A 56,628-nucleotide genomic window follows, 5' to 3' on the forward strand; every position below is an offset into this window, starting at 1 on the left:
CCCTTCGCCCTTCCTCTGCTATCTCGACTTCGTGGACTTTCAGATCGTCTGCTCCAGCCCGGAGATCCTGGTGCGGGTGCGCGACGGCAAGGTCACGATCCGGCCCATCGCCGGCACCCGCCGGCGCGGCGCGACGGCCGAGGAAGACAGGGCCCTTGCCGAGGAGCTGCTGGCGGATCCGAAGGAAAGGGCCGAGCATCTCATGCTGCTCGACCTCGGCCGCAACGATGTCGGCCGCGTCAGCGAGATCGGCTCGGTGACGGTCACGGGCAGCTTCTTCCTCGAGTACTACAGCCAGGTGATGCACATCGTCTCCAACGTCGAGGGCCAGCTTGATCCGCGCCACGACGCGCTCGATGCGCTAGTCGCCGGCTTCCCGGCGGGCACCGTCTCCGGCGCGCCGAAGGTGCGCGCCATGGAGATCATCGACGAGCTGGAGAAGGAGAAGCGCGGGCCCTACGCCGGCTGCATCGGCTACTTCGGCGCCGACGGGGAGATGGACACCTGCATCGTGCTGCGCACCGCCGTGGTGAAGGACGGACGCATGGCCGTGCAGGCGGGCGCCGGAATCGTCTACGATTCCGACCCCGAGCTCGAGCAGCAGGAATGCATCAACAAGGCGAAGGCCCAGTTCCGCGCCGCCGAGGATGCGGTGCGCTTCGCCATGCGCGCACGACGGGGGCAGTGATGCGAAGGGAGCGATGGCGCGGCTTCTGAAGGCTTGACCCACCACTGCCCGGACGGGCAATGCTTTGTCTTTCAGGAAGCTAGGCGCATGTTCCGCATCCTCCTCGTCGACAACTACGATTCCTTCACCTGGAATCTCGTGCACCTCATCGGGGCCCTCGGCCCCGAGATCGACGTGCGCCGCAACGACGCCCTCACGGCCGACGAGGCGCTGGCACTCGACCCCGACGCCATCGTCCTCTCGCCGGGCCCGTGCACGCCCAACGAGGCGGGCATCTGCCTCGAACTCATCGAGAAGGCGGCGCCCACCATCCCGATGTTTGGCGTCTGCCTCGGCCTGCAGGCCATGGGCCAGGCCTTCGGCGGCGAGGTCGTACGCGCCCCCCTGCCCATGCACGGCAAGATCTCGCGCGTGTATCACAAGGGTGAAGGCATCTTCCGCGGCATCAACGGCCCCTTCGAGGCCACGCGCTATCATTCGCTCATCGTGAACCGTGAGACCTGCCCCGCGGACCTCGCCGTCACCGCCGAGAGCGAGGACGGCCTCATCATGGCGCTGGCGCACCGCCGCCTGCCGCTGCACGGTGTGCAGTTCCATCCCGAGAGCATCCTGTCGGAGCATGGCGCCACCATGATCCGCAACTTCCTCGACATCGCCGCGCGCTGGAACGAGACCGGACGCCCCGCAAGAAAGAGCTGACGACGGAGCACCGATGGACGCCTTCAAACCTTTCATCGCCAAAGTCGCCACCGGTGCCTCGCTGAGCCGCGAGGAATCACGCCAGGCCTTCGAAACGCTGCTCTCGGGCGAGGTGACGCCGGCCCAGAGCGGCGCCTTCCTGATGGCGCTGCGCGTGCGCGGGGAGACCGTGGACGAGATCGCCGGCGCCGTGGAGGCACTGCGCGCCCGCATGGTGCGGGTGAATGCCCCGGCAGGTGCCATCGACATCGTTGGCACCGGCGGCGACAACTCGGGCAGCTACAACGTCTCGACGCTCGCCTCCATCATCGTGGCGGCCTGCGGCGTGCCGGTCGCCAAGCACGGCAATCGGGCCGCCTCGTCGCGCTCCGGCGCCGCAGACGTGCTCGCTGCGCTCGGCGTCAAGGTGGGCCTCGAGCCCGCCGGCATCGAGCGCTGCCTCGCGGCGGCGGGTGTCGGCTTCATGTTCGCGCCGACCCACCATGCCTCCATGCGGCATGTCGCGCCGGTGCGGGTCGAACTCGGTACCCGCACGGTCTTCAACCTCATCGGGCCGCTCGCCAACCCGGCGGGCGTGCGCCACCAGCTCCTCGGCGTCTACTCGGAGAGCTGGCTGCAGCCGCTCGTGGAGGTGCTCGGCTCCCTCGGCTCGCAGCGCATCTGGGCCGTGCACGGCTCCGACGGCCTCGACGAGATGACGACGACGGGGCCGACCTCTGTCGTCGCGCTCGAGGACGGGCGCATCCGCCGCTTCACGGTCACACCGGAGGATGTCGGCCTCGCCCGGGCGACGATCGCAGACCTGCGCGGCGGCGAGGCCGAGCACAATGCCGCAGCCCTGCGCGCCGTGCTCGCCGGCGAGAGGACGCCCTATCGCGACATCGCCGTGCTCAACGCGGCTGCGGGCCTCGTGGTCGCCGGCAAGGTTGCCGACCTCAGGGAGGGTGTCGCCGCCGCCGAGGCCGCCCTCAACTCCGGCGCCGCGCGCGCTACGCTCGAGCGGCTCGTTGCCGCATCGAACGCGTGAGGCGCCCATGAGCGACATCCTGGCGAAGATCGAGGCCTACAAGCGCCGCGAGATCGCGGCGGCCAGGGAGCGCGTGCCGGACGACGAGATGGTGCGCCTCGCCCATGCTGCCCCGGCCCCGCGCCCGTTCGTCGCCGCGATCGAGGCCCATCTGGCCGCGAACCGCCCGGCCCTCATCGCGGAGATCAAGAAGGCCAGCCCCTCGAAGGGCCTCATCCGTGCCGACTTCGACCCGCCGGCGCTCGCGAGGGCCTATGCCGAAGGCGGCGCCAGCTGCCTGTCCGTGCTGACGGACGGGCCCTCCTTCCAGGGCCATCCCGACTATCTTGACGCAGCCCGCGGCGCCTCCGGCCTGCCGGCCCTGCGCAAGGACTTCCTGTTCGAGCCTTACCAGGTCTATGAGGCGCGCACCTGGGGCGCGGACTGCATCCTCGTCATCATGGCCTGCGTCAGCGACGAGGAGGCGCGCGCCCTCGTTGCCGCCGCCGAGGATCTGGGAATGGACGTGCTCGTTGAGGTGCATGACGCCGAGGAGCTCGACCGCGCATTGGCCCTCGACGTGCGCATGATCGGCATCAACAACCGCGATCTGCGCACCTTTGAGACGTCGCTGTCCGTCAGCGAGGCGCTCGCGCCCCGCATTCCCTCCAGCCACATCGTCGTCGGCGAGAGCGGCATCTTCACCCATGCCGACATCCAGCGGCTCGCGAATGTCGGCATCCGCACCTTCCTCGTCGGCGAGAGCCTGATGCGCCAGGCGGACGTGACGGCCGCCACGCGCGCCCTTCTCTTCGGCGAGAGCGCGACGGCATGACCCGGCTCACGCACGTCGACGCCTCGGGCAAGGCCAACATGGTCGACGTGGGCGACAAGGCTGTGACGCAGCGCGTCGCGCAGGCGGAAGGCCATGTCGTCATGCTGCCGGAGACGCTTGCCCTCATCCGCTCGGGCGAGGCCAGAAAGGGGGACGTCCTCGCCACGGCCCGCATCGCCGGCATCATGGCGGCGAAGCGCACGCACGAGCTCATCCCCCTGTGCCATCAGCTCAACCTCACGAAGGTGCAGGTTGACTGCACCATCGACGAGGCGCTTCCGGGCGTGCGCGTGACGAGCGAGGCCCGCGTGACGGGCCAGACCGGCGTGGAGATGGAGGCGCTGACCGCCGTTTCCGTCGCCTGCCTCACCATCTACGATATGGTGAAGGCCGCAGACCGAGGCATGCGCATCGAGGGCATCCGCCTGCTCGCCAAGAGCGGTGGCAAATCCGGCGACTTCCGCGCCGACGACAGGCCGGGCGCGGCAACGACGACATAGGAGGCATCCATGGCGTTGACGCCGGTCGCCGACGCGCTCGCCGGCATCCTCGCCGGCGCGAGCCCCATCCGCGAGCAGGAGACGGTGCCGCTGGACCGCGCCGAGGGCCGCACGCTCGCCGCCGACGTCGCCGCGCTGCGCACGCAGCCGCCCTTCCCCGCCTCGGCCATGGACGGCTTTGCGGTGCGCGCGGCAGATGTCGCCACCGTTCCGGCACGCCTTGCCCTGATCGGCACCAGTGCAGCCGGCCATGCCTTCACCGGCACGGTGGGGCCCGGCCAGTGCGTGCGCATCTTCACCGGCGCGCCCGTGCCGGCCGGCGCCGATGCGATCCTGATCCAGGAAAATGCCCGCGCCGAGGGCAACATGGTCGAAGCCCTGTCCCCCGTGACCGCGGGGCGCTTCGTGCGCCAGGCGGGGCTCGACTTCCGCGAGGGCGAGGTGCTGCTGCGCGCGGGCCGCCGGCTCGGCCCCTCGGCAGTGGCGCTTGCTGCGGCGATGGGCCATGCCACTTTGCCGGTGGTGCGCCGGCCGCGGGTCGCCATTCTCGCCACGGGCGACGAGCTCGTCCGTCCGGGCGAGCCGACGGGACCAGACCAGATCGTCGCCTCCAACACCTATGCCGTCGCGGCCATAGCCGAACGGGCCGGCGCCGAGGCCCTCGACCTCGGCATCGCGCGCGACGACCTTCCGGCGCTCACCGCGGCGATTGACGCGGCCAGGGATGCCGGGGCGGACGTGCTCGTGACACTCGGCGGCGCTTCAGTGGGCGACCACGATCTCGTCCAGCGCGCCCTCGCCGCGCGCGGATGGGAACTCGGCTTCTGGCGCATCGCCATGCGGCCGGGAAAGCCCCTGATGCACGGGCGACTGGGAGCCATGACGGTGCTCGGCCTGCCGGGTAATCCCGTCTCCAGCATCGTGTGCTCGCTCATCTTCCTCGTGCCGCTCGTGCGGGCCCTGAGCGGCGATCCCGATGCGGGCGCGGTTGCGACGCAGCCCGCCCGGCTCGGCGTCGACCTGCCGGCCAACGACGAGCGGCAGGATTATCTGCGCGCCCGCCTCACGGCGGGCGAAGACGGCACGCTCGTTGCCACCCCCTTCCCGCGCCAGGACAGCTCCATGCTGCGCCTCATGGCAGAGGCCGAGGCCCTCGTCGTGCGAGCGCCCCACGCCCCCGCCGCGCGCGCGGGCGACCCCTGCCGCATCATCCGCCTCTGACGCCCTCCCCGCCGCAGAAACTTGCGGAACACACCGGGAACGTTTAATCTGTTCATGATTTGTTTTCGACTCGCTGCGATGATGCGATTCGACGAGGGGGAGCGGGATCGTCGGCCATGTTGACGCGCAAACAGCACGAACTCCTGCGTTTCATCCACGAACGCCTGCGTGAGACCGGTGTGCCGCCGTCCTTCGACGAGATGAAGGAGGCGCTCGACCTCAAGTCGAAGTCTGGCATCCACCGGCTCATCGTGGCGTTGGAGGAGCGCGGCTTCATCCGCCGGCTGCCGAACCGCGCCCGCGCGCTGGAGGTGGTGCGCCTGCCGGAGGGCGTCGCGACGTCGCGCGGACGCTTCAGCCCCAGCGTGGTCGAGGGCGGACTCGGCAAGGTGCGCGCGCCCGCGCCGCAGGCCGTGGAACCGGCAGTACAGACGGTGGCGATCCCCGTCATGGGCCGGATCGCGGCGGGCACGCCCATTTCCGCCATCCAGCACCGCAGCCATACCGTGTCCCTCCCCCCGGACATGCTGGGCAGCGGCGAGCATTTTGCGCTCGAGGTGCGCGGCGATTCGATGATCGAGGCCGGCATTCTCGATGGCGACACGGTCATCATACGCAAGCAGGACACGGCCGACACGGGCGACATCGTCGTGGCCCTGATCGACGACGAGGAGGCGACGCTGAAGCGCCTGCGGCGCCGTGGCTCGTCCATCGCGCTGGAGGCGGCGAACCCGGCCTACGAGACGCGCGTCCTCGGCCCGGACCGGGTGCGCATCCAGGGCAAGCTGGTCAGTCTGCTGCGTCGCTACTGACGACCGTTTCCTCGTCTTCGTCCCTCCCGTCCGACACCGGCGGCGGCCGGCTGTGCGCGGCCGCGGTCGCCGGCCGCGGCAGGCTCGGGAGTGCCGGCATCCAGGCACGGCGCTCGCCGGCCGGCAATTGCCCGATGAGACGGTCCTCGCCGTCCTTTCCGAGAACGATGGCCATCGCCCCGTTCTCGCGCAGCCTCGCCCGGTCGATCACCAGCGGCGCCGCACAGCCGGGCGGCACGGAGAGGGCGGTGACGAGAATGTCGGCCCGCGCGCAATCCTCGACAAAGGCCGGCGGCCGGCGCACCAGGGCGACCATGCGCCCATCGACCGTACGGGCGGTGCAGCCGTCACGGTCGCAGAGGACGCCGTCCGTGAGGCTCCCATCGTCCGGCCGCCGCGCATCGCCGTCGGCGCGCAGCCACTGCTCGACGACGAAAGCCGGGGCGCGACCGAGAAACGCCAGCCGCCCCTCCGGCCCCCGCACGGCGACGCTCGTGCCGTTGCGGTCGATGTAAATGTCCGGCCGGGCCGCCCCCGCCGCGACGGCGAGGGCCGTTGCGGCCGGCACGGCCGCCAGCCAGCGCAGAGGCGACACGCAGATGGTCAGCACGAGAAGCGCCAGCGAGAACAGGATGAGCGCGCCGGCGGGAAAGGCCGGCACGGCCACTACTGACAGGCTCCACTCCTGCATGGCGCGGGAGACCGCGAGCACGACGGCAGCCCCCTGCCCCGCCAGCCACCACATCGGTGCATCGAGGCCGAAGGGATTGAGCAGCATGCCGAGCACCGCAGCCGGCATGACGACGAAGGAGACGAAGGGCAGCGCGACCGCGTTGCCGAAGACGCTGAGCGGCATCGCCGTCTGGAAGTGATAGGCGCCATAGGCACCCGTCGCCAGCGAGGCGACCAGGGTGGTGACGACGAGGGCGACGGTCCACCGCCGGGCCTGGCGCAGGGCGCGCGACACGGGGCCGGACGGCGGCTCTCGCCCGCCGTGCCGTCCTGCCTGCCATTCCGCCAGCGCCACGAGGCAGGCCACGGCCGAGAATGACATCTGGAAGCTGGGGCCGAGCACCGCCTCGGGCTCCAGGGCGAGGCACAGGATGGCGGCGAAGGCGAGATTGCGCATCGACAGCGCCGGCCGGTCGGCGAGGATCGCCCCCAGCATGATGAGCGTCATCACCAGGGCGCGCTGGGTGGCAACGTCCGCGCCGGAGAACAGGCAATAGCCGCTCGCCCCCGCCATGGCCGCTGCCGCCGCGATCTTCTTGATCGGCCAGGTGAGGGCCGCGGCCGGAAAGAGTGCGAGGATCGCGCGCCCGGACCAGAACACCGTGCCGGCCGCCAGCGCCATGTGCAGGCCGGAAATGGACACGATGTGGTAGAGGCCGGCGGCGCGCAGGGCTTCGTTGGTTTCTTCCGTGATGAGGCCGCGCTTGCCGGTGACGAGCGCGGCCAGGACCGCTCCCGCCTGCCCGCCCGCCGCGGCGGCAATGCGCGCCGTCAGCGCATTGCGCGCCTCGTCGAGCCTGGCGGCGAGGGCGAGGCGCCAATCCGGCTCGCGCGGAGGCGCGGCGACCTCCACGGGCCCTACCAGCGAGCCCACGGCCCCGATGCCGCGGAAGAAGGCATCGCGCGTGAAGTCGTAGCCGCCGGGCCAGGCCGCGCCGGGCGGCGGCATCAGCCGGGCGGTGGCCTTGACGAATTCGCCCGCGCGCAGCCGCAGCGGCTCGCGCGCCGATACGCGCACCCGCGCCGGGCGCTCTGCACTGCCGAGAGCGCCGAGCGTCTCGACGCGCAGGACCATCCGCGGCCCCTGCGGCCTCTCCTCCACGCTCTCGACGAAGCCGGTGAGCGGGGCAATCATCGCTTGGGCGAGGACGGGCGCCTCCACCCGCGCCGTCCGCACTGCGCCCGCGAGGAACCCTGCAAAGAGAAAGGCGGCGGCCACGGCCGTGACGAAGGCCGCATAGCCGCGCACGAGGGCTGCGAGTCCGGCCGCGATGGCGAGGCCGGCGACGGGCGCCCATATCATGGGCTCACGGTCGGCCGCGAAATACAGCAGGACGCCGACGCCGAAGCTCACTGCCGCCCACGGGAAGAGGCGCCGATGTGTAGCCTCCTCGTCGAGGCACCGCAGGAGAAAGGCGCCGAATTCGGCCCGCGAGAGGGCTGCCGCCAGCCCGGCGCCGCTCCGGCCCGCCACGTGATCGAGCACGGCAGCATCAGCGCGGATCTGGCGGGAACCTTCCGGCGACATGCGGCGTGAGGAATTCCTTACCTTCGGCGACGGGTCATGCTACACGAGCGCCCGCCGCATTGAACCATCAAGTAGCCGGATTTTGCGAGCAGCAGAGGCGCGGTCCGCGGCACGCGCGCAACGATTCGTCACCGCCACTTTCCGAGAGTTCCGAACATCCATGTCAGGCACGGTCGTCACCCGCTTTGCGCCATCGCCCACTGGCTTCCTCCACATCGGCGGCGCCCGCACGGCCCTGTTCAACTGGCTCTTTGCCCGCCACCACGGCGGCAAGATGCTGCTGCGCATCGAGGATACCGACCGGGAACGCTCCACCGAGGCCGCCATCCAGGCGATCCTCGACGGTCTGACCTGGCTCGGCCTCCACTGGGACGGCGAGGTCGTGCATCAGTTCGCACGCGCCGAGCGCCACCGCGAGGTGGCGCAGGAGCTGCTGCGGCAGGGCAAGGCCTACTACTGCTATGCCACGCCCGAGGAGCTCGAGGAGATGCGCGAGCTCGCCCGCAAGGAAGGGCGCCCGATGCGCTATGACGGGCGCTGGCGTGACCGCGACCCCTCGGAGGCGCCTCCCGGCGTCAAGCCCGTGGTGCGGCTCAAGGCGCCGCAGACCGGCGAGACAGTGGTCGACGACCAGGTCCAGGGCCGCGTGACGTGGCAGAACAAGGACCTCGACGACCTGGTGCTGCTGCGCTCGGACGGCACGCCGACCTACATGCTTGCCGTCGTCGTCGACGACCACGACATGGGCGTCACCCACATCATCCGCGGAGACGACCATCTGACGAACGCGGCACGCCAGACCCAGATCTACCAGGCGCTCGGCTGGCCGGTGCCTGTCATGGCGCACATCCCCCTCATCCACGGGCCGGACGGCGCCAAACTGTCCAAGCGCCACGGGGCGCTCGGCATCGACGCCTACCGGTCTATGGGCTACCTGCCCGCCGCCCTGCGGAACTATCTCGTGCGCCTCGGCTGGAGCCACGGCGACCAGGAGATCTTCACCACCGAGGAGATGATCGCGGCCTTCAACCTCTCCAGCATCGGCCGCTCGCCTGCGCGTTTCGATTTCGCCAAGCTCGAGAACCTCAACGGCCACTACATGCGGCTTGCGTCCGACGAGGAGCTCGTTCAGGCGATCGAGGCCCTGCTGCCGGAGATTGGCCCGGCCCGCGGCCTCGGCACCTCGCTGGAGCCGGAGCTGCGCCGGAAACTCCTCGCCGCCATGCCCGGCCTCAAGGAGCGTGCCAAGACGCTGATCGAGCTCATCGACAGCGCCTCCTATCTCTACGCGTCGCGACCGCTGCAGCTCGACGACAAGGCACGGGCTATCCTCGACGACGCTGCCCGGCAGCGGCTCAGACCGGTGCTCAGCCGCCTCGAGGCGCTCAAGAGCTGGACGCCCGCCGAGACCGAAGCCGCCGTGCGCGCGGCGGCCGAGGAGGCCGGCATCAAGCTGGGCCTCATCGCCCAGCCCCTGCGCGCGGCCCTGACGGGACGCTCCACCTCGCCCGGCCTGTTCGACGTCATGGACGTGCTCGGCCGCGAGGAATGCCTGGCGCGCCTGCGTGACCAGGTTCGCTAAAGTTGCAGCGAGCAGTTGATGCGGCGCCGCAACCCTTTAACGCAGGGTTGCGGCGCCGGCATTGTCTCCGGCCAAGTCCCGCGTCCGCCGCTGCTTGAACGCATGCCGCGAATGCGATACGCAGGCCACGATCTTATCTCGATCGGATCGGAAACCGCGGGACGGCGGAACGGAAAGGCAAGCAAGCCAAAGGGGTCATGCCCCTGCCGATGAGCCGTTGTCCTGTGCGCTTTACCCGAAGAAAGGGGATACATCCATGAGCGCAGGAACGGGCACGTTCTCCATCGGCGGCAAGACGATCGAACTTGCCGTGCGAGAGGGAACGATGGGGCCGAGCGTGGTTGACATCGCGCCGCTCTATAAGAATGCCGGGATGTTCACTTACGATCCGGGGTTCACATCGACCGCAAGCTGCGAATCCAAGATCACGTACATCGATGGCGAGCAGGGCGTGCTGCTCTATCGTGGTTACCCGATCGAGCAGCTCGCGGAGCACGGCGACTTCTTAGAGACCTGCTACCTCCTCCTCTACGGTGAGCTGCCGACGGCGAGCCAGAAAGCCGACTTCGACTACCGCGTGACGCGCCACACGATGGTGCACGAGCAGATGACGCGGTTCTTCCAGGGCTTCCGCCGCGATGCCCATCCGATGGCGATCCTCGTCGCCTCCGTCGGCGCCCTCTCCGCCTTCTATCACGACTCCACTGACATCTCCGATCCGCAGCAGCGCATGATCGCCTCCATGCGCATGATCGCGAAGGTGCCGACGCTGGCCGCAATGGCGTACAAGTACTCCATCGGCCAGCCGTTCATGTACCCGCGGAACGACCTCGACTACACGTCGAACTTCCTGCACATGTGCTTCGCCGTGCCGTGCGAGGAGTACAAGCCGAACCCGGTGCTGGCGAGGGCGATGGACCGCATCTTCATCCTGCATGCGGACCACGAGCAGAACGCCTCCACGTCGACGGTGCGCCTCGCCGGTTCCTCCGGCGCCAACCCCTTCGCCTGCATCGCCGCGGGCGTTGCCTGCCTGTGGGGCCCGGCACACGGCGGCGCCAACGAGGCGGCGCTCAAGATGCTGGAAGAGATCGGCACGCCCGAGCGTATCCCCCAGTTCATCGCCCGGGCGAAGGACAAGAACGATCCCTTCCGTCTCATGGGCTTCGGCCACCGGGTCTACAAGAACTATGACCCGCGGGCGAAGATCATGCAGCGCACCACGCACGAGGTGCTCAATGAGCTCGGCATCAAGGACGACCCGCTGCTCGAGGTCGCCATGGAGCTCGAGCGCATCGCCCTCAGCGACGAGTACTTCATCGAGAAGAAGCTGTACCCGAACATCGACTTCTACTCCGGCATCACGCTGAAGGCGATGGGCTTCCCCACCTCCATGTTCACGGTGCTGTTCGCACTGGCGCGCACCGTCGGCTGGATCGCCCAGTGGAAGGAAATGATCGAGGATCCGTCCCAGAAGATCGGCCGTCCGCGCCAGCTCTACACGGGTTCGCCGCGTCGCGACTACGTTCCGATCGCCCAGCGCTCCTGAGCGGATCGACCAAACGAAAGGGCCCCTCGCGGGGCCCTTTTCTATGCACTGCCGCGCCTGAATCCCGGCCGCCAGGCGGCCAGTCAGCGGCCCGCCACGGAAAGCACGATGCGCGCGGCACGCTCGCTCGGTTCCTCGTCGCCGATGCGCATCGCCTCGTCGAGGCGCGCAAGTGCGGCAAGCTGGGCCCGCCTCTCCGGCCCCTCCTCAATCAATGGTGCCAGCGTGGCGGCGAGCTTGTCGGGCGTGCAGTCCCACTGCAGGCGCTCGGGAATGGCATTCTCGCCGAGGATGAGGTTGGCGAGCGTGATGGTGGACACGGTGAGGAAGTGGCGCACCTGCGACTCGAGCCACCCCACCTTGTAGGCCACCACCATGGGGACGCCGGACAGCGCAAGCTCGAGCGTGACAGTGCCCGAAGCGGCGAGCGCCGCATGGGCGCTGCGGAAAGCCGCGAACTTTGCCTCGCCGCCGTGAAGGATCTGCGGTTTCACCGGCCAGGTGGCGACCGCGGCCTCGACCTCCGCTGCCAGATGTGGCACGGCCGGCAGCAGCCAGCGCAGGGGCCGCCGGCTCGCCGCCTCGACGAGCGGAAGCGTCTCCCGAAAGACCGGCAGCAGACGGGACACTTCCGATCGGCGGCTGCCCGGCAGCACGAGGACGGTGGCCGGTCCTCCCCCTGCAAGCGGCGGACGCTCGCCATGCGCGGGGCGCAGCTCGCCCAGGCGCTCAATGAGCGGATGGCCGACATAGGTGCAGGCCGGGCCGCCGAGGCGCTGGTGCGCCGCCGGCTCGAAGGGGAGCAGCGCCAGCACGTGATCGACATAGCCGCGCATCCTGCGCGCGCGGCCGGGACGCCAGGCCCAGACGCTGGGGCTGACATAGTCCACCACCGGCAGGTCCGGCAGGCGCCGGCGCACCCGCTTGGCCACTGCATGGGTGAAATCGGGGCTGTCGATGATGACAAGAATGTCCGGCTTCGCCGCCACGACGGCATCGACCGTGCGATGCACCCGGTCGATGATGGTGGGCAGGCGGCCGATGACAGCGGTGAAGCCCATTACGGCGATATCGTCGAGCGGGAAGAGGCTCGTCAGCCCCTCCGCCTGCATCGCATGACCGCCGACGCCGGAAAAGCGGACATCCGGACACTGGGCCCGCAGCGAGCGCATGAGCTTGAAGCCGAGCTGGTCGCCCGACTCTTCCCCGGCGACGATGAAGACGTGCAATCCGCCCTCCAGCATCAGGTCTCGCCCCCCTCCGGCCGCCGCTCGATGCCAAGCAGAAAGAGGCCGCGCCGGTCGGCCTCGGCGATGGTGGCGGATGTGTCGACGATCAGCGTCGTGCCGGCACCCACGGCGATTCCTGCGAGGCCGGCCCGCGCCGCGCAGACGACGGTGCGCGGGCCGATGGTCGGCAGGTCGACGCGCAGGTCCTGGCCGACCTTGGCCATCTTGACCAGGACGCCCCCGTGGATGGCGCGCAGGCGCGAGCTGCGCCGCAGGCGCCGGGCGCGAGCCAACATTGCGTCGGTGCCCTCCGGCCCCTCGACGGCCACCACACGGCGCGCGGCGACGACCACCGCCTGTCCCACGTCGAAGGGTGACAGCGCCTCGAGCACCCCCTGCCCGACCGCCGCCGCAGCGTGGTCCTGCTCGTCGGGCGCGATGGCGCCGAGAATGCCGGCGCCGGCCAGCAGCTCCGGCGCCAGCCGGTGGATGCCGCCCACCACGAGGCCGCGCTCCTCAAGAAGGCGGATGACGCCGGCGAGCAGCCCGTCATCCCCTGCCCCGAGAATGGCGGCGATCTCCTCCCGGTTCCTAAAGGCCGCCAGTGCCCCGGCGAAGGCCGAGGGCTTGGGCCGATGCACGGTGCCGACGAGCACCACCTCGGCCGGCGCCCAGGCTTCCAGCGTGGCGAAGATGCGCTTGTAGTCGAGGATATCGATGACCGCGTCGGCCTGGCGCGCCAGTGTCCACTCGGCGAAGCCGCGCAGGGCAAGGACGCGGACGGCACGCCCGCGGCGCAGCAGCGCGGCACGCAGCAGCCCCGGCAGGGCCCCGCCGCCGGCGAGCAGGGCGACCGGCGCGCCGTCAGCCACAGTCAGCTCTCGTCGGCAGCCCGCGGGGTGCAGATGGAGCGCTTGCCGCCCTCGCGGATGAAGTCGAGAATCTCCGTCACGACGGCGTGGTCACGGAATTCCGCCGCCACATCTTCCACGCGCTCGCGCAGGCTGCCCTCGTCCGCAAAGAGCAGGCGGTAGGCACGCCGGACGGTGTGGATGTCCTCGCGCGAGAAGCCGCGGCGCTGCATGCCGATGATGTTGAGGCCCGAGAGGCGGGCGCGGTTGCCCATCGCCATGCCGTAGGGGATGAGGTCGTTCTCGAGCCCCGACATGCCGCCGACGAAGGCATGCGAGCCGACGCGCGCGAACTGGATAACCGCCGCCCCGCCGCCGAGGATGACGTAGTTGCCCACGGTCACGTGGCCTGCGAGCATCACGTTGTTCGACAGGATGACGTTGTTGCCCAAGTGGCAGTCGTGCCCGACGTGGGAATTGGCGAGGAAGGCGCAGCGGTCGCCGATGACCGTCTTCATGCCGCCCCCCTCGGTGCCGGGGTTGAGCGTCACGCCTTCGCGGATGATGCAATCGGCGCCGATCTCCAGCGTCGAGGGTTCGCCCCGGTACTTCAGATCCTGCGGCTGGTGGCCGACGGAGGCGAAGGGGAAGATCCGCGTGCGCGGCCCGATTGTGGTGCGGCCCACGACCACGGCATGGCTGATGAGCTCGCAGCCGTCGCCCAGCGACACGTCCGCGCCGACATGGCAGTAGGGACCGATGCGAACGTCCTCGCCGAGGCGTGCACCATCCTCGACAATGGCCGTCGGATGAATCTGGGGCATAACCTACTCTACGACCAGCATGGCGCTGACTTCCGCCTCGCAGACGAGCGCGCCGTTGACCTTCGCCTCACCACGATACCACCACATGTTGCGGCGGTTGGCGAGCTTGGTCATGTGGTACTCCACCGTGTCGCCCGGCACGACAGGCTTGCGGAACTTGGCCTTGTCGATGGTCATGAAATAGACCTCCTTCGGCCGCGCCTTCTGGGCGAGCTTGGAGGCCACGCACATTGCGCCCGCGGTCTGGGCCATGCCCTCGATCATGAACACACCGGGGAACAAGGGGCGGCTGGGGAAGTGCCCCATGAACTGCGGCTCATTGTAGGTGACGTTCTTGATGCCGATGCAGCTCTCGTCACCCTTGATCTCGATGATGCGGTCGATGAGCAGGAAGGGATAACGGTGCGGCAGATAGCTCAGGATCTGCACGATATCGGCAGCCTCAAGGCCCGTGGTCGCATCGTTCATTGTTTCGTTGTCTCCCCGCACAACGCAGACGCCGGGCGCCCGCTGTGCTTCCTTATCTTTCGCCGGCGTCGCCCCGCCGTGCCGCCAGATCCTTCAACGTCATCAGTTCGCGCAGCCAGGCACGCATGGGCTTGGCGGGCGAGCCACCCCATTTCACTCCCGGGGGCACGTCGGTTGCGACATTGCTCGAGGCCGCGATCTGCGCACCCATGCCGATGCGGACGTGCCCGACCACACCGACCTGGCCCCCGAGGACGACAAAGTCCTCCAACGTCGCGCTGCCGGCAATACCGACCTGCGAGACGATGACGCAATGGCGACCGATGACGACGTTATGACCAATCTGCACCAGGTTGTCGATCTTGGTGCCCTCGCCGATCACGGTGTCGCGGCTGGCGCCACGATCGACCGTCGTGTTGGCGCCGATCTCCACGTCGTCCTGGATGATCACACGGCCGATCTGGGGCACCTTGTAATGTCCCTCGGCCCCCATGGCAAAACCGAAGCCGTCCTGCCCGATCTTGGCGCCGGCATGCAGGATGACGCGGTTGCCGATGAGCGCGTGCTGCACCACGACCCCGGGGCCGATGGAGCAGTTGCGGCCTATGCGCACGCCGGGGCCGACGACGGCATTCGACGAAATGACCGTACCAGAGCCGATCTCGGCTCCGGGGCCGATGCTCGCGCCTGGATCGACGATGACGCCCGTCTCGAGCCGCGCCTGGGGATGGACATAGGCACCGGGCGAGACGCCGTCGGCGCCGAACTGCGAGCCCGGCCGCGCTGCCGCCGGATACATCAGCGTGAGCACCTTGGCGAAGGCGCGGTACGGCTCCGGCACTACCAGTGCGACGCAGCCCGCCGGCACGCGCGCGGCAAAACGCCTGGAGACAAGACAGGCGCTCGCCCGCGTGGCGCTGAGCGCGTCGGCGTAGCGCGGGTTGTCCATGTAGGCGAGATCACCCTCTCCCGCGCTCTCGAGCGGCGAGATGCCGGTGATCTCCATCTGCGGGTCGGCACTCGCAGGCAGCTCCGCACCCGTGAGAGACGCCACCTCGGCGAGCGTCGGGCGCGCGGCCTGAACGAAGAATACCGGATCCGACATCGCCAGAAATATCTTTCGCCTGAAACAGAAGCGGCCCTTGCGGGCCGCCTCGAGGTGAGCATCAGAAGCTCGTGCCGCCCGAGAAACGGAAGGCCTGGGTCTGGTCTCCCGTCGCCTTCGACAGGACGAAGGCATAGTCGAAGCGCAGCGGTCCAAGCGGCGACTGCCAGAGCAGGCTCACGCCGACCGAGGAACGGATCTTCTTGTCATCCTTGACGTTGAGACACTCCGGCTGCTGAGGATTGACCGGATCAGCATTGAGCGCCGGGCAATAGATCGAGCCATCGCCGTTGAGGTCGAAGAACTTCTTGCCCTCGTAGCCGAAAAGCGTGCCGGCGTCGGCGAAGACGGCGCCGCGCAGGCCAAACTCGCGCGGCAGGCCGAAGATCGGGAACTGCACTTCGAGCGTGCCACCGAAGTAGGTCGTGCCGCCGAGCGCGTTGGCGCGGTAGTCGCCCGTCATGTCGCGCGGGCCGATGCCGGACGGGGCGAAGCCGCGCACCAGCGACGGGCCGAGGAAGAAGTTGTCGACGATGCGCAGGTCCTTGCCGCCGAAGGCGCGGATGTGGCCACCCTGCACCTTGACCATGCCGACCACGTCGTCAAACAGCTCGTGGTAGTAGCGCGCCTCGGCCGTGGCGCGGATGAAGCGCGAGTCGCCGCCGAGGCCGGCGATCTCCGGCTTCACCTCGGCGTAGAAGCCCGACCGCGGATCGCGGATGTTGTCGAGCGTGTTGTAGGACAGGGTGGCGCCGACCAGCGACGTCCAGGTCGTGCCGACAGCTTCCTTGATCGCGATGGAAGCCTCGCCGTTCCACGTGCACTGCGGGTACATGGCGGTGCCGTTCGAGTTGAGCGGCGTCAGGCCCGGCAGCGGGATGGAGCAGTCGTTGTAGGGCTTCGAGTAGGTGTTCGGGATCTTGAGCTCGGACTGGTACAGCGAATACCGCAGCGTCAGCGTCACCTCTTCGGTGATCGGCAGGCCGAGGCGGAGCTGGCCGCCCGTCACGCGGTTCTCGTAGCGCGAGTAGTTGGTGTTGTCGGTGTATTTCGAGAACAGGTCGACACCGAAGGCCATGCGCTGGCCAAGGAAGTACGGCTCGGTGAACGAGAACTCGACGCCCTGCGCGCGCTGGCCCCAGGCACCGGCGAGACGGACATACTGGCCGCGGCCAAGGAAGTTCGACTCGGAGACAGCGACCTCGCCGATGAAGCCGTCGGAGGTCGAGTAGCCGCCCGAGATCGAGAACTGGCCGGTGGACTGATCCTCGACATCCACGTTCACAACGACGCGGTCAGGCGTGGAGCCGGGCTCGTTGGTGACGCGGACGGTCTTGAAGTAGCCGAGGTTGTTGAGGCGGCGCACAGCGCGGTCGATGAGCACCTGGTTGTAGGCGTCCCCCTCGCCGATGTCGAACTCGCGGCGAATGACATAGTCGCGCGAGCGGGTGTTGCCGCGCACGTTGATGCGCTCGATGTAGACCCGCGGCCCCTCCTCCACGACATAGTCGAGGGAGATGGTGCGCGTAGCCGGGTCGCGCGAGCCACGCGGGCGCACGGTGAGGAACGGGTAGCCACGCCGGCCGAGCTCGGCCGTCATGTTGGTGAGGGTCTTCTCGACAGCCTCGGCGTTGTAGACGTCACCAGCCGAGAGGCGCGTCATGCGCTGCAGCTCCTCGGCCCGCACCTCCGGCACCTGCGAATCGACTGTGACGTTGCCAACGCGATACTGCTCGCCCTCGTCCACCGTGATGGTGACGATGTAGCCCTCGCGCGCTTCGTCGAACACCGCATCGGCGGAGACGACACGGAAGTCGGCATAGCCGTTCTTCAGGTAGTAGCGACGGATCAGCTCGAGGTCGGCGGAGATGCGGTCGGGGTCGTAGACGTCCGTGTTCTTGAGGAACGACAGGAAGTTCATCTCCGTCGTCGTCATCAGGTTGCGCAGCTTCGACGACGAGAACGCCCTGTTGCCGACGAAGTTGATCTCCTTGACGCCGGTCTTGTCGCCCTCATCGATGGTGAAGACGACGTCGACCCTGTCGTTCGCCAGGGGCACCATGCGGGCACTGACCTTGGCCAGGCTGCGGCCGCCGCGGCGATAGATCTCGCGGATGCGCTCGATATCGTTGTCGACGGTCGACTGGCTGTAGGGCGTGCGCGCCTGCGTCTGCAGCTCGGGGCCGAGCTGCTCGGACTTCAGCTTCTTGTTGCCCTGGAAGACCACGCGGTTGATGAGCGGCGCGCTGACGCTGGCCGTCTGGCCGCCGGAGCGCGTGCTGCGCGCCGACTGGGCAGTGGCGACCTGTGCGCTCGCAACGATGGCCACACTGGCAAGGAGCACGCCTGTCAGGCGACGCGCCACTCTGGCCCGGCGGTTCTTCACATTCCGCGTCATCAGGTGCCTACCCTCTTTATTCTTTCCCGAACGAACCGTCTGTCGATTGCCCGGAGTATGGGTCGAAGACGCTTCTACAGAGTTTATGTCGGTCTGCAAACGGGCCGAAGGCGCCATCCGCGCATTTTTCAGGCAAGCGTTGCTGGCTGGTCACGTCGCTCCGAGACCGAAAACAGCGCCCAGATGCTGCAGATCGTTCCACGTCACGAAGAGCATGAGCATGAGCACCAAGGCAAGCCCAATTCTGAAGCCGATCTCCTGTGCCTGCTCACTGAGGGGGCGTCCGCGCACCGCCTCGATGGCGTAGAACAGGAGATGGCCGCCGTCGAGCATCGGCACCGGAACGAGATTTATCAAGCCAATAGAGACAGATAGGATCGCCGCCAGGTTGATGAGCCCGGCCAGTCCGCCCATGGAAGCGACCTCTCCGGAGACCTGCGCGATGCGTATCGGGCCGGAGAGCTGATCGGTCGATTCGCGGCCCGTGAGAAGCTTTCCGACATAATCGCCGGTCCGCTCCACGATGTACCAAGTATCTGTTAACCCTATCCTCAAAGAATCAACGAGACCGTATTCCTTGACGGTCCAGTCGCCGGGGTCACGGGACGCGCGCAGGCCCAGCAGACCGATGCGCTGCTTGCCGAACGGCGTCGTCATCTCGCGCAGGTCGGGAATCGCCGTCAGCGTGACTTCGCGGCCGTTGCGCTCGACGGTGATGGTCAGCTCCTCGCCCGGACGCGCGCTGATGACACGCTGCATGTCAGCGAAGCTTTCCATGGGCTGCCCGTTGATGGTCAGCACAAGGTCGCCGGGAAGGATGCCGGCGCGTTCGGCGGCGCTGCCCGCTTCCACCGTATCGACGCGCGGCAGGAGGATGGCCCGGCCGCCGAAGTAGACGCTCGCCGTGAAGATGGCGATGGCGAGCACGAAGTTAGCGATGGGACCGGCCGCGACGATTGCCGCCCGGGCGCCGACGCTCTTGTGGTAGAAGCTGCCGCGCCGCTCCTCCTCCGACATGGTCTCCAGGACCTCGCGGTCCGGCACGCTGGCGCTGTTGGCGTCGCCGGCGAAGCGGACATAGCCGCCAAGCGGGATGGCCGAGATGCGCCAGCGCGTGCCATGGCGATCCGTCCAGCCGACGAGCTCGCGCCCGAAGCCGATGGAAAAGGCCTGGACGGCGACTCCGCAGCGGCGGGCCACCCAGAAATGGCCGAGCTCGTGGAAGAAGACCACGATCGTCAGCACGAACAGGAAGGGGACGAGATAACTCAGCAATCCCCACGCCGCGCCGATCACCGTGCCCGCAATGTCCATCACCCACTCCTCGCCGGGCGCGATCTGCACCCGTTCAGTATGATTGCCTCAAATATGCACGGGTCCTTTCCCGTGCGGCCAGATCCACTGCCAACGCCTCGTCGATCTCGGCCGGCGCGGGCCCCCCGCCCTCATGCGTGCAGACCGCCTCGACGAGGCGCGCGATATCGCCGAACCTGATGCGTCCCGCAAGGAAGGCCTCCACCGCGACCTCGTTGGCCGCGTTGAGCACCGTCGGCGCGGCCCCGCCCTGCTCCAGGGCCTCGCGCGCAAGCCGCAGGGCCGGGAAGCGTGCCGTGTCGGGTTCGGCAAAAGTAAGGCACCCCATTGCGGCAAGATCGAGCCGCGGAACCGCCATGTCGAGACGCTCCGGCCAGGCGAGGCAATGGGCCACCGGCACGCGCATGTCCGGCATCGCGAGGCCGGCCGCGAGCGAACCATCCCGGAAATGCACGATGCCATGCACGATCGACTGCGGATGCACCACGGCCCGGAGCCGCGCAGCCGGAAGGCCGAAGAGATGGTGCGCCTCGATCAGCTCGAGGCCCTTGTTCATGAGCCCCGCGGAATCCACGGTGATCTTCGCGCCCATCGACCAGTTGGGATGCTTCAGCGCCTGCTCGGGCGTCGCCTCGGCTATCGCCTGTGCCGGCCAGTCGCGGAACGGCCCGCCCGAGGCCGTCAGCGTCATCGCCTCCACATCTTCGACGGTTGCGTTGCCGAGGGCCTGGAAGAGCGCGTTGTGCTCGGAATCGAGAGGCAGGACAGTTGCGCCGGCCCTTGCCGCGTCGCGCATGAATACGTGGCCGGCCGTGACGAGGCATTCCTTGTTGGCGAGGGCGATGCGGCGGCCGGCACGAAGCGCGCGGTGGGTGGGGCGCAGTCCAGCCGTGCCCGCGATGGCGGCCACGACGAGATCACACTCGCGGTCGACCGCCTCGAGCACTGCCGTCTCGCCCGCCGCGCTCGCGATGCCGCTGCCGGCCAGTGCCTCCGCCAGGGCCGGACCACCCTCACCGTCCGCCAGCACGGCGAGGCGCGCGCGCAGGCGCAGGGCCACCGCGGCGAGGGCCCGCGCATCGCGACCGCCAATGACAGCCTCGACCTCGAAGCGGTCGGGGTGAGCGGCAACGACATCGGCCACCGCCGATCCGACGGAGCCGCTTGCGCCGAGAATGGTGATGCGCGTCGCCATCGCCTGCCACCTCAAAGTGCCGACGCCCGGACGACGGCCCCCACGACAAGCCCCATACCGACGAGAAGGGCCACGGCCCAGAAGGCGTCGAGCCGGTCCATCACGCCGCCGTGACCCGGGATGATCTGGCCGGAGTCCTTCACCCCCGCCCGGCGCTTCAGCGCGGATTCGGCAAGATCGCCGAGCTGGCCGAGCGCGGAAGCAAGGGCCGACGCGATGCCGATCAGCCACAGTGGCACCTGCTGCGCAACGCCGTAGCCCTGGGCGACCGCGACGACGGTCATGCCGGCGAGGCAGCCCGCCGCGAGCCCGCCGAAGAAACCGGACCATGTCTTCTTGGGGCTCACGCTCGGCCACAATTTTGGCCCGCCGAGGGTGCGCCCTGAGAAATAGGCGGCGATGTCCGTCATCCAGACGACGGCGAACATCCACAGGATGACGACGAGGCCGACGTCGGGCAGCGCCCGCGCCGCGACCGGCACGAGCCCGATGACGGCCGCATAGAGCAGCCCCGCGAGAGCCCACAGGCGCGAGGTGCGATTGCGCCCGAGGGCGGCGAGGCCCGCGGCACCCACCGCAAGCGCGGTCAGGGCCGACGGCAGGTTGCCGCTCACCGACAGGATGATGGCAGCCACGGCCACTGCCGCGGCGCCGCCGAGCGCCAGGGCAGGCTCGTCACGCGCCGGCGACAGAGCCACCCATTCGCGGCAGACGAGCGCGCCCGCGAGGGCCCAGAGCAGGTCGAAGGCAAGGCCGCCCCACCAGGCGGTGCCAAGCGCCAGGACGACGAGGGCGATGCCGGACAGCGTGCGCCGCCCGAGCTCGGAGGAGAGGAAGGATGCGATCGTGCGGGGCGTAGCCGGCGGCGGCGGCTCGGGCGAGGCCATGACGCTCAGGAACTCGCCGACAGGCCGCCGTAGCGCCGCTCGCGCCGTGCGAACTCCGCGAGCGCCTCGTCGAACGTGGCCTCGTCGAAATCCGGCCACAGCACCGGCAGGAAGACGAGCTCGGCATAGGCCGCCTGCCAGAGCAGGAAGTTGGACAGGCGCTGCTCGCCCGAGGTGCGGATGATGAGGTCCGGATCCGGCACGCCCGCGAGGTCGAGACGGGCTGCGACAGCAGCGGAATCGATAGCCTCGGGCGCGAGGCGTCCGGCCAGAACATCCTCAGCGATGCGCCGCGCGGCTCGGACAATCTCCTGCCGCGAGCCGTAATTGAAGGCGACGACCAGCGTGAGGCCGGTGTTGTCGCGCGTGACGCTCTCCGCCTCCTCGAGCAAGGCCGTGATGTCGGGCTGGAGGTCCGCCCGCTCGCCGATGATGCGGACGCGGACGTTGGCCCGGTGCAGCTCGGCGAGATCGCGCCGCACGAAGAGCTTGAGAAGATTCATGAGGTCGGCGATCTCGCTCGCCGGCCGGCGCCAGTTCTCTGACGAGAAGCTGTAGATGGTAAGGTAGCGGATGCCCCGTGCCGCGGCAGCGCGCACGGTGCGGCGCACCGCCTCCACGCCGCGCCGGTGCCCTTCGGCGCGCGGCAGGTGGCGCTTCTGCGCCCAGCGGCCGTTGCCATCCATGATAATGGCGACATGGGTGGGAAGGCCGCCCCCGCCGGCCACAGCCCCCGCTACCTCCGCTGCCGTTGCCGGCTCGGTTACTACCGTCATCGACCTGTCCTCACGGCGCTATCGGCCAGACGTCGCACCGCGCGCCGCCCCCCTTCATGCAAGTCAGACCTGCATGATCTCCTTTTCCTTGGCGGCAAGGAGCTGGTCAATCTCGGCAATCGCCTGGTCGGTCGCCTTCTGGACGAGATCGGCCTCGCGGGCGTGATCGTCCTGGCTCATCTCGCCGTCCTTCTCGAGCTTCTTCAGCGTGTCGAGGCCGTCGCGGCGGACGTGGCGCACCGCGATGCGCGCCTCTTCCGCATACTTGTGTGCGACCTTGACCAGCTCCTTGCGGCGCTGCTCGTTCATCTCCGGAATGCGCAGGCGGATCACCTGCCCTTCCGTCTGCGGGTTGAGCCCGAGGTTAGATTCGCGGATGGCCTTCTCGACGGCCGAAACCATGCCGCGGTCCCACACCTGCACGCTCAGAAGGCGCGGCTCGGGGACGCTGATGGTCGCAACCTGGTTGAGCGGCATCATGCTGCCGTAGGCATCAACCTGGATGGGCTCGACCAGGCTGGCCGAGGCCCGCCCGGTGCGCAGTCCGCTCAGATCGTGCTTCAGGGACTGCACGGCGCCCTGCATTCGGCGCTTGATGTCGGCGAGGTCGTATGTCTGGCTCATTTTTTTGCTCGCTCCCTGCAAGATATCGCGGCGACGTTGAGCGCGCCGGAGCCTCCGGGTCAAGCCCCTCATCTCGGAACGGTGAACACGACAGTGCAAGTCACGCCGCGGGAGCGACGACCGTGGCCCGACCGCCGCCCTCGAGCACTGCGCCGATCGAGCCTGGCTCCTCAAGGGAGAATACGACGATGGTGAGCCCCGCTTCCCGCGCCAGCGCGAAGGCGGCAGTGTCCATCACCTTGAGATTGCGGGCGATGGCCTCGTCGTGTGTCAGGCGGTCGAAACGGGTGGCGTTCGGATCCTTCTTGGGGTCGGCCGAGTAGACGCCGTCGACATTCGTCGCCTTCATGAGCAGCGTACACGACAGCTCGGCCGCGCGCAGCGCCGCGCCGGTATCGGTCGTGAAATAGGGATTGCTGGTGCCGCCGCCAAGGATCACGACCTTGCCGTGGGCCATGTGATCGAGCGCGCGCTTGCGCGCGTAGCTTTCGCACAGCGAGGGCATGGGCACGGCCGACATGGCGCGCGCTGGCACCCCGGCGGCCTCGATGGCGTGCTCCAGCGCCAGGGCGTTCATGACGGTGCCGAGCATGCCGATGGAATCGGCGGTGGGACGGTCGAGTCCCTTGTTGAGGCCCTGCACGCCGCGGAAGAAGTTGCCGCCGCCCACGACGACGGCAATCTCGTGGCCGGCCCGGGCGGCCGTGGCGATGTCGTTGGCGAGCGCCGTCAGGGTTTCGCCATGGATGCCGGCCTTGTCCGGCCCTGCCAGTGCCTCACCCGACAGTTTGATCAGCGCTCGTTTACCCGACATCGTCCCATCAGCCTCCGCAAGCGCCTGCCCTGATCAGAGGATCCTGGCAGGCATCACAACATTCGTGACCGGGCAACCCGTCAGCGCCTTGTCCCGCCGGCGGGATGCCCGGCCGTCTCATCTTACAAAAACGGCGGCGCTTGGCGCCGCCGTTTCCGGGAACCTCGGCCTCAGCCGCCGACCGCCGCCGCCACCTCGGCGGCGAAGTCGGTTTCCTCTTTTTCGATGCCCTCACCGAGGCTGTAGCGCACAAAGCCCGTCAGCGAAACGGGGGCGCCCGCCTTGCCCTCTGCCTCCTTGAGCACCTGGGCAACCGTCTTCGACGGATCGTGGATGAAGGCCTGGTCGAGGAGGCAGACCTCCTTGTAGTAGGTCTTGAGGCCGCTCTCGACGATCTTCTCGATCACGTTGGCCGGCTTGCCGGCGTGCTTCTCCGAGAGAATCGCCTTCTCGCGCTCCACCGTCGCCGGGTCGAGGCCGGCCGGGTCGAGCGCCAGCGGGCTCGCCGCAGCGATGTGCATGGCGATCTGGCGGCCGAGCGTCGCGAGCTCCTTGGTCTTGCCCGTGGAGCTGAGGCCGACGAGCACGCCGATGCGGCCAAGGTTCTCGCCCGCGGCATTGTGGATGTAGGAGGCGACCACCCCCTGCGGCACAGAGATGCTGGCCGCGCGGCGCAGCGTCATGTTCTCGCCGATGGTCGCGATGGCGTTGGCGATGGCCTCCGCCACCGTGCCGCCGCCGGGATAGGCCGCGGCCTTGATGGCCTCGACGTCATCGCCGACCGTGAGGCCGACGCGCGCGATGTTGGCGGCGAGCGCCTGGAACTGGTCGTTGCGGGCAACGAAGTCGGTCTCGGCGTTTACCTCGACCACGACGCCCTTCGTGCCCTCGATGGCGACCGCAACGAGGCCCTCAGCCGCGACACGGCCGGACTTCTTGGCGGCCTTGGCGAGGCCCTTCTTGCGCAGCCAGTCGACCGCGGCCTCCACGTCGCCGTTGGTCTCCGCAAGCGCCGCCTTGCAGTCCATCATGCCCGCGCCGGTCTTGTCGCGGAGCTCCTTGACCATCGCTGCGGTGATATTAGCCATTTTGTCCTCACAATCGTCGATGCGGCACGGCCCGGCACCGAAGCGCCAGGCCGCACCATGTCCCGGACATCATCATGCCGCAGAAGCGGCACGGAATTGCGACGAGGTCACTCGGCCTCGATCAGCGTGCGGGCAAGCGCCACCCAGCCGTCGCGCGCGATGCGGCCGTTGAGCTTGAGCTCGGCGTCGAGCTTGGCGACATCGGCGTCGCTCATGGCGGCGATCTGCCAGTAGTGGAAGATGCCGGCCTCGTTCAACGTCTTCTCGAGCTGCGGGCCGACACCCGTGATCTTGGTCAGATCGTCGGGCGCGCCGCGCGGAGCGTCGAGCCGCTCGAAGGCCTCGCCAGCCTGCTCACCCTCGGCCGGCAGGTCCTCGACGAGCGGGGCCTCGGACTCGCCGAGGTCGATGCCGAGCTCGCCCTGGCTGCGCGAGATGCCGTCGATGGCCGCGCGCGCGACGAGGTCGCAATAGAGCGCGATAGCACGGCCAGCGTCGTCGTTGGCCGGCACGGGATAGGTGATGCCGTCGGGATCGCAGTTGGTGTCGACGATCGCGGCCACCGGAATGCCCAGGCGCTGCGCCTCCTTGATGGCGAGCTGCTCCTTGTTCGTGTCGATCACGAAGAGCAGGTTGGGCGTGCCGCCCATGTCCTTGATGCCGCCAAGGGCGCGCTCAAGCTTGTCGCGCTCGCGCGACAGCATCAGGCGCTCCTTCTTGGTGAGGCCCTGGGCGCCACCGGCGAGCATCTCGTCGAGCTTGCGCAGGCGCTGGATGGAGGCCGAGATCGTCTTCCAGTTGGTCAGCATGCCGCCGAGCCAGCGGGAGTTGACGTAGTACTGAGCCGAACGCTTGGCCGCATCGGCAACGGCCTCGGCAGCCTGGCGCTTGGTGCCGACCATGAGGACGCGGCCGCCAGCCGCCACCGTGTCGGAGATCGCCTGCAGCGCACGGTAGAGCGCCGGAACGGTCTGGGCCAGGTCGATGATGTGGATGCCGTTGCGGGTGCCGAAGATGTAGGGTTCCATCTTCGGGTTCCAACGGTGAGCCTGGTGACCGAAATGCGCGCCAGCCTCGAGCAGCTGACGCATCGTGAATTCAGGAAGCGCCATAACAGTTTTCTCCGGTTCAAACCTCCGCGGAGCTGCGGCCGGCGCAGGCCAGCCACCGGATGCTCTAGAGCGATCTCCGCGTGTGGGATGGCGGCGCTTATACGGGCGACGCGGCCGCGACGCAAGGCCTTGCCGCCTGCGATCCGTCGCAAAATTCGCAGGCGGTGTCCGAAGCCTGCGCCCCGCTATTGCAGCTCGACATGCACCACACCGGGCACCGCGCGCAGGGCGCCGGCAATCTGCGGCGTGGCGAGGTAGCGGCCCGGCAGGCGCAGCTCCACCTCGTGGGCGCTGTCGAGGATGAGCACCATCGACACTTCCCCTTCACCGCGCTGCTTCAGCCGTTCGGCGATGCTGGCGAGCGGCGTCTCGTCGCGCACGTAGATGCGCATGCCTTTCTGGTGCTGGGCAATGGCCTCGTCGAGAGGCTCGACGGACTGGATGCGGGCGCGCACGTCCTCGCCCTCGACAGAGGCCTGCACCACGAGCACCACCGCCCGCCCCGGCTCCAGGAAATCGCGGAATCGCTGCAACCCCTCCGAAAAGACGATGGCCTCGAACTGCCCCGTCTGGTCGGACAGCGTCACGATACCCATCTTGTTGCCGCTCTTGGTGCGGCGCTCTGTCCTGTCGAGCACCGTCGCGGCGAGGCGTCCCATCGTCGCCCCGGCCTTCACCGCCTTGGCAAAGTCCACCCACCGCTGCACCCGCAGCCGCCCCAGCATTTCCTCGTAGCCGTCGAGCGGGTGGCCGGAGAGGAAGAAGCCGACAGCGTCATACTCCTTCTGCAGCCGCACGGCGGGGGGCCACGGCTCGTAGGGCGGGATGCGCAGCGTCTCCGGCCCGGCGGCGAGACCGCCGAAGATGTCCGCCTGCCCGTCGCTGGCCGCCGCGGCCGTGCGCGCGGCGAGCGCCATCATGGCATCGATCGCCGCCGTGGCGCGCGCCCTGTCCGGCTCCAGCTCGTCGAAGGCGCCGGCCGCGATCAGCGCCTCCAGCGTGCGCTTGTTGACAAGCCGCGGGTTAATTCGAGAGGCAAAATCCGCAAGACCGGTGAAAGGCTTGTCTCCGCGAGCTGAGACGATGCTTTCAACGACCTGCCGCCCGACACCCTTGATGGCGGCGAGCGCGTAGCGGATGACGCCGGGCCCCTTGCCGTCGTGATCGACCTCGAAGGAGACGCCCGAGCGGTTGATGGACGGCGGCTCGACCCGGATGCCGAGCCGCTCGGCCTCGCGGCGGAATTCCGACAGCTTGTCCGTGTTGTCCATGTCGAGCGCCATGGACGCGGCCAGGAACTCGACCGTGTAGTTGGCCTTGAGATAGGCGGTCTGGTAGGCGACGAGGGCGTAGGCCGCGGCATGGCTCTTGTTGAAGCCGTAGTCGGCGAACTTCGCGAGAAGGTCGAAGATCTCGTCTGCAAGCTCCTTCGTCAGGCCGTTCTTCAGCGCGCCCTCGACGAAGCGTGCCCGCTGGGCGTCCATCTCGGACTTGATCTTCTTGCCCATGGCGCGGCGCAGCAGGTCAGCCTCGCCGAGCGAGTAGCCCGACAGAGCCTGGGCCACCTGCATCACCTGCTCCTGATAGATGATGATGCCGTAGGTTTCCTTGAGGATCGGCTCCAGCTTCGGGTGCAGGTACCACTTCTCCGGCGGCTCGCCCCGGCCGTGCTTGCGGTCGCAATAGACCGGGATGTTCGCCATCGGGCCCGGACGGTAGAGCGCGACGAGGGCGATGAGGTCTTCCAGCCGGTCGGCCCGCATGTCGACGAGGGCCTTGCGCATGCCCGCACTTTCCACCTGGAACACACCCACCGTCTCGCCGCGGCCCAGCAACTCGAAGGTCTTGCGGTCGTCGAGCGGGATGCGCGACAGGTCCAGATCAATGCCGCGCTGGCGCACGAAGTTCACCGCCGTCCTCAGCACCGTCAGCGTCTTGAGGCCGAGGAAGTCGAACTTCACGAGACCGGCCTGCTCCACCCACTTCATGTTGAACTGGGTGACACGCATACCGGAGCGCGGATCGCGGTAGAGCGGCACCAGCTCCTCGAGCGGCCTGTCACCGATCACGATGCCGGCAGCGTGGGTCGAGGCGTGACGGTGCAGCCCCTCCAGCTTCTCGGCGATGGCGAGCATGCGGCCGACGACCGGCTCTTCCTGGGCAGCGGCCTGCAAGCGCGGCTCGTCCTCGATGGCCTTCTTCAGCGTCACCGGATTGGCCGGGTTCTGCGGCACGAGCTTTGTGAGCTTGTCGACCTGGCCGTAGGGCATCTCCAGCACGCGGCCGACGTCGCGCATCACGCCACGGGCGAGCAAGGTGCCGAAGGTGATGATCTGCGCGACCCTGTCCTCGCCGTAGCGCTTCTGGACGTAGCCAATCACCTCCTCGCGCCGGTCCTGGCAGAAGTCGATGTCGAAGTCCGGCATCGACACGCGCTCGGGATTGAGGAAGCGCTCGAACAGCAGGCTGAAGCGCAGCGGGTCCAGGTCGGTGATGGTGAGCGCATAGGCGACGAGCGAGCCCGCGCCCGAGCCGCGCCCCGGCCCGACCGGAATGTCGTGCGCCTTGGCCCACTTGATGAAGTCCGACACGATGAGGAAGTAGCCAGGATACTTCATGCGCTCGATGACGGAGAGCTCGAACTCGAGCCGCACCTCATAGTCGGCCACCGTCAGGCCGGGAGCGGGGCCGTGCGCGTCAAGGCGGCGCTTCAGCCCCTCCACGGCCTGGCGGCGCAGCTCGGCCGCCTCGTCGCTCTCACCGCCGGCCTCGAACCGCGGCAGGATCGGCTTGCGCGTGCGGATGCGGTAGGCGCAGCGCATGGCGATCTCGACACTGGACGCCAGCGCCTCTGGCAAATCCGAAAACAGATCAACCATTTGCTGGCGTGTCTTGAAGTCGTGCTGCGGCGTCACGCGGCGCCTGTTCTCATCCGACAGGAGCCGCCCGGCCGCGATCGCCAGCAGCGCGTCGTGCGCCTCGTAGTCGTCCGGCGTGGCGAAGAAGGGCTCGTTGGTGGCGACGATGGGAACGCCGAGGTCGTAGGCAAGGCGCAGCAGCTCCGGCTCGGCGGCGGCCTGCTCGGGCAGGCCGTGGCGCTGCAGCTCCACATAGAGCCGCCCGTCGAAGGCACTGCGCAGGGTTTTGAGGCGCGCCTCGGCGGTTTCCGCCCGCCCCTCGCGCAAGGCCTGGTCGAGCGGCCCGCCGAAGCCGCCGGTCAGCGCGATAAGGCCCCGACTGTTGGCAAGGACCCGCTGTATGGGCACATGCGGCTTTTCGCTGGGGTCGGTATCAAGATAGGCCCAGCTCGTGAGCCGCATCAGGTTGCCGTAGCCCTCCTCGTCCTGCACCAGGAGCACGATGTGCGGGAACTCCCGGGCATGGGCGTTACGCTGGGTCGCGTCCGGCTCCTCGAAGGAGACCGAGAGCTGCACCCCGGCGATGGGCTGGATGCCGAGGCCCTTCATCTTCTCGGAGAACTCCAGCCCTCCGAAGAGATTGTTGGTGTCGGTCAGGGCGAGCGCCGGCATCTTGTCCGCCGTCGCCAGCTTGCCCAGCGCCGCGATGGTCAGGGCGCTCTCGAGCAGCGAATACGACGAATGCACGTGAAGGTGCACGAAACCGACGCTGCTCAGGATGTTGCCCATGGTTGGTTCCGTCCTCGTCCCTTCGGGGCCCTGCGACTCGGCCCGGACAGTGTCAGCGGGCACCGCAGTTTCACTCCCTCGCGATGCACCGTCGAGGGGCTGCGCGAGGGCTGTGGACGGCCTCCGCTCAGACCGGCGGAGCGCTGACGACCGTCGCCCAGACGCCGACCATGGCGACGAAAACACCGAGGGACGCGATCTCGACGAGCGAGGTGATGACGGCCTTGAGCATCTCTCTCTCCTCTTGTTCTTTTTATGTTCTCGTCTATTCGCGTTTTGTTCAAGCAATCCACGCATTCTGAGTCAACAAATGATTACCGCCGCGGAGGTCTGCGGCGGCCGAGGCACGCGGGATGAATTGTGAGGGCCTGCTGGCCGGCTCGGCGGGAGACGGCGAACCTGCACGGAGCGTTTCGCAAACGTGAGTCGCCGCCTCCGGCCGGAACGGTCCGGCAAGCCCCGCGAGGACCGGAGCCGCGGTTCCGCCCCGGCAGCCCTTGTCAGATCAGCCACTGCGTCAGGGGGCGCTGGACGCGCAGGCGCTCCGCAACCTCGGTGACACCGGGCTGGTTCTCCGCCAGCACCCGGATGGCGTCGCGCACGCGCTCGTCCTCCACGATGCCGTCAAGCTCGACCTTGCCGGCGTTGACGGCCACGTCCAGCGCGCCCTTTGAGGCCCAGCCCTGGCGGTCGACCTCATCGAGGATGCGCTGGCGGATCTCCATGTCCTCGGCCGTGGCCTGCGCCGCGTCCTCCAGCCGCCGTGCGAGAAGGCGCAGGAAGTTGGCCCGGCTCACGATACCGACAACCTTCCCGTCCCGCACGACGGGCAGCCGCTTGAAGCCGCGCCGCTCCATCAGCTCGACCGCGTCGGTGAGCGGCGCGTCGGGCGAGACGCTCTCTGGCGTGTTCGTCATCACGTCCGCCACCCGGCGGCCATGGCTGCGCACATAGTCTTCCGCGCGCGCCGCCGGGTCCATGAGGAAGATGAGCCAGCGCGGGCGCTGGTGCTCGGTGCCAGTCTCGGCCCGCCGCAGCAGGTCACGCTCGGTCACCATGCCGATGAGCCGCCCGTCACGGTCGACGACGGGCAGGCCGCTGATGCCGTGGTGCAGCATTAGTCGCGCCGCTTCGAGCACCGGCGTGTCTGGATAAACCGTCGCCGCGCCCAGGGTCATGATGTCGCCAACCTTCATCATCGCGCCTCCTCCTTCGTCTGCACCGTCTCCCGCCCGGCCGCGGCACCAGCGCCACACCGGCGGCATGTAGCGGTCATCAGGACAACGATCGGGCACGCCCTTTCGTTGCGCGCGCTGTCGCGGCACCCGGCCGGTCGCTGGCGCCGACAATGCCTGCTCGGCCCAGGGAGGGCATTGCGGCAGATCAACGGCGCCCGCCGCGGACGGATTCGGCGCCGCATTGCGGTCGATCAATGAACGCGCTCGTGAAGGCACGACTATCAGAGTGTCATTGATCGCCGTTGGAGTCTTCCATGCAGCTTTCCCTCCCCCACGATGCCCTCGTCGTCGTGTGCGATGCCCGCAGGGCGCTCTTCCTGCGCAACGAGGGTGACGAGGTCTTTCCAAACCTCAAGGTCGAACGGCATGCGGAGGCGCCGGAGCTTGGCTCCAATGCCGCGACGGGGATGGACCGGCCGGGCCGCACGCAGAACGTCGTGGGCCCGACAAGCGCCGTCGAGGCCGACCGGCAGCGCGAGGCCAAGGTGCATTTCGCAGAAGAGACGATACGGACACTGGAGACCCTGCACCGGCAGATGAACCCGCCCGGCCTCGTGCTGGTCGCGCCGCCGCGCATGCTGGCCGCCCTGCGCGAGTGCCTCGACGACGACATCCGAGCCACGCTGCTCGCCGAAGTTGACAAGGACCTGACGAAGCATCCCGTCTACGAGATCGAGCGACTGCTGACGAAGCAGTGAGCGCAGGCTGCTCAGGCCACCATGACGGCTACGGGGCCGTCCGCGCTGCGGGCGGCCTTTTCATGCCGGCGTCGGCCGTTGGCAGGCGGTGCGGGCAGAACCGGCAGCGTTCCCGAAGCCTCAATCGAGGCTGACGACGAGGCCGTCGCGGATGGTCACGCGCCGGTCCATCCGCGCCGCGAGGTCGAGGTTGTGTGTGGCGATGACGGCCGCGAGGCGCGAGGCGCGCACCAGGGCGACCAGCATGGAAAAGACGTAGTCCGACGTCCTGGGGTCGAGGTTCCCTGTCGGCTCGTCGGCGAGCAGCACCCGCGGCGCATTGGCCACGGCGCGCGCGATGGCGACGCGCTGCTGCTCGCCGCCGGAAAGCTCGGCCGGCCGATGGCGAAGGCGTTCCCCAAGGCCGAGGAAGCCGAGCACCTCGGCGGCACGGCTCTCCGCCTCCCGTCGCGGCAGGCCGCGGATGAGCTGCGGCAGCGCGACGTTCTCGAGCGCCGAGAACTCCGGCAGCAGGTGATGGAACTGGTAGACGAATCCGATGTCGAGCCGCCGCAGGCGCGTGCGGCCGGCGTCGTCGAGGCCTGTCGTCGGCTCGCCGCCCACATAGACCTCGCCGCCGTCGGGGCGCTCCAGAAGGCCGGCGATGTGCAGCAGCGTGGACTTGCCGCTGCCCGAGGGGGCGACCAGCGCGACGATCTCGCCGGGCCAGACGGCCAGATCAGCGCCGCGCAGAATGTGCAGCGTCGTCTCGCCCTGCACGTAGCGACGTTCAATCTTGGAGAGGAACAGGGCCGGCGTCTGTGGCATGGTCATGCCGGCTCACCCGTACCGAAGGGCCTCGACCGGGTCGAGGCGCGCCGCCCGCCAGCTTGGATAGAGCGTCGCCAGCAGCGAGAGGACGATGGCCATGACCACGACGGTCGTCACCTCGGCCGGGTCCACCTCGGCCGGCAGGCGGCTGAGAAAGTAGAGCTCGGCCGGGAAGAGGTTCGAGTTCGTGAGTTGCGAGAGGAAGCTGCGGATCCCCTCCACATTCCAGGCCAGCGTCAGGCCCAGGAGGAAGCCGGCGAACGTACCCACAATGCCAATGGACGCGCCGGTGATGAGGAAGACGCGCATCACCGCGCCGCGCGTCGCGCCCATGGTGCGCAGGATGGCGATGTCCTCGCTCTTGTCCTTCACCAGCATGATGAGGCCGGAGACGATGTTGAGCGCCGCCACGAGCACGATCAGCGTGAGGATGAGGAACATCACATTGCGCTCAACCTCCAGCGCGCCGAAGAAGGTGCGGTTCCGCTGCCGCCAGTCCGTGATCAGGATCGGCCGGCCGGCCGCCTCCTCGATCCGTGCCCGCATCGGCCCCACCTCGTCGGCATTGTCGAGGAACACCTCGATGACGCTGACGTCCCCGTCCCGGTTGAAATAGGCCTGCGCCTCGCTGAGCGGCATGTAGACGAAGGTGTTGTCGAACTCGGACATGCCGATCTCGAACACCGCCACGATGGGATAGGCCTTGATGCGCGGGGCCGTGCCGAAGGCGGTCGCGGCGCCGCGCGGCGATACGATGGTGAGGGAATCGCCGACCCGCAGGCCGAGATATTCGGCCATGCGCCGGCCGATGGCGACGCCGCCCTTCACGTCGAAATCGCGCAGGGTGCCCTGCCTGATGGTGTCGGCGATGAAGGGGATGCTGGCGATGTCGGCCTCGCGCACGCCGCGCACCAGGGCGCCGCCCGACGCAGCGGTGGAGGAGACGAGCGCCTGGCCCTCCACCATCGGCACGACAAGCTTTACGCCGTCGAGGGCCGAGAGCCGCTTGGCCACCTCGTCGTAGTCGGTCAGCGGCGAATCGATCGGCTGGATGAACATGTGGCCGTTCACGCCGACGATCTTGTCGAGCAGCTCCTTGCGGAAGCCGTTCATCACCGACATGACGACGATGAGCGTCGCGACCCCCAGCATGATGCCGAGGAAGGAAAAGCCAGCGATGACGGAAATGAAGCCCTCGCGCCGGCGCGCGCGCAGGTAGCGGGCCGCGAGCAGCCACTCGAAGAGCGCAAAGGGTCTCGTCGAACCGCTTTCGGCCGCGCGTGCGCTCATGCCGCTCCCCGCCCCGCCATCAGCCCGCGATCCGCGCCACGGCATCCTCGATGGACAGGAGCTGGCGCTCGCCCGTGGCGCGCCGCTTCAGCTCCACCTTGCCGTCGGCAAGGCTCTTGGGGCCCACGAGAATCTGCCACGGCATGCCGACGAGGTCGGCCGTCGCAAACTTGGCACCGGGGCGCTCGTCCCGGTCGTCGTAGAGCACGTCGATGCCACGCGTGGTAAGCGCATGGTACAGCCTGGCGCAGGCCTCGTCCGTCGCCGTGTCGCCGACCTTGATGTTGATGAGCGAAACGTCGAAGGGCGCGATGGGATCCGGCCAGATGATGCCGGCATCGTCGTGGCTCGCCTCGATGATGGCAGCGACGAGGCGCGACGGGCCGATGCCATAGGAGCCCATGTGCACGGGATGCTCCTTGCCATCGGGGCCGGTGACCGTCGCCTTCATCGGCAGGGAGTATTTCGTGCCGAAGTAGAAGATGTGGCCCACCTCGATGCCGCGCGCCGACACCTTCCGGTCGTCCGGAATGGCAGCGAAGGCGGCCTCGTCGTGCTTCTCGGAGGTCGCGGCATAGAGCGACGTCCATTTGTCGACGATCGCCTGCAGACCGGCGACGTCGTCGAAATCCGTGTCCGCCGACGGGATGGGAAAGTCGAGGAAGTCGCGGTGGCAGAACACCTCGCTCTCGCCCGTTGAGGCCAGGATGATGAACTCGTGGCTGAGGTCGCCGCCGATGGGCCCCGTGTCGGCCCGCATCGGAATGGCCTTGAGGCCGAGCCGGGCGAAGGTACGCAGATAGGCCACGAACATCTTGTTGTAGGAGTGGCGCGCGCCCGCCTGGTCGATGTCGAAGGAATAGGCGTCCTTCATCAGGAACTCGCGCGAGCGCATGGTGCCGAAACGCGGGCGGATCTCGTCCCGGAACTTCCACTGGATGTGGTAGAGGTTAAGCGGCAGGTCCTTGTACGAGCGCACATAGGACCGGAAGATGTCCGTGATCATCTCCTCATTCGTCGGCCCGTAGAGCATCTCGCGCTCATGCCGGTCGGTGATGCGCAGCATCTCCTTGCCGTAGGCGTCGTAGCGGCCCGACTCACGCCACAGTTCGGCGGACTGGATCGTCGGCATCAGCAGCTCGATGGCCCCGGAGCGATTCTGCTCCTCGCGCACGATTGCCGAAATTTTGGTCAGAACCCGGTGGCCGATCGGCAGCCAGGCATAGATGCCAGCCGATTGCTGCCGGATGAGCCCCGCCCGCAGCATCAGGCGATGGGAGACGATCTCCGCTTCTTTGGGGTCTTCACGGAGCGTGGGCAGGAAATAGCGGCTGAGACGCATGAGACAACGGCAACCGGGCTTGTGTGGAAGGGAGCGAGTCGTTTGCTGAGACAACACTGCCGCACGGCAAAAGACAAGGCTGGCTTTGCGAATCGCCGCCCGCACCTTCGGCTTTCGGCATGCGTATGACGGCGGCATGCAAAAAATGCGGGCAGCCTCTGCACAAATGGGTGACAAGTGCCGCACGATGGACTATGCATTTGATGCCGATCGAAAGTCCCTGCCACCATCCACAGAGCGGGGAATTGCGGTCCAGGTCTCGGGAGGAAGCCCAAAACAGCGCCGAGAGGTGCGGGAGCACCCCACTGTTCCGAATGAACAGGCGTTTCGGGTTCGAGAAGAAACTCCTACAGCAAGGCGGTCAGCCTTGCTTTTTTGTTGGAACATACGGTTTCAAGCGCAACCAACTGCGCCGGACCGCTTCCCCTCAGAATTCGATCATCGCCAGAGCAACCTTCACGACGCCCAGGATGATGGCCGACACGACGGTCGTCGCCAGCGCCTTCTTGAGAAGCTGGGGCTTCACCGGCGCGCCGGGCTCCGTGCCGCTCGTCACCTCGCCCGACTCCGCCTGGCTGCGCACGCCGAAGGGCAGTACCGCGAAGAGCACCGTCCACCAGATGATGAAATAGAGGGCCAGCCAGGTCACGATCGTCATCGGTCTACTCGCTGCAGACGGTTGGAAGCGGCCGGTCAGGCCTGCTCCAGCTCCACGAGCGTCCCGCAGAAATCCTTGGGGTGGAGGAAGAGCACGGGCTTGCCGTGCGCACCGATCTTCGGTTCGCCGCCGCCCAGCACGCGAGCCCCCTTCTCCACCAGATGGTCGCGCGCGGCAATGATGTCGTCCACCTCGTAGCAGACGTGGTGGATGCCGCCGTCGGCATTGCGCTCAAGGAAGCGGGCGATGGGCGAATCGGCTCCCAGAGGCTCGAGCAGCTCGATCTTGGTGTTCGGCAGCTCGACAAAGACCGTGGTCACGCCGTGCTCGGGCTGCTGCACGGCCGGCGACACGCGCGCCCCGAGGGTGTCGCGATAGACGGCACAGGCCTTCTCGAGATCACGGACGGCAATGGCGACGTGGTTGAGGCGGCCGATCATGAGGCTCTCCCGGCTGACGGACCTCCACGTCATACGACGATCACATGCACATGGCACGTTGGCTTTTTGCCCCAGGCATGGCGCACTTCTGCGCGCACCGCCCGCTCCACGGCGCTCGCCACCGTATCGGGGTCGCGCCGGCGCGCCTTGGGCAGCCCGTCGAGGACATCGGCCACGGCATCGCTGACGAGCTCGTGCATCGGCTCGCCCTCACGCGTCGCCGAAGGCAGGCCGGTGAGTTCCACCTGCGCGTCGCCCCGGATCTCCCCCTTGTCGTCGAGGGCGATGGCGACGGACACGATGCCGGCAAAGGCAAGCTTGCGGCGCTCGCCGATGGTGGGCTCGCCCGCATTGATGACGATGTCGCCATCCTTGTAGAGACGGCCGACGGGCACGTCGTCCACCACGGACGGCTTGCCGGGCGCGAGCTGCACCATCTCGCCGTTCATGGCCCGCACCACGGTGCCGATGCCCTCGGCGCGCGCAAACCTGGCCTGCTCGGCAAGGTGCAGGGCCTCGCCGTGGGCCGGCACGAGCACCTTCGGCCGCACCCAGCGATACATGGCGGCGAGCTCGCCCCGGCGCGGGTGGCCGGAGACGTGGACGAGCGCCTCCCGATCCGTGATCACCTCGATGCCGCGCGCCACGAGATTGTTGATGATGCGGCCGACGGCCTTCTCGTTGCCCGGGATGGTGCGCGAGGAGAACACCACCCGGTCTCCGGCCGAAAGCGCGATGTCGGGATGCTCGTCGTTTGCCACGCGGGCGAGCGCCGCCCGCGGCTCGCCCTGGCTGCCCGTAAGCAGCGCCACCACCTTGTTGCGCGGCAGGTAGCCGTAGGTCTCGGCGGAGCGGAAGGGCGGCAGGCCGGCAAGGTAGCCCCGTTCCGTCGCAACGTCGATGACGCGGTCCATCGCCCGGCCAACCACCACGACCTCGCGGCCGCAGGCCGCTGCTGCCTCGGCCACGGCGCGCAGGCGTGCGACGTTGGAGGCGAAGGTCGTCACCGCAACGCGCTCCGGCGCCTCGCGGATGAGATCGACCAGCGTCCTGGCGACATCGGCCTCGCTGGGGCTGATGCCGTCGCGCAGCACGTTCGTGGAATCGCAGACGAGGGCGAGCACGCCCTCGTCGCCGATCTCGATCAGGCGCTTCTCGTCCGTGGCCCGGCCCACGCCGGGATGGGGATCGAGCTTCCAGTCGCCCGTGTGAACGACGGTGCCGAGCGGCGTGCGGATGGCGAGGGCGTTCGATTCCGGGATCGAATGGCCAACAGCCACGAACTCGATGTCGAAGGGGCCGAGAGTGACACGACCGCCCTGCTCCACCACCGTCAGCGGGATCTTGGGCGCCCCCGGCTCGCCGAGCCGCCGGACTTCCAGCAGGCCGGCCGCGAAAGGTGTGCACACGACGGGCACGCGCAGCCGCGGCCACAGCTCGGCCAGGCCGCCGATATGGTCCTCGTGCGCGTGGGTGATGACGATGCCGACGAGATTGTCCCGCTCCTCCTCAAGGAAGCGGATGTCGGGAAAGATGAGGTCAACGCCCGGCACATCCTCGCCCGCGAAGGCGATGCCGCAATCGACGAGCAGCCATTTGCGCCGGCGCGCGGGCCCAAAACCGTAGAGACCGGCGTTCATGCCGATCTCGCCGAGCCCGCCAAGCGCTACGAATACGAGGCCGTCGTCATCGCGTGAGGCCATACCCTCTCAATCCTCCTAGGTCGCATCTCAGGATGCCGTGTCCGAGAGACCCAGATAGAGGTCTCCCGCGTCAATCGTCCGCCGTCCGTCCGGGCCGTCGAGCAGCAGCCGGCCGGCGGCGTCGAGCCCCGCAAAGGTGCCCGTGAGTTCGCCGCCGGGCAAGCGCACCCGGGCTCGCCCGCCGATGCCGGCGGCGCGGGAAAGCCAGGCTTCGCGCGTCCGCGCGAAGCCGCGCCCCCTTTCCCACTGCGCCAGCCTGTCGGCGAAGCTCGACGACAATGCCCGGAAAACCTCGCCTACGTCCACCGCCCCCACTGCCTCGGCGAGGCATCGGGCCGGATAGGGTGTATCCGTCGGCTTGTGGGCAACGTTGAGGCCCATGCCGATGACGACGGCGAAGCACATGTCCGGCCCGATCCTGTGTCCCTCGAGGATGAGGCCGGACAGCTTGCCGCCGTCCATCAGGAGGTCGTTGGGCCACTTGAGCGCCAGCCGCGGCGCGGTGAGCCCGGTGACGCCCGCCACGGCGTCATGGAGGGCCAGCCCCGCGACGAAACCGAGCTGCGGCGCCGCCGGTGGCTCGCACGGTTCCCTCAGGACGAGGCTGGCGTAAAGGTTGCCGGGCGGCGACGCCCACTGTCGGCCGTGACGCCCCCGCCCCTTCGTCTGCTCCCGCGCCACCACCCAGAGTCGGTCCGCCCCACGCGACACGGCCTGCTCCAAGGCCACGTCGTTGGTCGAGGCGGTGGTCGCCAGCACCACGACGTCGAAGCCGGCCTTGCGTGCCTCCTGCGAGATGGTCCCGCTTTCCACGTCCCTGTCGCCAGCCCCGTCAGAACAGCGAGCGGGCGGCGGCCAGCGCAGCGCCGTTCAGCGGCGCGGGCGCACCGGGCAGCATCAGGATGAGGATGACGATGCTGGCAAGGGCGAAGACCACCTTCTGGCCCGCAGACATCGGCGTGAAGGCAGCGCCCGCCGGATCGTCGAAGTGCATGATCTTGACGACCCGGATGTAGTAGTAGGCGCCGATGACGCTGGCAAGCACACCGATGACCGCGAGCGTGTAGAGCTTGGCCTCGACCGCCGCGGCGAAGACGTACCACTTGGCGAGGAAGCCTGCGAGCGGCGGAATGCCGGCGAGCGAGAAGAACAGGATCGTCAGACCATAGGCCGCATAGGGCTGGGTGCGTGCAAGGCCGGCGAGGTCATCGATGCCCTCCACGGGCCCCTCCTCCCGCCGCATGGACAGGATGAAGGCAAAGGTCCCCAGCGTCATGACGAGATAGATCGCCATGTAGACGAGCACGCTCTGCACGCCTTCCGCCGTGCCTGCCGCCAGGCCGACGAGCGCATAACCCATGTGTCCGATCGACGAATAGGCCATGAGGCGCTTGATGTTGCGCTGGCCGATGGCGGCAAAGGAGCCGAGGGCCATGGAGGCGATGGCGACAAAGACGATGATCTGCCGCCACTGATCGACGATGCCCGGGAAAGCCGTGATGAACACGCGCACCAGCAGCGCCATGGCCGCCATCTTGGGCGCCGCAGCGAAGAAGGCGGCGACCGGTGTCGGCGCGCCCTCGTACACGTCCGGCGTCCACATGTGGAACGGCACGGCCGAGATCTTGAAGGCGAGGCCGGCGGCGATGAACACGAGGCCGAAGATGGCGCCGGCATGCCCCTCGCCCTGCAGGGCCTGGGCGATGCCCGCAAAGGACACCGTGCCGGTGAAGCCGTAGATCAGCGAGGCACCGTAGAGCAGCATGCCCGAGGAAAGGGCACCGAGCACGAAATACTTGAGGCCCGCCTCGCTCGAACGGGCGTTGTCACGGTCGATGGCGGCGACGACATAGAGCGCGAGACTCTGCAGCTCGAGGCCGAGGTAGAGCGCGATGAGATCGCCGGCCGAGATCATCATCATCATGCCGACAGTCGCCAGCAGGATGAGGATGGGATACTCGAAACGGTTGATGCCCGCCCGGCGCAGGAAGTCGCCCGACATCAGCAGCGCCGCGGCCGAGCCCACCAGCGTCATCACCTTGGCGAAGCGCGCGAAGGCATCGACGACGAACGAGCCGCCGAAGGTCTCCAGCCGCTCGCCCCCCTGCGTCACGACGAGGAAGCCGGCGACGAGGAGGGCAACGAACGTGAGCGCCTCGATCAGGCCCGCGGCACGCTCGCCCCTCAGCGCGCCGATGAGCACGAGAAGAAGCGCGGAGGCGGCCAGGACGATCTCCGGCAGGGCCGGAGCGAGCGCAAACATCGGGACGGCGGCCATCGGCTGAACCTCAGTGAAGCGTCAGGGCCACGGACTTGGCAGTCGCCAGCGCGGCCTGGGTGGACTTGAGCAATTCCGCCGTCGGAGCGGCGAAGACATCGAGAATGGCGCCCGGCTGCACGCCGTACCAGATCACCAGCAACATCAGCGGCACGAGCACGACCATCTCACGGGCGTTGAGATCGGGAATGGTCTTCAGGTTCTCCTTCTCGAGCTTGCCGAAGACCACGCGGCGATAGAGCCACAGGGCATAGGCCGCCGAGAAGATGACGCCAGAGGTGGCGAAGACGGCAACCCAGGTGTTGGCCTGGAACGCGCCGGCGAGCGACAGGAACTCGCCGATGAAGCCGGACGTGCCCGGCAGGCCGACGTTCGCCATGGTGAAGACCATGAACAGCACGGCATAGCGCGGCATGCGCTCCACGAGGCCGCCGTAGGCCGCGATCTCGCGGGTGTGCATGCGGTCATAGATGACGCCGACGCACAGGAAGAGCGCGCCCGAGACAAGGCCGTGACTGACCATCTGGAACATGGCGCCCTGGATGCCCTGGGTGGTCATCGTGAAGATGCCCATGGTCACGAAGCCCATGTGGGCGACGGACGAATAGGCGATGAGCTTCTTGATGTCCTCCTGCATCAGCGCGACGAGCGAGGTGTAGATAATCGCGACGACGGACAGGGCGAACACGAGGGGCGCGAAATAGGCCGACGCCTCCGGGAACATCGGGATGGAGAAGCGGATGAAACCGTAGCCGCCCATCTTGAGGAGAATGCCGGCGAGGATGACGGAACCCGCCGTCGGCGCCTCCACGTGCGCATCGGGCAGCCAGGTGTGGACCGGCCACATGGGCATCTTCACCGCGAAGGAGGCGAAGAAGGCGAGCCACAGCCACGTCTGCATCGCCGGGGCGAACTGGTGCTTGAGGAGCGCCGCGATGTCCGTCGTGCCGGCATCCCAGTACATCGCCATGATGGCGATGAGCATCAGCACCGAGCCAAGCAGCGTGTAGAGGAAGAACTTGAAGCTCGCGTAGATACGCCGCTTCCCGCCCCAGATGCCGATGATGAGGAACATCGGGATGAGGCCGGCCTCGAAGAAGAGGTAGAACAGGACGAGATCCTGCGCGACGAAGACGCCGATCATGGTCGTCTCGAGCACGAGGAAGGCGACCATGTACTCCTTCACGCGCTTCTCGATCGAGGTCCACGACGCCAGGATGCAGAACGGCATCAGGAAGGTCGTCAGCAGGACGAACGGCATCGAGAAGCCGTCCACGCCCAGCCGGAAGCGGATGGAATCCGTCAGCCAGGAATGATCCTCAGTGAGCTGGAAGGCGGCGCTCGCCGTGTCGAACCGTCCCCAGGCGACGAGCGAGAGGACGAAGGTTGCGAGCGTCGTCACCAGCGCCACGGAGCGGGCGTTGGAGCGCACCGCCTCCTCGCTGCCGCGCACCACGAGGATGATGGCGGCACCGACGAGCGGCAGGATCAGGAGACCGGAGAGGAGACCGAGGCCGAACATCAGTGCGTGCCCCCGATGAGGTACCAGGTGACGAGAGCCGCGACACCGACGAGCATCGCGAAGGCGTAGTGGAAGACGTAGCCGGTCTGCAGGCGCACAACGCGGTTCGTCACATCGACGACGCGGGCAGAGACGCCGTCCGGCCCGAAGCCGTCGATGAGCCAGCCGTCACCCTTCTTCCAGAAGACGCGGCCGAGCCACATCGCCGGGCGCACGAACAGGAAGTCGTACAGCTCGTCGAAGTACCACTTGTTGAGCAGGAACCTGTAGAGAAGCGGCTGCTGCGCGGCCAGGGCGGCCGGCATGCGCGGGTTGAGAACGTAGAACCACAGCGCGATGAGGAAGCCGAGCACCATCATCACGAAGGGCGAAGCCACAACCCAGCCCGGCACCTCGTGCATCTCGTGCAGGATGTGGTTGTTGGCACCGGTAAAGAGCGCGCCCTTCCAGAAGTTGTCGTAGTCGTGGCCGATGAAGGCTTCCTTGAAGGCGAAGCCGGCAACGACCACGCCGATTGCCAGGACGGCAAGCGGAATGAGCATGACGAGCGGGCTCTCGTGCGGCGTGTGATCGCCGTGGCCGTGCCCGTGGTCGTCATGGCCATGGCCGTGACCGGCCCAGCGCGGCTTGCCCTCGAAGGTCAGGAAGTACAGGCGCCACGAGTAGAAGGACGTGAACAGCGCCGCGATGACCGTCGCGATGAAGGCGAAGTTGGCGCCCGGCGTGTGCGAGGCATAGGCGGCCTCGATGATGGCATCCTTCGAGAAGTAGCCCGCCGTGAAGGGGAAGCCGGTCAGCGCCAGCGTGCCGATGGTCATCATGGCCGCGGTGAAGGGAATGTGCTTCCGCAGGCCGCCCATGTGACGCATGTCCTGCTCGTGGTGCATCGCATGGATGACCGAGCCGGCACCGAGGAACAGCAGCGCCTTGAAGAAGGCGTGCGTGAAGAGGTGGAACACGCCTGCCCCGTAGGCGCCGACGCCGAGCGCGACGAACATGTAGCCGAGCTGCGAGCAGGTCGAGTACGCGATGACGCGCTTGATGTCGTTCTGCACGAGGCCGACGGTCGCGGCGAAGAAGGCGGTGATGCCGCCGATCACCGTGACGACCGACAGCGCCGTCGGCGCATACTCGAACACGGGCGACATGCGCGCGACCATGAAGACGCCGGCCGTCACCATCGTCGCCGCGTGGATGAGCGCGGAGACAGGCGTCGGGCCCTCCATGGCGTCCGGCAGCCAAGTGTGCAGCAGGAACTGGGCCGACTTGCCCATGGCGCCCATAAAGAGCAGCAGGCAGGCCAGCGTCAGCGCGTGCCACTCGTGGCCGAGGAAGCGGAACGTCGCCTCGTTGAACTCCGCCACGCGCGGGAAGATGCCGTCGAAGGTGACGGCGCCGAACAGCACGAAAAGGAGGAAGATTCCGAGCAGGAAGCCGAAGTCGCCCACACGGTTGACGACGAAGGCCTTGATGGCCGCGGCATTGGCCGACGGCTTCTCGTACCAGAAGCCGATGAGCAGGTAGCTCGCCAGGCCGACGCCTTCCCAGCCGAAGAACATCTGCACCAGGTTGTCGGCCGTCACCAGCATCAGCATGGCGAAGGTGAACAGCGACAGATAGGCGAAGAAGCGCGGCCGCGACGGATCCTCGTGCATGTAGCCGATGGAGTAAAGGTGGACTAGCGAGGAGACCGTCGTCACGACGATCAGCATCACCGCCGTCAGCGTGTCGATGCGGAAGGCCCAGTCGACCGCCAGGTCGCCTGAAATGATCCAGTTGGCCACCGTGACGCGCGTCGCGCCGTCGCCGAAGGCGACATCGAAGAAGGCGATCCACGACAGGGCGCAGGAGACGAACAGGCCGGAGGTCGTGATGACCTCGCTCGCCCGCGCGCCAATGAACCGGCCGGCGAGGCCAGCGATCAGGAAGCCGGCAAGCGGCAGGAAGACGATCGCGTGATACATGATCGCGGCCTCAGCCCTTCATCATGTTGATGTCCTCAACCGCGATGGTGCCGCGGTTGCGGAAGTAGACGACGAGAATGGCAAGCCCGATGGCCGCCTCGGCGGCCGCCACGGTCAGCACGAGCAGGGCAAAGACCTGCCCGACGAGGTCGCCCAGGAAGGTGGAGAAGGCGACAAAGTTGATGTTGACCGAGAGCAGGATGAGCTCGATCGACATCAGAATGACGATGACGTTCTTGCGGTTGATGAAGATGCCAAGCACGCCGAGGGTGAACAGCACGGCGGCGACGGTGAGATAATGCGCGAGCCCGATGGTCATGTCTGTGTCTCCGGCCTCTCTCACACGCCCTCGCGGAAGGGCACCTTCCGCACTTCGATGGCGGTGTCGCGCGTGCGCGCCACCTGCCGCGCCACGTCCTGCCGCTTGACGCCAGGCTTGTGGCGCAGGGTGAGCACGATGGCGCCGATCATGGCGACGAGCAGCACGAGGCCCGATGCCTGGAAGAAGTAGAGGTAACGGGTGTAGAGCACGTGGCCGAGCGCCGCGGTGTTCGACATCTCGCTGGCGGGCGGGATGGCCGCGATCGGCGTCTTCACGAGCGCGGGGTCGATAACGAACGAGCCGACCACAAGCACGAGCTCGATGAGGAAGATGACCCCGACGAGGGCGCCCACCGGCAGATACTGCAGGAAGCCCTGGCGCAGCTCCGCGAAGTCGACGTCGAGCATCATGACGACGAAGAGGAAGAGCACTGCCACCGCGCCGACGTAGACGACAACCAGGATCATCGCCAGGAACTCGGCGCCCATCAGGATGAACAGGCCCGCCGCGTTGACGAAGGCGAGGATCAGGAAGAGCACCGAATGCACGGGGTTGCGCGAGGCAATGACCATGAAGGCCGAGGCCACGCACACGCACGAAAAGAGATAGAAGAAGGCCGCTGCGACCGTCATGCCCCGTATCCCGTCCTGTCGCCCGTGGGGCCCCGCCCCCCAGGCATGGCGTCTATAGACACCGAATCCCTCACGAACAACCTCACCGGACCGTCACCTGTAGGGCGCGTCCATCGCGATGTTGCGGGCGATTTCGCGCTCCCAGCGCGCCCCGTTATCCAGGAGCCGCTGCTTGTCGTAGTAGAGCTCCTCGCGCGTCTCCACCGCGAACTCGAAGTTCGGCCCCTCGACAATGGCGTCCACCGGGCAGGCCTCCTGGCAGAAGCCGCAGTAGATGCACTTCACCATGTCGATGTCGTAGCGCGTCGTGCGGCGCGTGCCGTCGTTGCGACGCGGCCCGGCCTCGATGGTGATGGCCTGGGCAGGGCAGATCGCCTCGCACAGCTTGCACGCGATGCAGCGCTCCTCGCCGTTGGGATAACGGCGCAGGGCGTGCTCGCCGCGGAAGCGCGGGCTCAGGATTCCCTTCTCGAAGGGATAGTTGATCGTCGCCTTCGGCTTGAAGAAGTAGCGCATCGACAGGAAGAACGCCGATACGAACTCCTTCAGGAAGAGCGACTTTGCGGCCTGATCGAGCCTCATGATCCGGCTCCGTCCCTTTCTCTTGCCGGCCTCACGAGGCCGGAGCCCATCCCGTGACCTGCAGCACAGCCGCAACGACGATTACGGCAGCGAGCGAGATCGGCAGAAACACCTTCCAGCCAAGACGCATCAGCTGGTCGTAGCGGTAGCGCGGCACCATCGCCTTCACCATGGCGAACATGAAGAAGACGAAGCAAACCTTGACGACGAACCACACCACGCCGGGGATCCACGTGAACGGCGGCAGAGCCACCGGCGCCGTCCAGCCGCCGAGGAAGAGGATCGTGGTCAGCGAGCACATCGTCATGATCGCCACGTACTCGCCGAGCATGAACAGGAGGTACGGCGTCGACGAGTATTCTACCATGAAGCCGGCCACCAGCTCCGATTCCGCCTCCGGCAGGTCAAACGGCGGGCGGTTCGTCTCGGCCAGCGCCGAGATGAAGAAGATGACGAACATCGGGAACAGCGGCAGCCAGTACCAGTTCAGCACCGTCAGCCACGGCACGCCGAGCAGCGTCGCAAGCCCCCTCGTCTCCTGCGCGCGCACGATCTCGGTGAGGTTCAGCGAGCCGACGCACAGCAGCACGGTGATGATGACGAAGCCGATGGAGACCTCGTAGGAAACCATCTGGGCCGCCGAGCGCAGCGCACCGAGGAAGGGGTACTTCGAGTTCGACGCCCAGCCTCCCATCAGGATGCCGTAGACCCCGAGCGAGGAGATGGCGAGGATGTAGAGGATGCCGACGTTGATGTCGGCGATCGCCCAGCCGTCGGCCACCGGGATGACGGCCCAGGAAGCCAGCGCCAGTACGCAGGTGACGAGCGGCGCCAGCAGGAACAGCCCCTTGTTGGCGCCAGCCGGGATGACCGGCTCCTTCAGCACGAACTTCAGAAGGTCGGCGAAGGACTGCAACAGCCCCCACGGCCCCACCACGTTCGGACCGCGGCGCAGCTGCACCGCCGCCCAGATCTTGCGGTCGGCGTAAAGGATGTAGGCGATGAAAACGAGCAGCGCGACCAGCAGGAGCAGGCTCTTGCCGAGAATGATCGCAACCGTGGTCAGCCATTCCATCGGGTGTGGTCCTTACTCTGCAGCCTGCTTCAGCGCGCCGCTCGCGAGAGCCGAGCACTCGGCCATGACGGCAGACGCGCGCGCAACGGGGTTGGTGAGATAGAAATCGACGATGGGCGAAGCGAACGGCGCCTCCGAGAGCGCCCCTCCCTTGCCCGCGAGCGCCTCGAGAGCGGCCGGATCCGCCGGCGCGATCTCGCCGATGGCGGCCAGATGCGGATACGCCGCGAACAGTTGCTCGCGCAGCGCCGCCAGCGAGTCGAACGGCAGTCGCTTGCCGAGCACGTCGGACAGCGCACGCAGGATCGCCCAGTCCTCCCGTGCCTCTCCGGGCGGGAACACGGCCCGGTTGGCGAGCTGCGGGCGGCCTTCGGTATTGACGTAGATGCCCGACTTCTCCGTGTAGGCCGCGCCGGGCAGGATGACGTCGGCCCGGTGGGCACCACGGTCGCCATGCGTTCCCTGGTAGACGACGAAGACGCCTTCCGGCACGTCGATCTCGTCCGCACCGAGCAGGAACAGGACATCGAGCGCCCCCGGCGCCAGCATGCCCGCCACGTCGAGGCCGTCGGCCTTCGGCGTGAAGCCGAGGTCAAGCGCACCGACGCGCGCCGCGGCCGTGTGCAGCACCGAGAAGCCGTTCCAGCCCTCGCCGACCGCGCCGACGGCCTTGGCGAGCTTCGCCGCCGTGGCGAGCACGGCCAGGCCGTCCTCGCGCGTCAGGGCCCCCTGCCCCACGATGATGAGAGGCCGCTCGGCCTTGCTCAGCACCTCGAAGAAGGCGCCCTTGCCGGCCGCCAGGTCCGCCAGCGTCTGCGGGCCGGCGCCGAGATAGGCGTAGTCATAGGTCAGGTCGACATTCTCGCCGATCACGCCGATGGGCGTGCGCATCTGGCGCCAGCCCTTGCGGATGCGGGCGTTGAGAACCGGCGCCTCCTTGCGCGGGTTGGTGCCGACGAGCAGCACCGCATCGGCATCCTCAATGCCAGCGATGGTGCTGTTGAAGACATAGGTCGCACGGCCAAGCGTCGGGTCGAGCCGCGTGCCATCCTGGCGGCAGTCGATGCTGGCGACGCCGAGGCTCTCCATCAGGAGCTTGAGGGCGAAGGTCTCCTCGACGGCGGCAAGGTCGCCGACGATGGCGCCGATGCGCTCGCTCTTCGTCGCCCCCACCTTGCTGGCGATGGTCGCGAAGGCCTCATTCCAGCTCGCCGGGCGCAGACGGCCGTTCTCCCGCACGTAGGGGCGGTCGAGACGCTGGGTCCTGAGGCCGTCCCAGACGAAACGCGTCTTGTCCGAGATCCACTCCTCGTTGATGAACTCGTTGACGCGCGGCAGGAAGCGCATGACCTCGCGGCCGCGCGAGTCGACGCGGATGGCCGAGCCGAGGGCATCCATCACGTCGATGGATTCGGTCTTCGCAAGCTCCCAGGGCCGGGCCTTGAAGGAGTAGGGCTTGGAGGTCAGCGCGCCCACGGGGCACAGGTCGATCACGTTGCCCTGAAGCTCCGAGCGCATGGCGTGCTCGAGATAGGTGGTGATCTCCATGTCCTCGCCGCGGCCGATGGCGCCGAGGTCCGGCACGCCGGCGACCTCGGTGGTGAAGCGGACGCAGCGGGTGCAGTGGATGCACCGGTTCATCGAGGTGCGGACCAGCGGGCCGATGTACTTGTCCTCGACGGCGCGCTTGTTCTCGGCGAAACGCGAGGAGTCGACGCCGTAGGCCATGGCCTGATCCTGCAGGTCACACTCGCCGCCCTGGTCGCAGATCGGGCAATCGAGCGGGTGGTTGATGAGCAGGAACTCCATCACCCCCTCGCGCGCCTTCTTGACGAGAGGCGTGCGGGTGTTGACCACCGGCGGCTCGCCGTTGGGGCCGGGCCTGAGGTCGCGCACCGACATGGCGCAGGAGGCGACGGGCTTCGGCGAGCCCTTCACCTCTACGAGGCACATGCGGCAGTTGCCGGCGATCGACAGGCGCTCGTGGAAGCAGAAGCGCGGCACCTCCGCGCCCGCCTCCTCGCAGGCCTGCAGGATGGTGAACTCCGCAGGCACCTCGATCTCGTTGCCGTCGACGATGAGCTTGGCCATCGCTACTTCGTCCTTTCCCGTCCGGCGGCGAGCCACCCGGACGTGATCAATCACTCAGCTGCCTGCAGAACCGCATCCGAATGCGGGTTGGCCGCATACTCGTCGATGCGCTTCTCGATCTCGTGGCGGAAATGGCGGATGAGGCCCTGCACCGGCCAGGCCGCCGCGTCGCCCAGCGCGCAAATGGTGTGGCCCTCGACCTGATGGGTCACGTCAAGCAGCATGTCGATCTCGCGCTTGTGGGCCCGGCCTTCCGCCATACGCGACAGCACGCGCCACATCCAGCCCGTGCCCTCGCGGCAGGGCGTGCACTGGCCGCAGCTCTCGTGCTTGTAGAAGTAGCTGAGCCGCGCGATCGCCCGCACGATGTCGGTGGACTTGTCCATGACGATGACTGCCGCCGTGCCGAGGCCGGACTTCAGGTTCCGCAGGGAATCGAAGTCCATCGGGCAGTCGATGATCTGCTCGGCCGGCACGCACGGCACGGAGGAGCCCCCGGGGATGACCGCGAGCAGGTTGTCCCAGCCGCCGCGGATGCCGCCGCAGTGCCGGTCGATGAGTTCGCGGAAGGTGATGCCCATCTCCTCTTCCACGTTGCACGGCTTGTTCACGTGGCCGGAGATGCAGAAGAGCTTCGTGCCCGCGTTGTTCGGCCGGCCGAGGCTGGCGAACCAGGAGGCGCCACGGCGCAGGATGGTACCGGCGACCGCGATCGACTCGACGTTGTTGACCGTCGTCGGGCAGCCGTAGAGGCCCATGTTGGCCGGGAACGGCGGCTTCAGCCGCGGCATGCCCTTCTTGCCCTCGAGGCTCTCGAGCAGCGCGGTCTCCTCGCCGCAGATGTAGGCGCCGGCACCATGGTGCACGTAGAGGTCGAAGGGATAGTCGTGAATGTTGTTCTTGCCGATGAGGCGCGCCTCGTAGGCCTCGTCCACCGCCCGCTGCAGCGCCTCACGCTCGGCGATGTACTCGCCGCGGATGTAGATGTAGGCCGCGTGCGCCCCCATGGCGAAGGATGCGATCAGGCACCCCTCGATGAGCAGGTGCGGATCATGGCGCATGATCTCGCGGTCCTTGCAGGTGCCCGGCTCGGACTCGTCGGCGTTGACGACGAGATAGTGCGGACGCCCGTCGGACTGCTTGGGCATGAACGACCACTTGAGGCCCGTGGGGAAACCGGCGCCGCCGCGCCCGCGCAGGCCCGACTTCTTCATCTCCTCGATGATCCAGTCGCGCCCCTGCTGCAGGAGGAACTTGGTGCCGTCCCACGCGCCGCGCTTTTTCGCGGCTTCGAGGCCGGGGCTGTGCAGCCCGTAGAGATTGGTGAAAATGCGGTCCTTGTCAGACAGCATGGCCGCTCACTCCTCCGGCTTCTCGCCGACGTCGCTCGCCGGGCGCCAGCCCGTGGCGAGCTTCTTGGCCTGCTCGATCCACTTGTCACGCACCGCGCGCCCGCGGAAGGCGCCCAGATGCTGGTCAACCCACGCGAGATTCATCTCGTTCCAGGAGGCGATCTGATCGAAGTGGTAGATGCCGAGCTCGTTCAGCATGGCAGCGAGCTTCGGCCCGACGCCATAGATGAGCTTGAGGTCGTCCGGCCCCTCGTCGCGCGGCTTGGAAAGCAGCGCGGGCTTGTGCTCGTCGGGGACCACCGGGGCGGCATCATCCTTTGCCCCCTGGGCGATGGGCGCCTTGCCCTCGGCCACGCGCACCTCAGGACGATCCGAAGCCTTCTCCTCAGGGCGCGTCTCCTTCGGCTTGGCGGGCTCCGGCGTCTGGGCAGCAGACGGCGCGGCGGCGGCCGCCTCCGCCTCGGCGCGGGCCTTCTCGGCCGCCTCGGCCTCGAAGCGCTTGCGCCAGGCGCCGAGCTGCGAGCCATCGTAGAGCGACGGGTCGCTCAGCGTCGTGATTGCGCCTTCCGGCTCGGACGCGCGCCGGCCGTTCTGCGGACCGGGCTTCACCGGGCGTCCGGCTGCGAGATCGTCGAGGAGCTTCTCGAGCGTCTCGGGCGTCAGGTCCTCGTAGTAGTCGTTGTTGATCTGGGCCATCGGCGCGTTGCAGCACGCCCCGAGGCACTCGACCTCCATCCACGAGAACTTGCCGTCGGCCGTGACGTGCTTCTCCTCGCCGATCTTGCGCTTGAGCACTTCCTTGAGCTTTTCGGCGCCGCGCAGCATGCAGGGCGTCGTGCCGCAAAGCTGCACGAAATGCTTCCCGACCGGCTCGAGGTTGAACATCGTGTAGAACGTCGCGACCTCCAGCACCCGGATGTAGGGCATCTTGAGAAGGTCGGCGACGGCGCGGATCGCCGGCTCAGGCAGCCAGCCGCCGGACTGTTCCTGTGCCTTCCACAGCAGGGCGATCACCGCCGAGGCCTGCCGGCCTTCGGGGTATTTCGCGATCTGCTGCCCGGCCCAGATCGCGTTCTCCGCCGTGAAGGCGAAGCTGTCGGGCTGGAGTTCCTTGGGGGCGAGACGACGAACAGCCATCAGATCCGCCTGTCCTTGAGCTTCACATAGGTCAGGCGCGCCGGCGAGTAGCCGGTCACGCCGTGGAGATCGTCAATGTGGCGCACGGTCTCGACCCGCGCGCGGACGGCCTCGACGACGGAGGGGTCCGCCTCGTAGACGAACTCACGCCCGTTGCGCAGCCAGCGCACCGGCTCCGTCGGAATGTCGTCGAGCACCATGTCGACGGTGGGGTACGCCGGGCCACCGTGGGAATGGATGCGGTGGGCCGCGGTGTTGTCGTCGAAGACGAGATGCCGCAGGCCGCGCTTCTCCGCCTCGATGATCCGCCGCGCCTGGTCGATGTGATCGTCGAAGAAGGCGAGCGCGCGCGACAGGTCAATGCCACCGAAGTCGAAGCCGGACCAGTCGGCCTCGTAATAGATCGCCGACGGATCCCGATGCTGCAGGTTGGAGAAGACCGCATCGAAGCAGAAGATCCGCGCCTCGGGACAGGCCTTGCGCAGCACCCAGGTGGTGAGTCCCCGGAAGACGCCCGACTCGATGATCACATCCGGCTGCAGCACCCGTGCGACCACGAAGAGCTCAAGGGCGCCGTTGAAGCCGTTGCCACCGTGCTTCTGGCGCACCGGGCAGGACCTGATCTCGTCATAGAAGGAGCGCACCAGCCCTTCCATGTCCGCCGGCACCGGAAGCCCGGCGGCTTCCAGGTCGACGGCGATATGGTGGGCGGCGCCGCGCACGAGGCGGTCCACCTCGCGGCGCGACAGGGGCCGGTGCTCCCACTCCGGCACGGCCGGCAGAAGGTCGTAGCCGAGGCGCGTGAACAGCGGGCCCAGCACGCGCCGGCGCAGCGGCTCCAGCACCTTGCGGCGCGTCCGCTCCGAAGGCATCCAGCGGGGCGCGCAGGCCACCTCGCCCGTTCCCTCTATGGCCGGTGCCGAGACCATCAGCGATCGACCTCGCCGAACACGATGTCGAGCGAGCCGAGCACTGCCGAGACGTCGGCCAGCATGTGACCGCGGCACAGGAAGTCCATGGCCTGCAGGTGGGCGAATCCCGGAGCCCTGATCTTGCAGCGGTACGGCTTGTTGGTGCCGTCCGACACGAGATAGACGCCGAACTCGCCCTTGGGCGCCTCGACGGCGGCGTAGACCTCGCCCGCGGGGACGTGGTAGCCCTCGGTATAGAGCTTGAAGTGGTGGATGAGCGCTTCCATCGAGCGCTTCATCTCGCTGCGCTTGGGCGGCACGATCTTGTGATCGGTGGCGGAAACCGGGCCCTGCCCCTCTGGCGAGCGCAGCTTCTCGAGGCACTGCTTCATGATGCGCACGGACTGGCGCATCTCCTCCATGCGGATGCAGTAGCGGTCGTAGCAGTCGCCGTTCTTGCCGACGGGGATGTCGAACTCCAGCTCCTCGTAGCATTCATAGGGCTGCGCCTTGCGCAGATCCCATGCCGCGCCGGAGCCGCGCACCATGACGCCGGAGAAGCCCCACTTCCAGCACTCCTCCAGCGTCACAACGCCGATGTCGACATTGCGCTGCTTGAAGATTCGGTTGTCCGTCAGCAGCCCCTCCAGATCGTCGAGGACCTTGAGAAAGGGGTCGCAGAAGTCCCAGATGTCATCGAGGAGCTTGTTGGGCAGGTCCTGGTGCACGCCGCCCGGCCGGAAATAGGCCGCATGCATGCGCGCGCCCGAGGCCCGCTCGTAGAAGATCATCAGCTTCTCGCGTTCCTCGAAGCCCCAGAGCGGCGGCGTGAGCGCGCCGACGTCCATGGCCTGCGTGGTGACGTTGAGAAGGTGCGAGAGAAGGCGCCCGATCTCCGAATAGAGCACACGGATAAGCTGGCCGCGCTTGGGCACCGTGATGCCGAGCAGCCGCTCGACGGCGAGCGCGTAGGCGTGCTCCTGGTTCATCGGCGCGACGTAGTCGAGCCGGTCGAAATAGGGCACCGCCTGCAGGTAGGTCTTGGCCTCGATCAGCTTCTCCGTGCCGCGGTGCAGCAGGCCGATGTGCGGGTCGACGCGCTCCACCACCTCGCCGTCGAGCTCGAGGACAAGGCGCAGAACGCCGTGCGCCGCCGGATGCTGCGGGCCGAAGTTGATCGAGAAATTGCGGATCTGATGTTCGCCCAAGGCGCCCTCTCCCGCTCAGTTGGCCTTGGCCTTCTCGTCGCCGGGCAGCACGTACTCGGTGCCCTCCCAAGGCGAGAGAAAGTCGAAGTTGCGGAATTCCTGGTTGAGCCGCACCGGCTCGTAGACCACCCGCTTTTCCTCGTCGTCGTAGCGCACCTCGACGAAGCCCGTGAGCGGGAAGTCCTTGCGCAGCGGATGCCCCTCGAAGCCGTAGTCGGTGAGGATGCGACGCAGGTCCGGATGGCCGGAGAACAGGATGCCATAGAGGTCGTAGGCCTCGCGCTCGTACCAGTTGGCAGCCGGAAAGACGCCGGTCGCCGACGGCACGGGCGTCGTCTCGTCCGTCTCCACCTTCACGCGGATGCGCACATTGTGGTGCGGCGACAGCAGGTGGTAGACGACGTCGAAGCGCTTCTCGCGCGCCGGATAGTCGACGCCACACAGGTCGATGAAGCAGACGAAGCGGCAGCGGGCGTCGTCGCGCAGGAAGGTCAGGACACGGACGATCTCGCCCGCCTCGGCGCGGATGGTCAGCTCGCCGAGGCCCACGTCCGCCGCCTTCGCCGCCCCCGGCAGCGAGGCGAGGATATGTTCACCGAGCTCAGTCAGGTTGACGCTCATCGCCTTCACCCCTCAGCGCTCGATGGTGCCGGTACGGCGGATCTTCTTCTGCAGAAGAAGGATGCCGTAGAGCAGCGCTTCCGCGGTGGGCGGGCAGCCAGGGACATAGATGTCCACCGGCACCACGCGGTCGCAGCCGCGCACAACCGAATAGGAATAGTGGTAGTAGCCGCCGCCGTTGGCGCAGGAACCCATGGAGATGACGTAGCGCGGCTCCGGCATCTGGTCATAGACCTTGCGCAGGGCCGGCGCCATCTTGTTGGTGAGCGTGCCGGCGACGATCATGACGTCCGACTGGCGCGGGCTGGCGCGCGGAGCGAAGCCGAAGCGCTCCACGTCGTAGCGCGGCATCGACAGCTGCATCATCTCCACGGCGCAGCAAGCCAGACCAAAGGTCATCCACATCAGCGAGCCGGTGCGGGCCCACTGGATGAGCTCGTCCGTCGAGGTGACGAGGAAGCCCTTGTCGGCCAGCTCGTCATTGAGGCCGAGGAAGAAGGAATCATCCGAGCCGACGGGCTTGCCGGTGCGCGGGTCGATGATGCCCCTGGCCGCCGGAGCGACGGCCGGGCCGTTCGCTTCGCCGATCAATCCCATTCGAGGGCTCCCTTTCTCCACTCGTAGATAAAGCCGACGGTCAGGACGCCGAGGAACAGCATCATGGACCAGAAGCCGAACCAGCCGAGATCGCCGAAGGCCACAGCCCACGGGAAGAGGAAGGCGACCTCGAGATCGAAGATGATGAAGAGGATGGCGACGAGATAGAATCGCACATCGAACTTCATGCGCGCGTCATCGAACGCGTTGAAGCCGCACTCGTAGGCCGACAGCTTCTCGGCGTCCGGCCGCGAATATGCCACGATGAACGGCGACACAAGCAGCGCCAGCCCGATCACCAGCGACACACCGATGAAGATGACGAGCGGCAGATAGTCGGCAAGAAGGCTCTGCATCCGGCACCCGCGTTGTCGTGGCCCGTCGCCGGGACGGCGGGCTCTTGAACGGATTTCTCGCTCAGCACGAAAGCGATCCGGCGAGAAGCGGCGAAAAACGTCCGCGATCAGCTACCTTGGACCGTTTCGCATGTGCGCGCGAGGCTTATCGCAGGCGATCGGCAGGCGCAAGTGCTGCGGTGCCGCATACCAGCCATGTTCCCGGTTTTCGAGCAGCGGGGCGCAACGCTCGCGCAACCGTTGTCCCCTGTGGTCCGCTCGATCCTCCCCAGCCGCCGGTGCGGATGGGACATTTCGGCACGGCGCCACCCTACAAGAGCCGCTCACCATGGCAAGAAGGCGGCGCGTTGGCATCTGGACGGTGGAAACAGGCATCCGGCATCACCGCCCTTTGCCCGCGAAATACCGGTCTGGCACCTTGCGGCCGTATTGCTGCGGACGGGATTTCTGCCCCCTCCAAAAAGCCCAGCTACTTCCTGAGCGACCGGATGGCGCTTCGACACGGCCTCTCAATGAAGTGATACGATGCAAGCGCAATCACCAGCGTGCCCACGATCACAGCGGGAAACAGCGCGAGGCCGTCAAGACCGGTATTCTTGCGGATCGCGTGGAGCACCAGCGGATGCAGGAGGTAGACCGAATACGAAATATCCCCCTGCAGGCTGAGAAGCCGCGCTCCGAGCACCTTTTGTGCGAGCGACGAATAGCACGCGGCGGCGCAGACCGTGGTCGCCATCAGGAGCGAGGCCTGGCCGCTCCAGCTTCCCAGCCCTGTCCCGAACAGAGCGCGATAGTTTCCGGGGATCAGCAGGATAATCCCTGCCACCACAAGTGTCGCTCCGAAGACCGACGCCACTCCGTCATCTTCAGGCGGAGCGGCTCGATAAACCTCTGCGATCACCAGGCCGCTGAAGAAGAATGCCACATACCGCGGCAAATCGTTGCCCCATGGAAGCGGCTTATACATCGTCGCCACGACCGCCAGCCATAGCGCTGCTATGGACATCAAATAGGCCGCCCGACTTCTGCCCCGCACCAGCCAGAGAAGGACGAACAGACTATAGAATGTCACCTCGACGGGTATCGTCCAAAGGACACTCTGCCCACGAATAAAAAATACATGCTCCCATATGTTCTTTATAGTTACATTGTATACATGCACATATGGCATCAAAAAGGGAAATTTTTCGTTCACAACGAAGCTGAACAGCACCACCGCGAAGTACAACGGAAAAACGCGGGCAATGCGAGCAACCACGAAGTCTGCGATGGCCGGGCGTTCCGGAGGGACAGATGCATAGAGCAGCCCCATCAGGAAACCGCTCAACACGAAAAAGATCATAACGCCGGCCGCCCCAGCCCCAGAGAGGACGAGCAGCGGCTGCGGCAGCAAATTGTTGGTATGCGACAGCACAACCAGCCACGCGGCAATGCCGCGCAGCCCGTCCAATGCTGCGATGTGTGGTCGTGCCCCCTGCATCGGTCGCCAAGCTAGCGGAGTGATCTTGCGAACGCCAGTATCGATGCCAGCGAGGTTGCGCCTCTCACTAGTCGGTCGCTCAAATCAAGGCTGTCTCGCGGCGCGTCTCGACATCGCTTTTGCCAGCTCGGCGAGGCGGCGGTCCTCGCCAGCCGTCTCCACGAACTCCAAACGCCTGGTTACCCAGCCGATTCCCCAAAACGCCATGCAGGTCGGAAGATGCCGGGAGCCCGGTGAGGAAACGGCTCTGGGCACAAAAGCCCGAACCCGCCTGCCGAGTTCAGGCCGGCCCCGAACGGGGCAACTTCTCAAGGCTTGGAAATGCAAGGAGGAAAGTGGCGGGAGTGACGGGGCTCGAACCCGCGGCCTCCGGCGTGACAGGCCGTATTATATATAAGGACTCGCAATGTGAGTTCAGACTCTGATGCCGTCGATATGGCACTGATTCGGGGCAAAAGTCTGAACTGCCCCGCGGGCCTCACCGGAGTTGCCGCCCATGTGCAACCTTTACAATGTCCGGAGCAACCGCGAGGCGATCATCGACCTGACCCGAGGCATGGTCGACCGCACCGGCTGGAACGAGCCCTCTCGCGATGTCTATCCCGGCATGCTCGCACCCATCGTCCGCGTCGGCGCAGACAGCCAGCGGGAGATGGTCATGGCGACCTAGGGGATGCCCTCGCCGCCCGCCTACGTCAAAACCTATGATGATGTCCCGGGGCGTGGTGTAGCAGGATAGCGGCGGTCACCAGTGTTTTTCCGGTAGGGTCGGGTTGTTCAAGCTCAACCTGATGGAAAGTCCACCGATGACCGACGATATGATGAACCTGCGCTCGC

At 67.5% G+C, this 56,628-nt stretch carries 51 protein-coding genes (1 of these 51 running past the window's edge); 11 read left to right on the forward strand and 40 right to left on the reverse strand.

What is annotated here, in order from left to right; translation table 11 throughout:
• From trpE to lexA, 7 genes are all read left to right on the forward strand, one after another.
• A protein-coding gene (gene trpE / locus HNQ73_RS02980; RefSeq protein ID WP_183332051.1) for an anthranilate synthase component I crosses the window boundary here: on the forward strand, positions 1–688 show its 3' portion. 833 nt of this gene lie to the left of the window's left edge; only the last 688 of its 1,521 coding nucleotides appear in the window; its start codon lies beyond the left edge, outside the window; it ends in the stop codon at positions 686–688.
• 87 nt (positions 689–775) lie between these two features.
• Entirely contained in the window at positions 776–1,387 is a 612-nt protein-coding gene (locus HNQ73_RS02985; RefSeq protein ID WP_183332053.1) for an anthranilate synthase component II, read from the forward strand.
• Positions 1,388–1,400: 13 nt separating this feature from the next.
• Positions 1,401–2,414, forward strand: coding sequence for an anthranilate phosphoribosyltransferase (trpD, locus tag HNQ73_RS02990; RefSeq protein ID WP_183332055.1), 1,014 nt, complete (start codon positions 1,401–1,403; stop codon positions 2,412–2,414).
• Between the two features lie 7 nt (positions 2,415–2,421).
• Positions 2,422–3,228 carry an indole-3-glycerol phosphate synthase TrpC gene (gene trpC / locus HNQ73_RS02995; RefSeq protein ID WP_183332057.1) on the forward strand — a complete coding sequence of 269 codons (807 nt, stop codon included), beginning with the start codon at positions 2,422–2,424 and terminating at the stop codon, positions 3,226–3,228.
• Positions 3,225–3,728 carry a cyclic pyranopterin monophosphate synthase MoaC gene (gene moaC / locus HNQ73_RS03000; protein WP_183332059.1) on the forward strand — a complete coding sequence of 168 codons (504 nt, stop codon included), beginning with the start codon at positions 3,225–3,227 and terminating at the stop codon, positions 3,726–3,728. The genes trpC and moaC overlap by 4 nt, the downstream gene beginning before the upstream one ends.
• 9 nt (positions 3,729–3,737) lie before the next feature.
• The gene (locus HNQ73_RS03005) at positions 3,738–4,949 is read left to right on the forward strand and encodes a molybdopterin molybdotransferase MoeA (protein ID WP_183332061.1); all 1,212 of its coding nucleotides are present in this window, start codon (positions 3,738–3,740) and stop codon (positions 4,947–4,949) included.
• Between the two features lie 116 nt (positions 4,950–5,065).
• Entirely contained in the window at positions 5,066–5,761 is a 696-nt protein-coding gene (lexA, locus tag HNQ73_RS03010) for a transcriptional repressor LexA (RefSeq protein WP_183332062.1), read from the forward strand.
• Here the strand turns inward: lexA and HNQ73_RS03015 are convergent.
• The gene (locus tag HNQ73_RS03015; protein WP_183332064.1) at positions 5,739–8,021 is read right to left on the reverse strand and encodes a ComEC/Rec2 family competence protein; all 2,283 of its coding nucleotides are present in this window, start codon (positions 8,019–8,021) and stop codon (positions 5,739–5,741) included. The two genes, lexA and HNQ73_RS03015, sit on opposite strands and share 23 nt — an antisense overlap.
• Positions 8,022–8,181: 160 nt before the next feature.
• Between HNQ73_RS03015 and gltX the strand changes: the two genes are divergently transcribed.
• Positions 8,182–9,603 carry a glutamate--tRNA ligase gene (gltX, locus tag HNQ73_RS03020; RefSeq protein WP_183332066.1) on the forward strand — a complete coding sequence of 474 codons (1,422 nt, stop codon included), beginning with the start codon at positions 8,182–8,184 and terminating at the stop codon, positions 9,601–9,603.
• Positions 9,604–9,859: 256 nt separating this feature from the next.
• The gene (gltA, locus tag HNQ73_RS03025) at positions 9,860–11,152 is read left to right on the forward strand and encodes a citrate synthase (RefSeq protein WP_183332068.1); all 1,293 of its coding nucleotides are present in this window, start codon (positions 9,860–9,862) and stop codon (positions 11,150–11,152) included.
• An 83-nt stretch (positions 11,153–11,235) separates the two neighbouring features.
• On the opposite strand, the gene lpxB is transcribed toward gltA, so the two are convergent.
• The 16 genes from lpxB to HNQ73_RS03105 all read right to left on the reverse strand — a co-directional run bounded on the left by lpxB (position 11,236) and on the right by HNQ73_RS03105 (position 30,683).
• On the reverse strand, positions 11,236–12,396 hold the full coding sequence (gene lpxB / locus HNQ73_RS03030) for a lipid-A-disaccharide synthase (protein WP_183332070.1): 1,161 nt from the start codon (positions 12,394–12,396) through the stop codon (positions 11,236–11,238).
• Complete coding sequence (locus HNQ73_RS03035; protein WP_183332072.1) at positions 12,396–13,253, reverse strand: LpxI family protein; 858 nt, start codon at positions 13,251–13,253, stop codon at positions 12,396–12,398. The genes lpxB and HNQ73_RS03035 overlap by 1 nt, the downstream gene beginning before the upstream one ends.
• A gap of 2 nt (positions 13,254–13,255) precedes the next feature.
• On the reverse strand, positions 13,256–14,056 hold the full coding sequence (gene lpxA, locus HNQ73_RS03040; RefSeq protein ID WP_183332074.1) for an acyl-ACP--UDP-N-acetylglucosamine O-acyltransferase: 801 nt from the start codon (positions 14,054–14,056) through the stop codon (positions 13,256–13,258).
• Between the two features lie 3 nt (positions 14,057–14,059).
• On the reverse strand, positions 14,060–14,524 hold the full coding sequence (gene fabZ / locus HNQ73_RS03045) for a 3-hydroxyacyl-ACP dehydratase FabZ (RefSeq protein WP_183332076.1): 465 nt from the start codon (positions 14,522–14,524) through the stop codon (positions 14,060–14,062).
• A gap of 52 nt (positions 14,525–14,576) precedes the next feature.
• Entirely contained in the window at positions 14,577–15,629 is a 1,053-nt protein-coding gene (gene lpxD / locus HNQ73_RS03050) for a UDP-3-O-(3-hydroxymyristoyl)glucosamine N-acyltransferase (RefSeq protein ID WP_183332078.1), read from the reverse strand.
• 61 nt (positions 15,630–15,690) lie between these two features.
• Positions 15,691–18,027: an outer membrane protein assembly factor BamA gene (bamA, locus tag HNQ73_RS03055; protein ID WP_183332080.1), complete on the reverse strand. Its 2,337-nt coding sequence runs from the start codon at positions 18,025–18,027 to the stop codon at positions 15,691–15,693.
• 150 nt (positions 18,028–18,177) lie between these two features.
• Complete coding sequence (gene rseP, locus HNQ73_RS03060; RefSeq protein WP_183332082.1) at positions 18,178–19,341, reverse strand: RIP metalloprotease RseP; 1,164 nt, start codon at positions 19,339–19,341, stop codon at positions 18,178–18,180.
• A 34-nt stretch (positions 19,342–19,375) separates the two neighbouring features.
• A complete protein-coding gene (dxr, locus tag HNQ73_RS03065) occupies positions 19,376–20,536 on the reverse strand; it encodes a 1-deoxy-D-xylulose-5-phosphate reductoisomerase (RefSeq protein WP_183332084.1) in 1,161 nt (386 codons plus the stop codon).
• Positions 20,537–20,547: 11 nt separating this feature from the next.
• A complete protein-coding gene (locus tag HNQ73_RS03070) occupies positions 20,548–21,423 on the reverse strand; it encodes a phosphatidate cytidylyltransferase (protein WP_183332087.1) in 876 nt (291 codons plus the stop codon).
• Positions 21,424–21,428: 5 nt separating this feature from the next.
• Positions 21,429–22,199, reverse strand: a complete 771-nt coding sequence (locus HNQ73_RS03075; RefSeq protein WP_183332089.1) for an isoprenyl transferase — start codon at positions 22,197–22,199, stop codon at positions 21,429–21,431.
• 63 nt (positions 22,200–22,262) lie between these two features.
• The gene (gene frr / locus HNQ73_RS03080; protein ID WP_183332091.1) at positions 22,263–22,823 is read right to left on the reverse strand and encodes a ribosome recycling factor; all 561 of its coding nucleotides are present in this window, start codon (positions 22,821–22,823) and stop codon (positions 22,263–22,265) included.
• Between the two features lie 100 nt (positions 22,824–22,923).
• A complete protein-coding gene (pyrH, locus tag HNQ73_RS03085) occupies positions 22,924–23,637 on the reverse strand; it encodes a UMP kinase (protein WP_183332093.1) in 714 nt (237 codons plus the stop codon).
• A 170-nt stretch (positions 23,638–23,807) separates the two neighbouring features.
• Positions 23,808–24,725, reverse strand: a complete 918-nt coding sequence (gene tsf, locus HNQ73_RS03090) for a translation elongation factor Ts (RefSeq protein WP_183332095.1) — start codon at positions 24,723–24,725, stop codon at positions 23,808–23,810.
• Between the two features lie 107 nt (positions 24,726–24,832).
• Positions 24,833–25,837, reverse strand: a complete 1,005-nt coding sequence (locus HNQ73_RS03095; RefSeq protein ID WP_183332097.1) for a 30S ribosomal protein S2 — start codon at positions 25,835–25,837, stop codon at positions 24,833–24,835.
• A 185-nt stretch (positions 25,838–26,022) separates the two neighbouring features.
• The gene (gene dnaE, locus HNQ73_RS03100; protein WP_183332098.1) at positions 26,023–29,484 is read right to left on the reverse strand and encodes a DNA polymerase III subunit alpha; all 3,462 of its coding nucleotides are present in this window, start codon (positions 29,482–29,484) and stop codon (positions 26,023–26,025) included.
• Between the two features lie 500 nt (positions 29,485–29,984).
• Positions 29,985–30,683, reverse strand: coding sequence for a CBS domain-containing protein (locus HNQ73_RS03105; RefSeq protein ID WP_183332100.1), 699 nt, complete (start codon positions 30,681–30,683; stop codon positions 29,985–29,987).
• Between the two features lie 293 nt (positions 30,684–30,976).
• Between HNQ73_RS03105 and HNQ73_RS03110 the strand changes: the two genes are divergently transcribed.
• On the forward strand, positions 30,977–31,420 hold the full coding sequence (locus HNQ73_RS03110) for a host attachment protein (protein WP_183332102.1): 444 nt from the start codon (positions 30,977–30,979) through the stop codon (positions 31,418–31,420).
• A 120-nt stretch (positions 31,421–31,540) separates the two neighbouring features.
• On the opposite strand, the gene HNQ73_RS03115 is transcribed toward HNQ73_RS03110, so the two are convergent.
• From HNQ73_RS03115 to HNQ73_RS03225, 23 genes are all read right to left on the reverse strand, one after another.
• Positions 31,541–32,233: an ABC transporter ATP-binding protein gene (locus HNQ73_RS03115; protein WP_183332104.1), complete on the reverse strand. Its 693-nt coding sequence runs from the start codon at positions 32,231–32,233 to the stop codon at positions 31,541–31,543.
• A 6-nt stretch (positions 32,234–32,239) separates the two neighbouring features.
• Positions 32,240–33,520 carry a lipoprotein-releasing ABC transporter permease subunit gene (locus HNQ73_RS03120; protein ID WP_183332106.1) on the reverse strand — a complete coding sequence of 427 codons (1,281 nt, stop codon included), beginning with the start codon at positions 33,518–33,520 and terminating at the stop codon, positions 32,240–32,242.
• A gap of 19 nt (positions 33,521–33,539) precedes the next feature.
• Positions 33,540–34,862, reverse strand: coding sequence for a proline--tRNA ligase (proS, locus tag HNQ73_RS03125; RefSeq protein ID WP_183332108.1), 1,323 nt, complete (start codon positions 34,860–34,862; stop codon positions 33,540–33,542).
• Between the two features lie 427 nt (positions 34,863–35,289).
• Positions 35,290–35,520 (reverse strand): DUF1467 family protein, encoded by a 231-nt coding sequence (locus HNQ73_RS03130; protein ID WP_183332110.1) that lies wholly within the window; start codon positions 35,518–35,520, stop codon positions 35,290–35,292.
• A 35-nt stretch (positions 35,521–35,555) separates the two neighbouring features.
• Positions 35,556–35,960, reverse strand: a complete 405-nt coding sequence (gene mce, locus HNQ73_RS03135) for a methylmalonyl-CoA epimerase (RefSeq protein ID WP_183332112.1) — start codon at positions 35,958–35,960, stop codon at positions 35,556–35,558.
• 29 nt (positions 35,961–35,989) lie between these two features.
• Complete coding sequence (locus HNQ73_RS03140; protein ID WP_183332114.1) at positions 35,990–37,663, reverse strand: ribonuclease J; 1,674 nt, start codon at positions 37,661–37,663, stop codon at positions 35,990–35,992.
• A 27-nt stretch (positions 37,664–37,690) separates the two neighbouring features.
• Positions 37,691–38,476, reverse strand: a complete 786-nt coding sequence (locus HNQ73_RS03145) for a biotin--[acetyl-CoA-carboxylase] ligase (protein WP_183332116.1) — start codon at positions 38,474–38,476, stop codon at positions 37,691–37,693.
• Between the two features lie 19 nt (positions 38,477–38,495).
• Positions 38,496–39,941: an NADH-quinone oxidoreductase subunit NuoN gene (gene nuoN, locus HNQ73_RS03150; RefSeq protein ID WP_183332118.1), complete on the reverse strand. Its 1,446-nt coding sequence runs from the start codon at positions 39,939–39,941 to the stop codon at positions 38,496–38,498.
• 10 nt (positions 39,942–39,951) lie between these two features.
• Positions 39,952–41,463, reverse strand: coding sequence for an NADH-quinone oxidoreductase subunit M (locus HNQ73_RS03155; RefSeq protein ID WP_183332120.1), 1,512 nt, complete (start codon positions 41,461–41,463; stop codon positions 39,952–39,954).
• Complete coding sequence (gene nuoL, locus HNQ73_RS03160; RefSeq protein WP_183332122.1) at positions 41,463–43,427, reverse strand: NADH-quinone oxidoreductase subunit L; 1,965 nt, start codon at positions 43,425–43,427, stop codon at positions 41,463–41,465. The genes HNQ73_RS03155 and nuoL overlap by 1 nt, the downstream gene beginning before the upstream one ends.
• Before the next feature lie 10 nt (positions 43,428–43,437).
• Positions 43,438–43,746, reverse strand: coding sequence for an NADH-quinone oxidoreductase subunit NuoK (gene nuoK, locus HNQ73_RS03165; RefSeq protein ID WP_183332124.1), 309 nt, complete (start codon positions 43,744–43,746; stop codon positions 43,438–43,440).
• A gap of 20 nt (positions 43,747–43,766) precedes the next feature.
• A complete protein-coding gene (locus HNQ73_RS03170; protein ID WP_183332126.1) occupies positions 43,767–44,381 on the reverse strand; it encodes an NADH-quinone oxidoreductase subunit J in 615 nt (204 codons plus the stop codon).
• Between the two features lie 93 nt (positions 44,382–44,474).
• Positions 44,475–44,963, reverse strand: coding sequence for an NADH-quinone oxidoreductase subunit NuoI (gene nuoI / locus HNQ73_RS03175; protein WP_183332128.1), 489 nt, complete (start codon positions 44,961–44,963; stop codon positions 44,475–44,477).
• Between the two features lie 31 nt (positions 44,964–44,994).
• Complete coding sequence (gene nuoH, locus HNQ73_RS03180) at positions 44,995–46,038, reverse strand: NADH-quinone oxidoreductase subunit NuoH (RefSeq protein WP_183332130.1); 1,044 nt, start codon at positions 46,036–46,038, stop codon at positions 44,995–44,997.
• A gap of 12 nt (positions 46,039–46,050) precedes the next feature.
• A complete protein-coding gene (nuoG, locus tag HNQ73_RS03185) occupies positions 46,051–48,129 on the reverse strand; it encodes an NADH-quinone oxidoreductase subunit NuoG (RefSeq protein WP_183332133.1) in 2,079 nt (692 codons plus the stop codon).
• 50 nt (positions 48,130–48,179) lie between these two features.
• Positions 48,180–49,481, reverse strand: coding sequence for an NADH-quinone oxidoreductase subunit NuoF (gene nuoF, locus HNQ73_RS03190; protein WP_183332135.1), 1,302 nt, complete (start codon positions 49,479–49,481; stop codon positions 48,180–48,182).
• A gap of 6 nt (positions 49,482–49,487) precedes the next feature.
• A complete protein-coding gene (nuoE, locus tag HNQ73_RS03195; protein ID WP_183332137.1) occupies positions 49,488–50,618 on the reverse strand; it encodes an NADH-quinone oxidoreductase subunit NuoE in 1,131 nt (376 codons plus the stop codon).
• Positions 50,618–51,547 (reverse strand): hypothetical protein, encoded by a 930-nt coding sequence (locus HNQ73_RS03200; protein ID WP_244649774.1) that lies wholly within the window; start codon positions 51,545–51,547, stop codon positions 50,618–50,620. Before HNQ73_RS03200 ends, nuoE begins: the two co-directional genes overlap by 1 nt.
• Entirely contained in the window at positions 51,547–52,737 is a 1,191-nt protein-coding gene (locus HNQ73_RS03205; protein WP_183332139.1) for an NADH-quinone oxidoreductase subunit D, read from the reverse strand. Before HNQ73_RS03205 ends, HNQ73_RS03200 begins: the two co-directional genes overlap by 1 nt.
• Before the next feature lie 15 nt (positions 52,738–52,752).
• Positions 52,753–53,358 (reverse strand): NADH-quinone oxidoreductase subunit C, encoded by a 606-nt coding sequence (locus HNQ73_RS03210; protein WP_183332141.1) that lies wholly within the window; start codon positions 53,356–53,358, stop codon positions 52,753–52,755.
• 12 nt (positions 53,359–53,370) lie between these two features.
• On the reverse strand, positions 53,371–53,955 hold the full coding sequence (locus HNQ73_RS03215) for a NuoB/complex I 20 kDa subunit family protein (RefSeq protein WP_183332143.1): 585 nt from the start codon (positions 53,953–53,955) through the stop codon (positions 53,371–53,373).
• A complete protein-coding gene (locus tag HNQ73_RS03220) occupies positions 53,946–54,311 on the reverse strand; it encodes an NADH-quinone oxidoreductase subunit A (RefSeq protein WP_183332145.1) in 366 nt (121 codons plus the stop codon). Before HNQ73_RS03220 ends, HNQ73_RS03215 begins: the two co-directional genes overlap by 10 nt.
• Positions 54,312–54,780: 469 nt before the next feature.
• Positions 54,781–55,791: an acyltransferase family protein gene (locus tag HNQ73_RS03225; protein WP_183332146.1), complete on the reverse strand. Its 1,011-nt coding sequence runs from the start codon at positions 55,789–55,791 to the stop codon at positions 54,781–54,783.
• A 496-nt stretch (positions 55,792–56,287) separates the two neighbouring features.
• Between HNQ73_RS03225 and HNQ73_RS03230 the strand changes: the two genes are divergently transcribed.
• The gene (locus HNQ73_RS03230) at positions 56,288–56,461 is read left to right on the forward strand and encodes an SOS response-associated peptidase family protein (protein WP_183332148.1); all 174 of its coding nucleotides are present in this window, start codon (positions 56,288–56,290) and stop codon (positions 56,459–56,461) included.
• Positions 56,462–56,628 lie beyond the last annotated feature (167 nt).

It is taken from the genome of Chelatococcus composti (assembly GCF_014201415.1).
Lineage (GTDB): Bacteria > Pseudomonadota > Alphaproteobacteria > Rhizobiales > Beijerinckiaceae > Chelatococcus_A > Chelatococcus_A composti.

What these genes read in the sequence shown, in the direction of transcription:
- HNQ73_RS03200 (WP_244649774.1), bottom strand. Translation starts at nt 51,547, where the DNA reads ATGGTCTCGGCACCGGCCATAGAGGGAACGGGCGAGGTGGCCTGCGCG.
- dnaE (WP_183332098.1), bottom strand. Translation starts at nt 29,484, where the DNA reads ATGGGCAACATCCTGAGCAGCGTCGGTTTCGTGCACCTTCACGTGCAT.
- lpxA (WP_183332074.1), bottom strand. Translation starts at nt 14,056, where the DNA reads ATGCCCCAGATTCATCCGACGGCCATTGTCGAGGATGGTGCACGCCTC.
- gltA (WP_183332068.1), top strand. Translation starts at nt 9,860, where the DNA reads ATGAGCGCAGGAACGGGCACGTTCTCCATCGGCGGCAAGACGATCGAA.
- trpD (WP_183332055.1), top strand. Translation starts at nt 1,401, where the DNA reads ATGGACGCCTTCAAACCTTTCATCGCCAAAGTCGCCACCGGTGCCTCG.
- lexA (WP_183332062.1), top strand. Translation starts at nt 5,066, where the DNA reads ATGTTGACGCGCAAACAGCACGAACTCCTGCGTTTCATCCACGAACGC.
- HNQ73_RS03110 (WP_183332102.1), top strand. Translation starts at nt 30,977, where the DNA reads ATGCAGCTTTCCCTCCCCCACGATGCCCTCGTCGTCGTGTGCGATGCC.
- gltX (WP_183332066.1), top strand. Translation starts at nt 8,182, where the DNA reads ATGTCAGGCACGGTCGTCACCCGCTTTGCGCCATCGCCCACTGGCTTC.
- HNQ73_RS02985 (WP_183332053.1), top strand. Translation starts at nt 776, where the DNA reads ATGTTCCGCATCCTCCTCGTCGACAACTACGATTCCTTCACCTGGAAT.
- nuoH (WP_183332130.1), bottom strand. Translation starts at nt 46,038, where the DNA reads ATGGAATGGCTGACCACGGTTGCGATCATTCTCGGCAAGAGCCTGCTC.
- rseP (WP_183332082.1), bottom strand. Translation starts at nt 19,341, where the DNA reads ATGGACATTGCGGGCACGGTGATCGGCGCGGCGTGGGGATTGCTGAGT.
- pyrH (WP_183332093.1), bottom strand. Translation starts at nt 23,637, where the DNA reads ATGTCGGGTAAACGAGCGCTGATCAAACTGTCGGGTGAGGCACTGGCA.
- lpxD (WP_183332078.1), bottom strand. Translation starts at nt 15,629, where the DNA reads ATGTCGGATCCGGTATTCTTCGTTCAGGCCGCGCGCCCGACGCTCGCC.
- HNQ73_RS03015 (WP_183332064.1), bottom strand. Translation starts at nt 8,021, where the DNA reads ATGTCGCCGGAAGGTTCCCGCCAGATCCGCGCTGATGCTGCCGTGCTC.
- fabZ (WP_183332076.1), bottom strand. Translation starts at nt 14,524, where the DNA reads ATGAACGATGCGACCACGGGCCTTGAGGCTGCCGATATCGTGCAGATC.
- HNQ73_RS03220 (WP_183332145.1), bottom strand. Translation starts at nt 54,311, where the DNA reads ATGCAGAGCCTTCTTGCCGACTATCTGCCGCTCGTCATCTTCATCGGT.
- nuoF (WP_183332135.1), bottom strand. Translation starts at nt 49,481, where the DNA reads ATGCTGTCTGACAAGGACCGCATTTTCACCAATCTCTACGGGCTGCAC.
- proS (WP_183332108.1), bottom strand. Translation starts at nt 34,862, where the DNA reads ATGCGTCTCAGCCGCTATTTCCTGCCCACGCTCCGTGAAGACCCCAAA.
- moaC (WP_183332059.1), top strand. Translation starts at nt 3,225, where the DNA reads ATGACCCGGCTCACGCACGTCGACGCCTCGGGCAAGGCCAACATGGTC.
- HNQ73_RS03230 (WP_183332148.1), top strand. Translation starts at nt 56,288, where the DNA reads ATGTGCAACCTTTACAATGTCCGGAGCAACCGCGAGGCGATCATCGAC.
- HNQ73_RS03170 (WP_183332126.1), bottom strand. Translation starts at nt 44,381, where the DNA reads ATGACGGTCGCAGCGGCCTTCTTCTATCTCTTTTCGTGCGTGTGCGTG.
- nuoL (WP_183332122.1), bottom strand. Translation starts at nt 43,427, where the DNA reads ATGTATCACGCGATCGTCTTCCTGCCGCTTGCCGGCTTCCTGATCGCT.
- HNQ73_RS03120 (WP_183332106.1), bottom strand. Translation starts at nt 33,520, where the DNA reads ATGAGCGCACGCGCGGCCGAAAGCGGTTCGACGAGACCCTTTGCGCTC.
- HNQ73_RS03155 (WP_183332120.1), bottom strand. Translation starts at nt 41,463, where the DNA reads ATGTTCGGCCTCGGTCTCCTCTCCGGTCTCCTGATCCTGCCGCTCGTC.
- HNQ73_RS03115 (WP_183332104.1), bottom strand. Translation starts at nt 32,233, where the DNA reads ATGACCATGCCACAGACGCCGGCCCTGTTCCTCTCCAAGATTGAACGT.
- HNQ73_RS03225 (WP_183332146.1), bottom strand. Translation starts at nt 55,791, where the DNA reads ATGCAGGGGGCACGACCACACATCGCAGCATTGGACGGGCTGCGCGGC.
- HNQ73_RS03005 (WP_183332061.1), top strand. Translation starts at nt 3,738, where the DNA reads ATGGCGTTGACGCCGGTCGCCGACGCGCTCGCCGGCATCCTCGCCGGC.
- nuoG (WP_183332133.1), bottom strand. Translation starts at nt 48,129, where the DNA reads ATGGCCAAGCTCATCGTCGACGGCAACGAGATCGAGGTGCCTGCGGAG.
- bamA (WP_183332080.1), bottom strand. Translation starts at nt 18,027, where the DNA reads ATGACGCGGAATGTGAAGAACCGCCGGGCCAGAGTGGCGCGTCGCCTG.
- lpxB (WP_183332070.1), bottom strand. Translation starts at nt 12,396, where the DNA reads ATGCTGGAGGGCGGATTGCACGTCTTCATCGTCGCCGGGGAAGAGTCG.
- HNQ73_RS03215 (WP_183332143.1), bottom strand. Translation starts at nt 53,955, where the DNA reads ATGGGATTGATCGGCGAAGCGAACGGCCCGGCCGTCGCTCCGGCGGCC.
- frr (WP_183332091.1), bottom strand. Translation starts at nt 22,823, where the DNA reads ATGAGCCAGACATACGACCTCGCCGACATCAAGCGCCGAATGCAGGGC.
- HNQ73_RS03105 (WP_183332100.1), bottom strand. Translation starts at nt 30,683, where the DNA reads ATGATGAAGGTTGGCGACATCATGACCCTGGGCGCGGCGACGGTTTAT.
- nuoN (WP_183332118.1), bottom strand. Translation starts at nt 39,941, where the DNA reads ATGGCCGCCGTCCCGATGTTTGCGCTCGCTCCGGCCCTGCCGGAGATC.
- HNQ73_RS03070 (WP_183332087.1), bottom strand. Translation starts at nt 21,423, where the DNA reads ATGGCCTCGCCCGAGCCGCCGCCGCCGGCTACGCCCCGCACGATCGCA.
- nuoK (WP_183332124.1), bottom strand. Translation starts at nt 43,746, where the DNA reads ATGACCATCGGGCTCGCGCATTATCTCACCGTCGCCGCCGTGCTGTTC.
- nuoE (WP_183332137.1), bottom strand. Translation starts at nt 50,618, where the DNA reads ATGGCTGTTCGTCGTCTCGCCCCCAAGGAACTCCAGCCCGACAGCTTC.
- tsf (WP_183332095.1), bottom strand. Translation starts at nt 24,725, where the DNA reads ATGGCTAATATCACCGCAGCGATGGTCAAGGAGCTCCGCGACAAGACC.
- HNQ73_RS03095 (WP_183332097.1), bottom strand. Translation starts at nt 25,837, where the DNA reads ATGGCGCTTCCTGAATTCACGATGCGTCAGCTGCTCGAGGCTGGCGCG.
- HNQ73_RS03130 (WP_183332110.1), bottom strand. Translation starts at nt 35,520, where the DNA reads ATGACGATCGTGACCTGGCTGGCCCTCTATTTCATCATCTGGTGGACG.
- trpC (WP_183332057.1), top strand. Translation starts at nt 2,422, where the DNA reads ATGAGCGACATCCTGGCGAAGATCGAGGCCTACAAGCGCCGCGAGATC.
- mce (WP_183332112.1), bottom strand. Translation starts at nt 35,960, where the DNA reads ATGATCGGCCGCCTCAACCACGTCGCCATTGCCGTCCGTGATCTCGAG.
- HNQ73_RS03210 (WP_183332141.1), bottom strand. Translation starts at nt 53,358, where the DNA reads ATGAGCGTCAACCTGACTGAGCTCGGTGAACATATCCTCGCCTCGCTG.
- HNQ73_RS03075 (WP_183332089.1), bottom strand. Translation starts at nt 22,199, where the DNA reads ATGACGGTAGTAACCGAGCCGGCAACGGCAGCGGAGGTAGCGGGGGCT.
- HNQ73_RS03140 (WP_183332114.1), bottom strand. Translation starts at nt 37,663, where the DNA reads ATGGCCTCACGCGATGACGACGGCCTCGTATTCGTAGCGCTTGGCGGG.
- nuoI (WP_183332128.1), bottom strand. Translation starts at nt 44,963, where the DNA reads ATGAGGCTCGATCAGGCCGCAAAGTCGCTCTTCCTGAAGGAGTTCGTA.
- dxr (WP_183332084.1), bottom strand. Translation starts at nt 20,536, where the DNA reads ATGGCGACGCGCATCACCATTCTCGGCGCAAGCGGCTCCGTCGGATCG.